Here is a 56,280-nt window from a genome sequence, read left to right as displayed (position 1 = left end):
CCCGCATGGGTGGCGGTGGTGTGTGCGTTGACCATGGCCGGCGGTACGGCAGGTGGCGGCTGGCGCATCATCAAGACGCTGGGCCACAAGATGGTGAAGCTGCATCCCATCAATGGTTTTGCCGCGGAAGGCAGCTCGGCGGCGGTGATTCTCACCGCGTCGGCGTTCGGCATTCCCGTGTCGACAACGCACAACGTGTCGGCATCGATCATGGGCGTGGGCGCGGCCAAGCGCTGGAACGCCATTCGCTGGTCGGTGGTGGAGCGCATGGTGTGGGCGTGGATTCTCACGCTGCCGATCACCGCGTTGCTTGCCTACGGCTTCGTGCGTCTCACCGCGCTTTTCTGATCGAACGTGCAGGAGCGCCGTTCGCGCGCTCCCGCCCACTCAGAGATCGTCGCCCCCGGCGGCGACGATCCGTTCGAGCTGATCGCCCAGCTCGCCTAATTCCTCGATCAGCCGTTTCAGCTCGACCGCATCGAGCAACTCATAGGGGCGGTTTTCGCACAGGTGCAGATACGGCGACCCGTCCAGGTCGGCCACGGCCAGGAAACCCTTGCGCTGCTCCCAGTTGAAACGCAGGCAGCGACGCGGGTCGGCGCCGGCCAGCGGTCCCACGGGTGTCGAGATGCGCAGGTACCGGCGGCCGGATTCGTCCTCCAGCTCGGCCAGATAAATGCCCTGGTGCCGCTCCTGCGGCAAGGTGAGATCGAAACTGATCAGATACGGATCGTTGTGGCGCAGCTCGTGCAAGCTGCCGACGTGGGAACGCACGGCTTCAAAATGTCGCATGGTGCGATCTCCTTGGCAGGCAATCCCGGCCTCGCTACTGTGCCACGACCCGGTGTAAAGAGCCTGTTGAAGATCATGGACAAGCCCAAATCCGAAGCCCACGCGCGCATCTTCGCTGCCATCGCAGCTATCCCGCACGGCCGCGTCGCCAGCTACGGCGCCATCGCCGCCCGTGCCGGCCTGCCCGGCCGGGCACGGCTGGTGGGCAGGGCGCTGGGGGAAGTTCCGGATGGCATGGAGTTGCCGTGGTTCCGGGTGCTGCGGTCCAGCGGGCAAATTGCGTTTCCACCCGGGAGCAGGGGGTTCAAGGAGCAAAGCAAGCGTCTCAAGGCCGAGGGCGTCGAGGTCAAGAACGGTCGCGTGCCGCTGGCGACGTTTGGGCTGGATGCGGATTTGGATCGGGCGTTGTGGGGTATGCCCGGTTAGGCGGCCGCGGGTTGGCGAACATCCTTGCTTTAGCCTTGACCAACCTTTTGACGAAAAACAATGGGAGCTCTCGGCTCCCATTGTTTTTCCTTGCGATCAGAATTTCTGCGTGTATTGCAGATAGAAATAACGATCCAGGTCCAGTGATGGATTCAAATATGCCGTACTGGAGTTGTCCACCGAGTAAGTAATGGTGGGCTCCTTGGCGAATAGGTTCTTTACGCCGACCGATAGCACGCCCTTCCAGGGGAAGGAGTAACGCGCCTGGACATCGTGATAGGTGCTGGCACCCTTGCGATTTGCTCCAATTCCTCCCGTCCAGCTCGGACTTTGGTAATTGGGTTGATTGCATTCATTCTCGTCGAAGCAGAAATCTCGGAAAGCTCCGTAATATCGCATGGACCAAGTTGCGCCCCAATTTCCATTGGCCCAATCAACACCGAACGTAGCCTTGTTGCGCGGATACCAATAAGTGCCTACGTAGCCTGCAATATCGGATTGACTCGTGGAGCGCTGATCATAGGATGTGAGGTAAGTGCCGTTGAGGCTTGCGGTCAATTGTCCCCAACTGAGTTTCGGCAAGCGATAGCTAACACCGTAATCGTAGCCGGACGTCCGCAGCATGCCCATATTCAGATTGCCGCGATTGAGGCCGACGACCTGGTGTGTATTGGGATCTCGGGAGAAGTCGTTGCAGAACTTCTGCACTGCTTGGACGTAGCACTGGTCAAGCACGTAACTTGCACTTACCGCAGTAATATCGTTGACGACACGGATGTCGTACCAATCCAGCGAGATATCAAGGCCGCCGGGAACCCACGCGGGACTGTAAACAAAGCCGGCGGTACGGCTAATGCTGGTTTCGGGTTGCAGGTTGGCGTTGCCGACGCCCGCGTTGTATGGAGTCGTGCTCTGTACATTGCGTGCGCTGACATTGCGCCCATTGACATCGGTCTGATGGAAGTTGGCCGGCACGCCAGCAGCTTTACAGTTACTCGCGATGGCTGGGCTGGTCGCTGCCGCTCCGACCGTTGTATCGCATGTATCGGTGTAGTAGTCGAAGGTCTGCGTGCCGCCGCCAAACGTGTCGCCTAACGTGGGTGCGCGGAAGCCCTGCGCGTAAGTGGCACGCACCAGCAAGTCACTGACCGGTCGCCAAGTGAGGCTGTATTTGTTCTTCACTGTGCTGCCGAAAATGCTGTAGTCGGAGTAGCGGCTCGCTACGTCGGCAGAAAGCTCCTGGGCACCAGGAAGATCCTTGAGAATGGGAACCAAGAATTCCAGGTAGAACGAATCGATGTTGTACTTGGCGTTGGTGCCTGGTCCGGCGAGGTTGGTCGAATAGCCTGCGCTGGACAATGCGTCGGGATGGTCATACCCCGAAATTGCCTGATGCTCGTAACCGGCGGCCATCGAGAGCTCGCCGGCCGGCAAATTAAACACGCCGCCCGTGATATTGGCAGTGTATTCCTTGCTTAGACTCTGTATGACCTGAGTGCCTCGAGTCATGACGTAATCGATCATGGCAGGCGTAGAAGCGGTGGGGCCGCCAAGAACGTTGAATGGTACGCACTGAGTCGTTGCAAGCGGTGCCGCCGGGGTTCCGCATTGAACCACGCCGTTGCTATTGAGGAATGATGGGCCCAGCGCCTTTTTCAGGTTGATCAGGTTGAGATTGCCCGTTGTGGTGATGTCCACGTCGGACTTGTTGTAGTTGATTCCAGCGTCCCAGTTCCAGTGGTGCGAACCGAGTTCAAAGCCGCCCTCGAAGTCCGCGTCCCAGTGATAGGTCTTGGTATTGTTGAAGGTTCCACGTGGCTGTTCGATCGTGCGGCGATAAAAGTACAGATCTTGGCCAGGCATGGGGTTGTAGTAGCTCTGGCCGCTGATGTAGACCGGATAAGTCGGCTGGCTGCGGCTATTGAGTGGATAGCCGGCGATCTGACGGTCGTTTTCGCGTTCCGAATAGGACGCCGTCGATTTGAAGGTCACGTAGTCGTTGATCTGGTGACTTACCGAGGTAAAGATCGACTTCAACTCGTTGCTCGGTGACCAATTCATCTGGTCGATGGAGTTGTAATAGTCGTTGGGATAATCGAGGGTTGTTCGATAGCTATTGATGTTGCGAGGGTTTGCGCCAACACCGTCACCATCGAATCCGCCAGTATGGTCCAGGCGATAGGTTTGACCTGTACCTCCGCCTGTCTTTGGGTTAACGGTCTGGAAGCGGCCCCAGACACCCGTGCCGCTCAGGCCGTCCAAAGAATGGTTGGGGCCGTAGGTGTAGCGGGTGATCTCGCGATCTTTGGACCAGATCGCATCTTCTTTGGTATAGCTGGCATTGAACATCACCGAAGTCTTTTCGGTCTTGCTGCCAACAGTGAAAGAGTAAGCCTGCTGAGTGCCATCCCCGTGGTCGTTCTCGCCGATATAGCCACTGGCTTCGGCACCCTGGTAGTGATCCTTCAGAATGATATTGACGACTCCGGCGATGGCATCGGAGCCGTATACGGCCGAGGCGCCGTCCTTGAGAATCTCGATTCGCTCGACCAATGCAGACGGAATGGTCGACATGTCGGTATAGCCATTGATGCTAGTCGCCCAGCGCTTGCCATTCACCAGCACAAGGACCCGGTTCTCGCCAAGGTTGCGCATGTTGATGTATTGACCGCCTTGCTCCGCATTCGATGTGAGTACGGATGCCTTGCTGAAGCTGGGGCTGCCAGCAACGGTCAGGCTTTGCAGGATGTCTCCGATATTGACCAGTCCGGTCTTCTGGATGTCTTCGTGCGTCATGGTAAAGACGGGTTGCGCGGTTTCGACGTCCACGCTGCGAATGCGCGAGCCCGTTACGGTGACGGTTTCCAGGCTTTTGGCTGACCCCTGGTCGGCTTTAGGAGCTGAATCCTGTGCGAAGGCTGAGCCGGTCGCCGCAAGTGCGCCGGTCGCCAGCGTCAGATGGATAGCCAGCGCTAGCGCGCGTTGGTTGAACGATTTCATGATTGTCCCCGTTGTCGTTGTCATCGAATACCTCGGGCTCCCGCGCCCTGACTGATCTCCCGCGTGTGCAGGCTTGGGCCCGACACACTCCAGTCGTGAGGTCTTTCGATAATGTTTTCTTTACTTCGGGGCGCCCATCCTTCCGAAAGCTATTTCTTTGTGGGGTAATTCCCAGCAAGTGAGTGGGCGGGCGGGTTGTGGCCTGTCCGCCGAAGTTGACTTTACGGGCTGGCTCTGGACCAGCAGCGCGTATCGGACATTTGCTAGCATTTCCCGATGCCCCCCTCGCCCCTCGACATTCTTCAAAGCGTTTTCGGCTACACCCAGTTCCGCGGTCCGCAGCAGGCGATCGTCGATCAGTTGATCGAAGGTGGCGATGCGCTGGTGCTGATGCCTACCGGTGGCGGCAAGTCGCTTTGCTATCAGATTCCTGCCTTGGTGAGGCAGGGCACGGGTATCGTGGTGTCGCCGCTGATCGCGTTGATGCAGGATCAGGTCGATGCGCTGCGCGAAGCCGGTGTTTCAGCGGCCTATCTCAATTCCAGCCTAAGGGCGGAAGATCAGCGCGAGGTGGAGCGCCGTCTGCTTGCCGGCGAGCTGAACCTGCTTTACGTCGCGCCGGAACGGTTGTTGACCTCGCGTTTTCTCGGTTTGCTCGAGAGCACCGAGGTGGCGTTGTTCGCCATCGACGAAGCGCATTGCGTATCGCAATGGGGGCACGATTTCCGTCCTGAGTATCGCGAGCTGGCGGTGTTGCATCAGCGCTTTCCGCAGATTCCGCGGATCGCGCTCACCGCCACGGCCGATCAACGCACACGCGACGAGATCGTCGAGCGGTTGGCGTTGCAGGATGCGCGCCAGTTCGTGTCGAGCTTTGACCGGCCGAACATCCGCTATCAGGTCGGTCTTCGCCACAACGCGCGACGGCAGTTGATGGAGTTCCTGGAGCGGCATCGCGGCGAGACGGGCATCGTTTATGCGCTCAGCCGGCGGAAGGTGGATGAAACGGCGACGTGGCTGATGGAAGCGGGTATCGAGGCGTTGCCTTATCACGCGGGATTGGACGCCGCCACGCGCAACGCGAACCAGCGGCGTTTCCTGCGCGAAGACGGCGTGGTGATGGTGGCCACGGTGGCGTTTGGCATGGGCATCGACAAACCCGACGTGCGCTTCGTGGCGCATCTGGATCTGCCGCGTAGCATGGAAGGTTATTACCAGGAGACCGGGCGCGCGGGTCGCGACGGCCTGCCTTCCGATGCGTGGATGATTTACGGCCTGTCGGACGTGGTGACGATGAGCCAGATGATTGCGCAGTCCGAATCGGCGGATGAGCGCAAGCGGGTGGAACGCCAGAAACTGGAAGCGCAACTGGCGTACGCGGAAACCACGCAGTGCCGTCGCGAGCTGTTGCTGGCCGCGTTCGGCGAATCGTTCCATGGGCCGTGCGGCCACTGCGACAACTGCATCGAGCCGCCGAAGACGTGGGATGCCACGGTGCCGGCGCAGAAGGCGCTTTCGGCGGTGTATCGCAGCGGCCAGCGCTTCGGCTCGGGCCATGTCATCAGCATCCTGCGCGGTGAGGACAGCACGCGCATGAGCGACCTGGGACACGATCGTCTTTCCACCTTCGGCATCGGCGCCGACATGGATGAAAAGCAATGGCGTTCGGTGTTTCGCCAGTTGCTCGCGATGGGCTTGCTGGAGGCCGATGCGGAAGGTTTTGGCACGCTGCGCCTGAGCAAGGCCAGTCGCGAGGTGCTGGTGGGCAATCGTCCGGTGCGATTGCGCGAGGACGCCACGCCGGCACGCGCCACGCGCAAGCGTCGTCGCGATAGCCAGTTGGTGACTGGCGGCAGCCTCGGCGTGGAGGCTTACGAGCAGCCGCTGTGGGACGAGCTGCGCAAGTTGCGAACGCAGCTGGCGAAGCAGCATGGGGTGCCGCCCTATGTGATTTTCCACGATGCGACGCTGCTGGCGATGTTGCGTGCGTTGCCTTCGAACGAGGCCGAGCTGTCGTCGATCAGTGGGGTGGGTGAGGCGAAGCTCAAGCGCTATGGGCGGGATTTTTTGGCGGTGATTAACGCTAGCGAGTAGGCAATACTTTCGCGAGCACCCGCCCCGCACCACCGTAAAGGTGGCAATGTCCCGGCCTTCTGCCCAAAGGGGACAAGGAGAAGTGCAGGGGCCTTAGCCAGCCAGGCGCCAGCGCGTGCCTTCGCTCGATACGCGCGAGTGCGCCAGGGCGAGTTCGGGGATGTAGCGCCACTCGGACAGTTCGCCGGGCAGCCGCGCCTGCGGGCAGACCATGCGGGTGTTGATGAGGGCGGCTTCGGCGGTTTCGTGGCGGCCGATCTCGCAGTCTTCGCACAGCACGCGCCATTGGCGGCCGTGGCGGACGATGCGGAAAAGGCCGGTTTTCGAGGGGTGGACGTATTGCGCCAGCATGGTATTCAACTTTTTTTGTGTGGCCGATGGTGCGCAGCTTGCCGTCGATGCATGACCTTCGTGTGATTCCTGTCTGGCTCGACGGTGACTGCCATGTTGCCGTTGTGTTTTGCCGTCATCTGAATCAGCTTCGCGTGAAAATCCTGTTCCCGCGGGTTGGTACGGTTAAAGAAAAAGGCCCGCATTGCTGCGGGCCTCTTCATGTATCGCGTGGGAACGGCGCTTATTTGCGCTGTGCCGCCGTGGCGTCGCGAGCCGCGCGGAATTCCGAATCCTTGCTCCAGTTGGGCCAGGTGTCGGAGTTGGCGAGGTCGCTGCCGAGCTTGTAGAGGACCTGCAGATCGCGGGCCATGCCCGTGAACGGCCAATTCGCCTGCCACTCGTCGGACGGCTGGTGGTAGTGCTTGGCCACGTACTCGTCCTCGGCCGCCTTGCCGGCGGCGAGGCCGCCGTCCACCCAGTCGTTGCCCGAGCCGAACGACACGGCCGGCACGCCGCGCTTGGCGAAGGAGAAGTGATCGGAGCGGAAGAAGTGGCCGGCCTCGGGCTTCGGATCCGCCGAGTACACCAGGTTCCACTGCTTGGCGGTGGTGGTCAGCTCATCGAGCAGGTCGAGCTTGGCGCTGCCGGAGATGGTGAAGTTGCGCGACGGGCCGTGCGGATCGAGCGCATCCATGTTGATGTCGGCCACGGTGGTGGCCAGCGGGTAGAGCGGCTTGGAGGCGTAGTACTCCGAACCCAGCAGGCCCTTTTCTTCGGCGGTGACGTTGAGGAACACCACCGAACGTTCCGGCTTGGGCTGGCTGGCGAAGGCGCGTGCCAGTTCGATCAGCGCCGCCGTGCCGGTGGCGTTGTCCACCGCGCCGTTGTAGATCTTGTCGCCCTTGGCGTCGGGCGCGCCCACGCCCAGGTGGTCCCAGTGCGCGCTGTAGATCACCGTCTCGTTCGGGCGCTTGCTGCCCTCGACGCGGCCCACGATGTTGTGGGAGGTGATCACCTTGGAGTTGATCTTGTAGTTGGCCGAGAAGGTCTCGCCCTTCAGCACCACCGGCTTGAAGTCGCGGGTCTGCGCCTGCTTCTTCAGCGCTTCGAAGTCGAGGCCGGCGGACTTGAACAGGTCGACGGCCACATCGCGCTGAATCCACGCTTCCACCGGCGTATGCGCGCTGGCGGGATGGTCGCGCACCACGTCGAACTGGGTGTTGGTATTGGAGTTGGCCACGGTCGCCCAGCCGTAGGAGGCCGGTGCGGTCTCGTGCACGATCAGCATGCCGGCCGCGCCCTGGCGAGCGGCCTCTTCGTACTTGTAGGTCCAGCGGCCGTAGTAGGTCATCGCCTTGCCGCCGAAGTCGCCCACGCCGGTTTCGAAGTCCGGGTCGTTGATCAGCACGACGGCGATCTTGCCCTTGAGGTCCACGCCCTTGAAATCGTCCCAGTTGCGCTCCGGCGCCTTGACGCCGTAGCCCACGAACACCAGCGGGGCATCCTTGATCGACACGGCCTTGGAGCCATCGAGCGCGGAACGCACGGCGATCTGCTGGCCCTGGGTCAGTGCCTCGGTCTTGCCGTTGACGGTGAACGACAGCGACGGCGTACCGGCGATATCGGACTGCAGCAGCGGCACCGCCTGCGTCCATTCGCGCTTGCCGTTCTTCAGGTCGCCACCGGGCTGCACGCCGGCCGCCTTGAACTGGGCAACGACGTAGTCGATGGTCTTGGTCTCGGCCGCCGTAGCCGGGCCGCGGCCTTCGAAGGCGTCGGACGAAAGCGTTTTGACGTCGTCCGACAAACGATGCGGATCGAAAGTCGGGGTGGTCGGTGCATCGGCGGCAAACAGCGCCGACGTCACGGACAGGGCGAGCAGGGATAAGGCCAATCGCTTCATGGGCAGCACCTAGCGTGGAGACGAAGCTCGATAGTAGAGACGGCTGGCGCCGCCGGTCCATAGCCGCCGAACGGGACGCCGCAGGCAGGCGGCTTGGGTCAGCCCCGAAAAGGCCTGAAAAATAGGCTTGCGCAGGGCCCGATCGTGACTTTCTTCACCCCTATCGGGCCAATATCGAAAAAAAACCGCCTTTTTTCCGTCCTGCAGCTTGGCGTGATGGGCTGGCATGCCATACATTCCGCATGCCGAGAGGCATTTACACACCACCTCTATCGATGACCACGGGGAAATATATGGCGAAGGCGCAAAAAGCAGCAGCAAAGAAGAAGGCCGCTCCGAAGGCAGCTCCGAAGGCCGCCAAGGCAGTTGTTCACAAGCCGATCAAGGACGCACTGGGCAAGTCGGGCCTCGTGGCTCACATCGTTGAAGCCAGCGGCGTGGCCGCGAAGGACGTGCGCGCTGTGTTGGCCTCTCTCGAAGGCGCAGTGACGGGCTCGGTGCACAAGAAGGGTGCCGGTCACTTCACCATGCCGGGCCTGCTGAAGATCACGGCCGTCAACGTTCCGGCCAAGCCGAAGCGCAAGGGCATCAACCCGTTCACCAAGGAAGAGCAGTGGTTCGCTGCCAAGCCCGCCACGGTGAAGCTGAAGATCCGCGCGCTGAAGAAGCTCAAGGACGCCGCTCTCTGAGCGTAGTGCTCCACTAGAGCATGCTCGCCAGGTGCGGCGCTTGCCGCCGCACCTGACGTCTTCGGAAGTGATGCATCGCCCGCGTCTTGAGGGCGCCACTTCCCACCGGCCGCATCCATGCCTGTCGGTACCGGTTTCCCGATCCGTCTACGGATCCCGCGGCAAGTCGACGTTCTGGCCGACCGCTTGTTCGCCCATCCATACCTCGTCCCTGAATCCGCGCGCATGTCGTCGACGCTGCGTGCGTTGCCTGTTGCGCACGGCCTTGCAGAATCGACACGCAGGTCCGATTCATACATTTCGTTGAGGTGGCGAGGTTCATGCTGCCGTCTTGCGCCTGGTCCATAGTGGGCGCGGGTGTCGTCGTGGCACCTGGGCCAAGCCGCCGCCGGGAAGCGCGACGGCGCGACCAGCAAGATCATCCACCGAGGGCATGACATGGCGACACCGAGCGATCTCCCGATGAGCCTCTACAAAGCCAACACCGAGCTGCAGCTGCGCGTGAACAAGCTGGTGATGGAAAACTGGAAGAAATGGCTTGAGCTCTCCACCCGTGCGATGGACGACGGCATCGCGGAGCAGCAGGCGCGCGTCGAGCAACTGATCAAGGCGCAGGACTGGGCCGCACTGGCCTCGATGCCTGCCGACACGTTCTGGCGCCAGCTGCAGCAGCGCATGGGCGACGCCAGCGTCAGCAACCAGATCGCCGCCAATGTACAGGCCCATTTCGCGCAAGGCCTGCAGGATGCGGTGCAGACCTGGCAGAAGGACACCGCCCGTGCGCTCGGCAGCGTGGGCGACATGAGCATGTCCGATCCGTGGAAAGACATCATGTCGCCATGGGGCAAGTTCCATCCCACGACCTGACGCCGGTTGCGGCGACATCCGGTGAACTGGCCCCGGGTGTCCGTACCGACGGCGCCCGATCGACATCGGCGCCATCCATCCCGTTGAGCAGGCGGCCTCGTTCTGCCGACTCCATCGCGTTACCGCGGCAGCACTCATGCTCAACTTCGCCGCTGCCGGCGATGCCTGAGCTGTGGTGCAGGGGGATGCGCCGCGCCCGAACCGCGTGCCGGCCTTGGGGAACGCAGGGCGCGTGGCGGGATAGACCGCCCAGCTTCCCCGTCTTGTCACATAGGTTTAGTTAGCTAGAGAGCGCAGCGTCGTCGGCGTCGCCCGATGGCGGCGGCAGGTTCAACGTAGGGGGACGGGTGGAGCGAGGACTGGGCATGGCTCCTCGGGGCCGGGTTGGCAGCGTGCTGGTGAACGGGGCAGGCGATGTGTCCTGCAAGCGCGATGCAGATCGCGCGTTGCACTGTGCGCTGTTCGTGGCGTACCCGCTGCCCGCGCCATCGATGGCTTGCCGCTGATGCGTTACGCGGTCTACTTCTGTCCCGCACCGGCGAGTGCGTTGGCCGCCCTGGGACGCGACTGGCTGAGCACCGAGTTGGCGGCTCATGGCATTCCGGGCATCGGGCTCACCCGTTGGAATGCGTTGCTGGCGGATGTCCGGCGTTACGGCTGGCACGCCACGCTGCGGTCGCCGTTCACGCTGTCGCCGGATGTCGACCTGGCGGATCTGCGCCAGGCCCTGGCTGTCGTCGCCAGGTCACATGGCCCGATCAATCTCACGCTGCGCTGTGCACGCCTTGCGGGTTTTCCCGCCTTGCGCCCACTGGGCGACTGCAAGGCGGTGAATGCCCTCGCGGCAGCGTGCGTCGAGGCGATCGAACCGTTGCGCCTGCCATTGGCGGAACACGACTTCCAGCGGCGCGCCTCCGGACTCGACGCCATCGAAACCCATTATCTCGGACGTTACGGATACCCCTACGTGTTTGAACGCTACCGTTTTCACATGACCCTGTCGGCACCGGCTTCCGTCGAGGAAGAGCGGGCGCTGCAACGCTGGCTGTCGCTGCGCGCGTCGATGCTTCCCGCGGCGCGCATCGACGCGCTGGCCTTGTGCGTCGAGCCGTCGCCCGGCGCCGCCTTCGAACCGCTCGAACGGATCGCGCTGCAGAAGGCATCGGCCGCTTGATGGCCATCGGCCCGCTGATCCGCGTCGCGCACGGCTTCTTCGCAGGGCTCACGTTGGATTGACGGCTACGAGGGGATTCTCCCTTCACTGCGTCGGTGCCGACTGCGCTCGATACCCCGACAAGGGCTCGGCTTCGGCCGCCCGGCATTCCTGGTGAAACCTCCTGGGAGCGCGTCATGAACAAGACGGTGTGGATCGTGGTCGCCAATCGCGGCGTCGCCCGGCTGTTCCAGGCCCGGCAACCCACCGGCCCCCTGCAGGAACTGGAGGCTTTCATCCACCCGGAGGCGCGGCTGCGCGAGCAGGACCTCGTATCCGATCGCCCGGGGCGGGGCGCTGAACGGTTTGGCCCCGGCGGCCACGCGGAAGATCCCGACACCACCCTGGTCGAGCAGGAAACCAGCAACTTCGCCTTGGAGCTGTCCCGCTTCCTGCTGAAAGGCCGCACGGACGGCCGCTTCGACGGACTGATGCTGATTGCCGCCCCGGCATTCCTGGGTTCCCTGCGGGATCGGCTGGACGGACCCACCCGGGGCAGGATCATGCTCGAAGTCGCCAAAAACCTCGTGCACCTAGACGCCGCCGCCGTGCGCAACTATCTGCCCGATCGACTGTATTCGGCGGTCGGGGCCTGACCTTCCCCGGTGGACCAAGGCGGCAATAACGTGCGTCGGCGGCGAAATATTTCGCGGCCGGGACGCGCGCGACTTTCACGAGTCGATGCCGAAATGTTTGACGCAGTGCACATTTGCAACAACTGGGTGCGCTACGATAGGCGGAGTAAAACGCTGGGGCGTTTCACAGTGCTTTCACGCCTCAACCGATGGTATCGGCCGCTTGCGCAGAAGCCCGGCGCTTGCGAGGGAAACACTGACAGGGGGATGCAATGCTGGACGCTCCGTGGGCCAATCCGTGGTTCCGCCGCATCGGTATTGCCGTCTCGTATGGGCTGCTGATCGTTCTTGCCCATCAGATCACCATCTCGCATTTCGTGCTCGTGGCCGGTATTCACCTGGCCGTGCTGCTGCTCGTGCGGTACCGCGACTGGCCGGCCCTGATCGTCGGCGAAACCTTTGCCTTGCTCCCCACCAGCATCGAGTGCGTCGACCAATTTGGCATGGCCTGGGCAGTGACCTACGCCATCCCCGGCCTGGTCGTCATGGCACCGGTGGTCTACCTGATGCGGGAGCGCTGGCCGGTCCTCACCTCGAAGAGTTCCCTCAACATGGGCGCGCTGCTGGGTGGTGCGCTGGTTCTTTCCGTCGTGATGACCCTGTGCAACCTGGGCACCATGCTGCTGTCCACCTTGCCGCCGGACTATCACTTTCAGGCGGACAAGCTGATCACCAAGTGGGTGCTCGGCAACTACCTCGGCATCCTCGCGGTGACGCCGACCACGCTGTTCGCCTATCAGCTGATGAGCGGCGCACGGTGGCGCGAACTGGGCACGCGCCTGCTCGACAACCGCGCGGTGCTGGATAGCATTTTCCTGGTGGTGCCGGCGATCCTGCTGCTGGTGTGGATCGGCCTGGAATCGGCCGGGGTCCGCCAGATTGCGCAGGTCGCCATGTTCCTTCCGATCGTCTGGCTGGCCATGCGTCATGGCTGGCAGGGTGCGGCCATTGGCGGAACCGCGGCGAGCCTGGCCGTGATGGCCTTGATGCCGGCCACCAATGACCAGCAGACCATGCAGGCGGAGGCCATCGTTGCCTTCGCCATTTCCTCGATGTTGCTGCTCGGCGCACGAATCGGCGCACTGAACCATCACGCCGAGCAGGAGCGCATGGACGTCCGCACGGCGTTGGCACTCGCGCAGCGCAACGTGCATATCGGCGAGATGCAGCTGCGCACGACTTCGCTTGCGCTTGAGCAGATCCGCGAAACGGTCCAGGCCAGTTTCTCGATGATGATGGGTCGCCTGCGTCATCTGCAGCCCACCATCGAGGATCGCAGCTATCACCGCCAGGCGTTGGTGGCGCAGGACCAGTTGTTCCGCCTGGCCGACAGTCTTTACCCGGTCTCGTGGCGCGAACGCGGCTTGCCCGCTGCGTTGCGAGAGGGCGCCATCCCGCGTGCGCTCGATGAAACCGGCGTCGGCTATTGGTGCGATCTGCGCGGGCCGCTGAGCCGGCTTTCGCAGACTTTGCATCTGGCCATCTATCGACTGGTCGTCGAGGTGGTGGCGGACGCCTGCGCCAAGCGCAATCTGAGTGAGGTCGTGGTGCGTGTGCGCTGCGGCGAAAAGGATGGGCGCCGCTGGGCATTGGTCAGCATCATCTTCCGCGACAAGGCCGAGACCTCGTCGAATGTGCGCTGGGATGAGCTGTTGCCGCGTGTGATGCGCTCAGCCAGTGGCATGGGCTGGTCAGGCATTCGCGATCGTGCGATGACGTTCGAGGGCGATGCCCGCGAACATCCGATCGACCATGGGCGTCGGGTGAGCCTCCTGCTGCTCGATCCCATCACGATCAGCGGCATTTGAAACGCCGCTGATCGCCTTGTGCCTCGTGTCTTATTGGGCGTGCGTATTGCACGTCTCGGGGTTGCATGCAGCCTTCAGCATCATGGTGCCATCGCTGAGCGGCGTAGCCGTGACCGTGGTGGCCGGATCCTGATACACCGTGGTCGGCGTCGTGGTCGGCGTCGCGGTGGTCGGTACGGCCGGGCCCTGCTGCGGCGTGGTCACCAACTGCGAGAAGCGGCCTACCGGCAGCGTGATGAACTGGCCGCCCGAGGTGCCGACGGCACCGAGCACATTGCCGTTCGCATCGTTGATCTGCACGAACTGGATGCCGCCAAGCGTGAACACATAGGCGTGGAAGTTGGGATTGCGGCTTACGTCAGATGCATTCGGCCAGGACTGGCCAAGACCCGAGGCGGGCGGCTGGTCGGCGAAGGCGGCTCCGGACAAAGCAAGAGCCAGCACGCCAAAGAGGCATGCGCGACGCGAGAGGGCTTTCAACATAACGGACCCCTTTGTTGGTGGTGTGCTCAGACATTGAGCATCGTGGCGAATGTATCACCAACTTTGTCGCATCCCCTGTGACCAATGGCCAGTGGGCAGCAACATTTGCCGGAAACGCGCACACAGAACCGCCCAGTTATGCCAGCCGCCAGCTATGACAGAAGCTGTTCGCGCCAATAGTGTTCCGCCAAGAAATTTCCAGACAGCCCGCCGAACTACGGGTCACTGTGCCGTCAGCGAACAGATGGCCCGATAAAATGTGATGCGCGTCACGTTTTATGGTGGTCATGCGCAGCGGGTCTGGAAGACGGCCTGCGCGACGAACTCGACTCCAGGAGCGATGGATGGCGCCTTCGGGCCAGCGCTGTAAATCGATAGGCCGTCGAAAGCGATGCCAGTGCGGCGGCAAGAGAAAATCGCGATCCCGCTAAAGACCCTTTGATTTTTCATAGCCTCGGGCAACTGCTCAGCCATATTCCCTGCGCGAAAGTGCCGGCGATTTTTTCCGGGTTTAGTCGGAGGCGATGGGGATATCGAAAGATAATCGAAGCGTGCGCGTGACCAGGCCGGCTTTCGTTCCCGGTTTTCGATTTTGTCTGCGGGCGCATCGCACTCGCAATCTGGTGAAGACCGGTCGCCGCGCACGCGTACGAAGTCGCGCGCTCGTGCTTCGTGCGTCTTCTGCTCGCAGGTGACGATGTGCGGCGAGGGCAGGGCGCCTCTTCGCGGGCAAAAAGAAAGCCCGCTTCTTGCGAAGCGAGCTTTCGAAAACATGGTGGCCGGGGACGGAATCGAACCGCCGACACGGGGATTTTCAATCCCCTGCTCTACCAACTGAGCTACCCGGCCAGAATGTCCTGCGAACGCCGAAGACGTCGCGTGGAGCCGTGCATTAAATCCGAAGCGGGGCGGCTCGTCAAGACTCCGGAGCGGGGGCAACGTAGCCCTCGGGCTGCTTCACGTCGCCGCCGAAGAGGAATTTTTCCATTTCGGCGCTGAGGAACTGGCGCGACTTGGGGTCCAGCGGATTGAGGCGATATTCGTTGAGCAGCATGGTCTGGTGGGCCATCCATTGCTGCCAGGCCTCTTTCGAAATCTCGGCGTAGATGCGCTGTCCCAGCGGTCCGGGCCAGGGAGCGAAATCCAGGCCTTCGGCATCGTGGCCGAGCTTGGCGCAGTGAACGATACGACTCATGCGATGTGACTCACCGGTAGTGATTCAGAGTTGCTGCAACAGGGTGCGGACGGGGGCGGGCAGGCCGAGGGCGGCCCGCTCGTCGGGGTTGCACCAGCGCAGGGTGGGATTATCGGCGATGCGCTGCTGCGCTGTCGCCCCGTCGAACAATAGCGGTTCGACCTTCAGGCGATAGTGGCTGAATACGTGCACGAACGATGGCAGTGCCTGCGCGTCGTCGATGCTCGCGAACGACTGCGCCGCACGCCACGCGTGATCCTGGTCGCGCGCTTCCGGAAGACTCCACAGTCCTGACCACACGCCTTGCTCGCCACGACGCTCGAGCAGCACGCGTCCCTTGGCGTCGCGCAGGATCAGCATCACGGTGTCGCGCGTGGGCACCGCCTTGGTGGGCTTGGCGCTCGGCAGTTGCGCCGTGAGGCCGTCGCGTCTGGCCACGCAGCCGGCGCTCAATGGACAGTTCTCGCACAGTGGTTTGGAGCGCACGCAGAGGGTGGCGCCCAGATCCATGATGGCTTGCGTGTAATCGGCCGTGCGTTGCGCGGGCGTCAATGCATCGGCGTGCTGCCATAGCACTTTTTCCACCGCGCTCTGGCCCGGGTGTCCATGGATGCCCAGGTATCGCGTGAGCACGCGTTTGACGTTGCCATCGAGGATCGGAAAACGCAGCCCGTAAGCCTGCGCCAGGATCGCGCCTGCGGTGGAACGCCCGATGCCGGGAAGGTCGGCCAGTGCATCGAAATCGCGCGGCAATTCGCCGTGGTGTTTTTCCATGCAGATCTGCGCGGCACGCTGCAGGAAACGTGCGCGGCGGTAGTAGCCGAGGCCCGACCACAGCGCGAGCACGGTGTCTTCGTCCGCTACGGCCAGATCGCGCAAGCCCGGCAAGGCCGCAACGAAGCGCTGGAAGTACGGAATCACCGTGACCACCTGCGTCTGCTGCAGCATCACCTCGGACAACCACACGCGATAGGCATCGCGGGGGTGTTGCCAGGGCAGGTCCTTGCGGCCGTGTTCGTCGAACCAGGCCAGTAGTGCGGCGGCGAAAGGATTCATGGCGTTCGGTGTGCGGGCTTGGCCGGCGTCGCTTTCGCTGCCGCGGGTTTCGGCGGCGGCGCTGCGCTGGCCGCGGGGGCAGGGACGTCGGCGCCGGCCTGGATGCTGAGGCCTTCGATACTGATGTCGCCGGTCTCGATGCTGGCGATTTCCGCGTGGCCGTTGCCGGGTGGCACGGTGAGGCGCGGGCCGTCGTCGTGATCGAGTTGCGTCCACCAATTGGCCAGCGCCAACGGAGGAAGGTGGAGGTCGGCGTGATTGTCCGGTCCGTCCAATTTGAGCGCGAGCATCAGCGGGTCGCTCTGGTCGGCCGGTGTCAGTTCGATCACGGCGTCGTATTGGCCGGCATTGGCGTGGTCCAGCTTGCCCGACAGATGCGCGGATGCATCGGCGGCGCCGCGCCAGCGCGCATTTCCCGCCAGATGCAGGGTGAGCGTGGTGCTGTGCGCGAGATACAGGCTGATGTTGTCCAGCACCAGCGAGTTGCCCTTGATGCTCGGTGTCACCGACAGGCGCATTTGCGTGGGAATGCCCTCGGCGTCCTTGGCGGTGATGGTGAGCGGGAACGCGTGGTCGGCGGCAAGCCGGCCCGCATCCAGCTCGACATCACCCAGCAGCATCTGGTTGCCGCGCACCAGGCTGCCGCGCGTGATGTGCACGCCGGCATCGATGCTGGGTATGGCCGTCGGCACCGCGGCGGGGCCGGAAGGCAGGTCGCCAAGCCACGACTGCAAGGCATCGAGGTCGACGCGCGGCGAATCGATCTGCATCTGCGAGATCACCGTTTCGCCGCGCACCAGCGTCCGCCATGGCAGTGCCAGCGTGCCGCGCGCGGCGAGCAGGATCGGCATGTTCGCGTTCTGCGCGCTGAGCGTGATGCCTTCGAGTTCGAGCGCGGGACGTGGAAACAACGCCGGCGTGGCCGGGCTGGCGAGGCTCAGCTCAAGGCCGGCGTCGTGCGCCTGCTGTTGCAGCATCGCGGTAATGCGTTCGGGTTGCAGCAGCAGATGCACCGCGATCAGCGCAACCGCCACCAGCAACAGCGTGGCGCTGCTGAGGAGGATGAGCGTGAGGCGGACCCAGCGCGGCATCCGTCGGCACCCCTCAGCCTTGGCTCAGGCTGGCGGGAAGCAGGCCGTCGACATACGCCTCGGCGTCGAATACACGCAGGTCGGTGGCGGTTTCACCCAGGCCCACGTAGCGAATCGGCAGGCCGAATTCGCGCGCCAGCGCAAACACCACGCCGCCCTTGGCGGTGCCGTCGAGCTTGGTCACGACCAGGCCGCTGACGCCCACGATCTGGCGGAACTGGCGCACCTGGCTCACCGCGTTCTGGCCGGTGGTGCCGTCGATCACCATCAACACTTCGTGCGGTGCGTCGGTGTCGATCTTCTTGAGCACGCGGGCGATCTTGCCCAGCTCGTCCATCAATCCGCCTTGCGTGTGCAGGCGGCCGGCGGTGTCGGCAATCAGCACGTCGACGTTGCGCGAGCGCGCGGCCTGCAATGCATCGAAGATCACGCTGGCCGCATCGGCGTCCTGGCCTTGCGAGATCACCGGCACGTTGTTGCGCGCGCCCCAGGTCTTGAGCTGCTCCACGGCGGCGGCGCGGAAGGTGTCGCCGGCCGCCAGCATCACCTGGCGGCCTTCGTCGCGGTAGCGCCGGGCGAGTTTGCCGATGGTGGTGGTCTTGCCTACGCCGTTGATGCCCACGGTGAGGATCACGTGCGGCTTGAGGCCGCCGACGTCGAGCGGTTTCTCGACCGGACGCAACATGGCGATCAGCGACTGGCGCAGCGCCGCCAGCAGGGCGCCGGCATCGGCGAACTCGCGCTTGTGCATGCGCTTGCGCAGGTCTTCGACCAGCGCCGTGCTCGCCTCGACGCCCACGTCGCCGGTGATGAGCGTGGTCTCCAACTCGTCCAGCAGATCGTCGTCGAGCTTCGGGTGACGGACGAACAGCGAGGTCAGGCCGCGTGCGAACGAGCTTCCGGAAAGTCGCTCGCGCCAGCTGCGCTTGGCCGGAACGGCGGCTTCGACCACCGCAGCCAGCTCGGTGGCTTCGTCTTCCACCGGAGCGTCGGGTGCAGGCGGGCTCTCGGCCAGGGCCTCGTCGAGGGCGGTGCTGGCGTGATCGAGCGAAGCGGCATCCGTGTCGTGCGTGAAACCGGTCGACGGGGCGCTCTCCGGCGCAGGCGCGGTCGGCTGGCTCGGTTCGGCGTCGGCGGGTTTCTTCTTCCAGAACTTGAGCATTGCGGCAGCGATTCAAAGACAATGGCGGGCATGCTACCACCCCGTTCCAAACTCACCGCTGAGCCGTGCCGCCGATGAAGGGCGCTTCCGGGCACATTCGCATCATCGGCGGACAGCTGCGCAATTCACGTCTCGATGTGCCCGATCTGCCGGGTTTGCGGCCCACCGCCGAGCGCGTCCGCGAGACGCTGTTCAACTGGCTGGCGCCGGTGATTTCCGGCGCGCGTTGCCTGGATCTGTGCGCGGGCACCGGCGCGCTGGGCATCGAGGCGCTCTCGCGCGGCGCGTCCAGCGTGCAGTTCGTCGAGCGGGATGCGAGGGCTGCCCAGGCCTTGCGCGACAACCTGGCGCGCCTCAAGGCGCAGGGCGGGCAGGTGGCTGCCGTCGATGCGCAGCTGTACCTGCAGGGCGCCGCCCAGCCGTTCGGGCTGGTGTTCCTCGATCCCCCGTTTGCGCTCGATCTGTGGACGCCGCTGGTCCGGCGCCTGGAGGAGGGTGGCTGGTTGGCGCCCTCGGCATGGATCTACGTGGAATCGCCCCGGCAAACGCTGCCAACGGTGCCGGCGAACTGGGCCCTGCACCGTGAAGGCACCGCGGGCGACGTGCGTTATGCCTTGTATCGGCGCGTCACTTGACCCTCGCGTATGGCATTCCCCTTAAGAAACGGGCTAGGCGACCGCTTCGAACGGGCCTAAGCTAGCCGCCCCTCCGCTGACAGTGACTCGTCACGTGAACAAGCCGCCGGTCAACCAGCGTCTCGCCGTTTATCCGGGTACGTTCGACCCGATCACCAATGGCCATGCCGACCTGGTGGCGCGCGCCGCGCCGCTGTTCGAGCGGATCATCGTGGCCGTGGCCGATAGTCCCAACAAGGGCAGGGGCCCGGGTTTCAGCCTCAACGAGCGCATCGCGCTGGCGCGCCTGGCGCTGGCCGACCTGAGGAACGTGGAAGTGCGCGGCTTCGATGGCCTGCTGGCCCATTTCGTGGAGGAAGTGGGGGCGGGCGTGATCATTCGCGGCCTGCGCGCCGTGTCCGACTTCGAATACGAGTTCCAGCTGGCCAGCATGAATCGCCACCTGATTCCGCAGGCGGAGACGCTGTTCCTCACGCCGGCCGAGCAGTACAGCTTCATTTCGTCCACGCTGGTGCGCGAGATTGGACGTCTGGGCGGCGATATCTCCGGCTTCGTGCATCCGGCCGTGCAGCAGGCCATGCGCCAGCGCTGGCACCGGGACCGCGCCAACACGGCCGATTGAGCCCGCACTGCAACAGCTGTGACGGTGTCAGGCCGGGCCGCCGTCGTGTATCCTCGCCCGCATCCTGCGGACAGGACAGTCGCTCGCCGCGGGCCGGGGCTAGGCAAGGTTTTTGTGGCGAAGGCCGCCATGGAACCGGTGCATTCCCTCGGTCCAACAAGGCATCTGTCGCGTGACGGCCGAAAGTCGGTCATCCAACGGATCCCATGACCAGCTTCCACCATTCCAGGGTGACCACCATGTACAAGTACGCTCTCCTCGCCGCCATCGCGATCACCGGCCTCGCCGCCTGCAGCCAGCAGGACGAGTCCGCCCAGCAGCCGACCGAACAGGTCGCCGCCGTTACCAAGCCGAGCGATCCGAACGATTCGAAGGCGTGGAATGCCTACCTCGGCCAGATCGTCCAGAAGAACATGCAGGGCATGACGGCCGAGCGCCCGTACCCGTACCTGGTGCCGGCCGGCGACAGCGACGACGCCAACGCGCTGCGCCAGCGCCAGCTTGAGCAGGTGCAGGACACCGTCGCCCGCGGCGTGCTGCCGGGCAACATGCTGGTGTTCGCCGGCCCGGATTCGGCCAAGACCTCGCAGTTCGTGGCCGATGCCTTCAAGGACGCCAAGGCCGGTGCGTTCAAGGACGTGATCGTGCTGGTGATCGGCGATGCCGGCGACAAGGACAAGGTGACCGCAACGCTGCAGCCGACCGGCGCCACCATCCGTTACGTGAACATGTAAGTTCCGGTTTCCGGAGCGGTTTTTCAGCCCGCGGCGCGAAAGTGCCGCGGGCTTTTGTTTTTGCGGCGCGCATCCATCTTTGATGGTTCAACACTTCGGATCTTGCGGCGCACCATCGTGCCCAACGTGTAAACTCAACGAATGTCCCTGAAAATCCTCGATACCTGCGTCAACTGCGACGTCTGTGAACCGGCCTGTCCGAACAAGGCGATCTCGCTGGGCGAGGAGTACTACGTGATCGACCCGTCGCTGTGCACCGAGTGCATCGGTCACTACGACGAACCGCAATGCGTGGAGGTGTGCCCGGTCGAATGCATCATCGTCGACCCCGAGCACACCGAAACCCACGACCAACTCGACCTCAAATACCGACACCTGATGGGGCTGGGCGATGACGCCGCGGCAACGTCGGGCCATGGTTCCACAAAGGACGACGCATGAAGCACCCGTTGAACTGGCGCGTGACGCTGCTGGCCCTGCTTGTTTCCTCCAGCGTTGCGTACGCCGACAGCCGCCCCGCCGCGACTCCCGCCACCACTGCTCCCTCGCACGTCATCACCCAGCGTCCCGGTCATGCCGGTATCGCCAGTGCGAATTTCCACGCCACCGATGCCGGCCTCGAAGTGCTGGCCAAGGGCGGCAATGCGTTCGACGCGGCGATCGCGGTGGCTTCCACGCTCTCCATCGTGGAACCGGAAAGTTCGGGCATCGGCGGCGGTTTCATGGCGGTGCTGCATCGCGCTTCCGACGGCAAGGACATCTTCATCGACGCCCGCGAAACCTCGCCGGCGGCGGTGAACACCAAGGACTATCTCAACAAGGACGGTTCGCCCAATCGCGACACCGCCTTGAACGGGCCGCTCTCCGCCGGCATTCCCGGCGAACCCGCCGGCCTTGCGTGGCTGGCCAAGCACTACGGCAAGTTGCCGCTGAAAGACTCGCTGACGCCGGCCATCCGCCTGGCGCGCGACGGCTTCCAGCCCGATGCCCGCCTGATCAATGCGATCAGCGAGCGCCAGCAGGACATCCAGCGCTGGCCGGCTTCCGTGGCCAAGTACTTGCCCAACGGCAAGCCGCCGGTGGCCGGTCAGGTGTGGCGCGATCCGGATCAGGCGCGCACGCTGGAAGTGCTGGGCGAGCAGGGCGCGGATGGATTCTATCGCGGCGAGATCGGCAAGAAGCTGGTGGATGCCGTGCGCGCCGCGGGCGGCAACTGGAGCGCGAAAGACCTGGAGAGTTACCAGGTGAAGGAACGCACGCCGATCACGGTGGACTATCGCGGCTATCGCGTAGTCACCGCGCCGCCGGCGTCGTCGGGCGGCGTGGCGGTGGCGGAGATCCTCAACATCCTTTCCGGCTACGACCTCAGCAAACTCGATGAAGCGCATCGCACGCATCTGGTGATCGAAGCGATGCGTCGCGCGTTCCGCGATCACAACGACTACCTCGGCGATCCGGACTTCGTGAAGATGCCGCTGGACATGCTGCTGTCGCCTTACTACGCGGCCGGCCTGCGCATGACCATCCTGCCCGACAAGGCGACGCCGTCGTCGATGCTGCCGGTCAGCACGGGCGTCGATCCGGGCATGCACACCACGCATTTCTCGGTGATCGACAAGGACGGCAACATTGCCTCCATCACGCTCACCGTGAACTACACCATGGGCTCCACTTTCGTGGCCGCCGGCACCGGCGTGCTGCTCAACGACGAGATGGACGACTTCGCGCTGGTGCCGAACAAGCCCAACGTCTATGGCCTGCTGGGCAGTGCCGCGAACGCGCCGGCGCCGGGCAAGCGCATGCTGTCGTCGATGACGCCGAGCATTGTGTTCGGTCCCGATCGCGTCGGCGTGATCGGTTCGCCGGGCGGTTCCACCATCATCACCCAGGTGCTGGAAGGCATCATGGCCTTCATGGACGGCAAGAACGCCGAAGGCATCGCCGCGCAGAAGCGCTACCACCACCAGTACATGCCCGATCGCGTGGACGTGGAGCCGGGCACCTTCGATGCGGCCACCAGCGATGCGCTCAAGCAGATGGGTCATGAGCTGAAGGAACGCAGCCCGTGGGGCTACATGAACGTGGTGACCTGGGACCTGAAGACCAACAAGCTCGATGCCGCCAGCGATCCGCGCCGCGAGTCGGGCCTGGGCAAGGTGCAGTAACCATGGAACTGTGGTCGCTCACCGGCAACTCGCAGCGGCTCGACGGTGGCGCGATGTTCGGTAATGCGCCGAAGGCTTTGTGGTCCCGCTGGATCAAGCCGGATGCGGAAAACCGCATCCCGCTCGCCTGCCGTTGCCTGCTGGTGAAGGACCTCGACGGCAAGAACGTGCTGTTCGAAACCGGCATCGGTGCGTTCTTCGAGCCGGCGCTGCGCGAGCGCTACGGCGTGGTGGAAGAACGTCACGTGCTGCTCGATTCGTTGGCCGAGGCGGGACTCACCCACGAAGACATCGATGCGGTGGTGCTGTCGCATCTGCACTTCGATCACGCGGGCGGCTTGCTTGCAGCGTGGGAAGAAGTGCAGGCGCCGCGCCTGTTGTTTCCGAACGCCACCTATATCGTCGGTGCCCATCACTGGCATCGTGCGCTGAAGCCGCATCCGCGCGATCGCGCGTCGTTCGTGCCGGAACTTCAGCCGCTGCTGGAGGCGAGTGGGCGGCTGGAGTTGGTCGAAGGCGAACATGCCCAAGCACTGGGCGAAGCGGTGCGCTTCAGTTACTCGGACGGGCATACGCCCGGATTAATGCTGGCGGAAGTGGCTGGCGTAGTATTTTGCGCCGACCTCATCCCGGGACGCTTCTGGGTGCACCTGCCCATTACCATGGGTTACGACCGCTATCCTGAAAAGCTGATCGAAGAAAAGCAGGCCTTCCTGGACGACAAGCTGGCGCGCGGCGTGCGGTTGTTCTTCACGCATGATCACGATTGCGCCGTGGCGCAGGTGGTGCGCGACGAGCGGGGGCGTTACGGTACCACCCAGGAACAACCAGAGATGCGGGGACAGGTGGCCTGACTGGCCGCCCACAGGGGAGAGGGATGGATATGCAGCCTTGGTTGCGACGGGTGTTGGGCGTGCTGTTGTTGTTGGCTGGCGCAGGGCTGGTCGCGATGACCGAGCAGGGGTTGCTCGACAACCGCCATGCCTCCGACCGCCACGGCGGTCCGATCCTCGATATCGGCGATGGTGCCGCGCCGAACGGCCATCACGGCAATCTGGTGCGCGTCACCGGTCCCGTGCGCGTGATCGAGGAACCGTTCGATCCCGAGTTCGGCCAGCGGGCCCATGCGCCCGTGTTGATTCGTCACGTCGAGATGTTCCAGTGGCGGGAAATCCGTCTGGGTGGCGATGTGCACTACGAGCAGGATTGGGTCGATCGCCCGGTCGACTCGCGGCGTTTCGCGCAGAGCAGGGGGCACGCGAATCCCGAGCGCTTTCCGCTGGAAGGCAAGCAGTTCGATTCCGGGCAGGCCCGCGTGGGCAACTACGTGCTGTCCGCGCCGTTGCTGCATGCGCTGCTGGGCGGCGAGCTGATTGAGCCCAACATCAAGAGCTTGCCTTCGAATCTGGCGGCGAGCTTCGCCCCGAACGGCAACTACTTCACCACCAGCGAGCATCCCGATCATCCGCAGCTCGGCGATTTGCGCGTGAGTTGGGAGGCGGTTCCGGCGCAGGTGGTCACGGTGTTTGCCCAGGTCAGTGGCGATCAGCTGGTGCCGTCTGCCAATGCTGCCGATGGCAAGGGATTCGACGTGCAGATCGGCGAGCGTTCGCTGGTCGACGTGGTGCCCGATGTGCCTGCGCCGCCTTCGTTTGTGTGGGCGCGCCGTATCGGGGCGTTGTTGCTGGCGATGCTTGGTGCGTTGCTGTTGCTTCCCGAGCGCCCTCGTACGCATCACGATGCGTTGCTTGCCGTTGGCAGCGGAGCGCTGCTGATTTCCGCCGTGGCGTGTGTGATGTGGCTGGGGACGGATATGGCGGTGGGTGGTGCGTGGTTTGGGATGGCGCTGCTGGGGATGGGGTTGGCGGTGTGGAGGTTGCGGGCGACCGCTGCCTGATTTTCTCCCTCTCGCCTCCTGGGAGAGGGTTGGGGTGAGGGGCCAACCTTGCCTTGTTGTGTGGAATCGCCTCTGTCTTCTTTAGCTCGTCATCCCGCGGAGGCGCTTCTCAACAGCCGAACGGCTGGTCATCCAGAGCCTCGGTGTTTAGTTGTCACGTGATCGCGACCTGGCTCGCCTGCCGCGGGCTTCCGTCCTCCTGCCGGAGGCCGGGTTACTTTCTCTTGCTTGCCCAAGAGAAAGTAACCAAAGAGAAGGGCCCCCCGGATGACGCGCCTTCCGGGCTTCGCCCTCCAGGTGCGCGGGCGGGTTACGGGGTTTTTCGACAGGACATCCCTGTCCTGTCGAAAAACTGGCCGCATCCATGCGGCCACCCTTCGGGCTTTCCTCCACCCGCCCGCCGCGTCATACGGGGACCCCAAGAGCCAAGAGCCAAGAGCCAAGAGCCAAGAGCTAAGAGCCAAGAGCCAAGAGCCAAGAGCTAAGAGCCAAGAGCCAAGAGCCAAGAGCTAAGAGCCAAGAGCTAAGAGCTAAGAGCTAAGAGCTAAGAGCTGGAGCTAAGAGCTGGAGCCAGGAGCTGCGGAGCTACTGTGGGAGCGCACCCTGTGCGCGACAAACCTACGGAGCGTTACATTCCTGCGTGGCTGTCGCGCACAGGGTGCGCTCCCACAGGAAACACTTATGGTCCCGCGAGCACCCAAGGCAGTAATGCCCTGGTCTCTCCGCGCAGGAGAGAGCGACGGTTCGGTGTCTGGATTTCGGTCCGTGCCGGGATGACGAGCAGGAACGTACTACGGTTGTTCGGCGGACTTAGGGAACGACAACCAAAACCTGCGGCATCAATTCGGCCGCTGGTCCGCAAACGCATAGACGTGGTCCGCCCACTGCGTTGCCTCAAGGTAAATCGCCGCCATGCGCCGGATCAGTTGCGGCTGCACTTCGCCGCCACGCAGGTTGCCTGCTTCCCATGCGCGGATCTGCTCCAGCAGGATGGCGAACGGTCCCTTGTTCTCCAGCAGCGCGGTGCTGATCTCGCGAGCCAGCGGCAGATGCCACAGCACGAAATCCATCGGTGCTTCCATCATCGCGTCGAGCAATGAGAAGAGGCCGGCGGTGAAGGCCATTTCGCGTTGTTCGGCCGGCATGTGCTGGGCGAGTTTCTCGCACATGTGTGCGCGGATCAGCGCGGCGCGCAGCAGTTCCGGCGGACGGTCGCCGGTGCCGCTGAGGGCCATGGTGTAGATCCAGTTACGCAGGCGCGCGGCACCGAAGAAGATGGCGGCCTGCTGCACCGATTTGAGCTGGCGCGGCAAGGCGAAATAGGCGGAGTTCACGCAGCCCAGCAATTTGTAGCTGAGGATGGCGTCGTCGCGCACGATCTGGCCCAGTTCCACCGGACCCGGGTTGCCTTCCTGCAGAGCCTTCATCAGTCGCAGCAGGCTCAGGCGGCTGGCGGCGAGCACCGGTACGGCGACCGGTTCGGGCTTGAGCAGGAACTGGCCCTGGATCGCCTGCAGCGGCAGCGATTCGCAACGGTGATAGGTGTCGTGATCGTCCACGTGGCCGGCGACCACATGGGTGCCGCGTGCATGCAGGTATTCGCTGCGCGAGCGCAGCGTGGCCGGATCGAGCTTGCTGGCATCCAGGCGCACGAACTGCACGATCTTCAGCAGCGGTTCGACGGCCGGATTGAATTCGAGGGTGGTGTCGCCGGCATCGAGCATCAGCGGACAACCGCGCTGCGCCATGCGCGCCAGGCGTTCGACCAGTGCTGCGTCGGCAGCGGCTTCCGGGCGCAGCAGCACGCCGAAGCGTGGCTGGTGCTGCAGCACATCGGTCTCTTCCATCAGCAGTTCGTGGCTGAGCCGGAGGAAGGTGCGGTTGCCGCGCACCAGGCGGGCGAGTGCGCCGTCGGTGATGGTGGCGAGGGCGCGACGCATCAGCGTGGCTTCGTCTTCCGCATCGTCCTGGAACACGATCTCGTACGCGAACAATTCGCGCTTGCTGTCCAGCATGGGCAGACGGATGACCGGCAGCGCCTGTTCGTTGGCGGCGACGGAGGCGTCTTGGGCGGAGGGGATGGCCGCAGCTTCGCTCATGATCGGTCGATGTGGTGACGATGGTGGAGAGGAGCGGCGATTGCCGCCTGCAAACAAGCACACGTGTGGGCGAGCAACACGTGCGTCATAACGGCTCAGGCCTCGGCCAACGTTTGCGAGCGCAGGCTCGTGCGCAGATCACCCGCGCGGCCGTACACGCTCGCCTCTGTTTCATTGCCGGTCAACACGGCCAATGCCTTGCGCACCTGCTGCAGGCGGATACCGACGAGGTAGCCGTTGCGCTGGTTGAGCTGCTGGCAGGCGCGCAGCGACTGCAGGATCTCTTGCCACTTCGGTGCCAGCACGCGGCTGGCTTCGGCGGCGTTCTGGCTGAGCTGCACGCGCTCGCTGTCGAGCTGTTCCAGCCGCAGCATCAGTTCGTGCTTGCTGGCGCCGGCCCGGTTGAGCGTGTCGACGTCCGCCGTTTCCAGGGCGGTGCGCTCGGTGGTGAGCGCGTCCATCAATTGACCCACTGCCAGCCGCATCTCGTCGACCGCCGCCGTGAGCGCATGGTCCAGTTCGGCTTGCAGTGACGGGCTCATGACTTGCCGTTGAGCTGGTTTTCGAGGGACATCATGCGATCGGCAATCTTGCCGGCGTCGACCTTGTAGGTGCCGTTCGCCAACTGCTGGCGGATCTGCTCGACTTTCTTCGTGTCCATGGTGGCTCCGCTGTGCGTGCGGGCTGCTTCCTGCAGGGCGCGCGCGGAGTCGGTGATCTGCACGCGGTCGGTACTACCCGTGCTGCTGCCGACGGCGTCGCTGGACGTCGTGCTGGAGGTGCCCTGCGTTGAGCCGCTGCCCTGGCCCGTGGCGGGCTGGGGAAGTTTGGGCAAGCCGTTGTTGGAGATCGTGGTATTCATGGGTCCGTTCTCGTGGATTTCTGGCCCTGTTGCTTACAGGATCGGCCGGGGGGCCGCAAACTTTAGTGCTCAGGCGACAGGTTCATGGAAGCGCAAGAACTTCCCCTGGAGCCATCACCATGGCGTCGATCACCTTGCCGGAGCTGCCGTTGCGCACCTTCAGGCGCGAACCGCTGTCTCCGCCACCCAGCGCGACGCCGCTGGCGCGTACTTCGATACCGTTCAAGCGGGACACCAGTTGGACCTGGTCGCCCGCCTTCACCGCGCTGCGCCCGCCCAGGGCGGCCGGCGTGACCACCGAGCCGGCACCCAGCGCGCGCGACAGGGTACGCCCTTCCAGGTCGGCCATGTCGCTGACGTAGCCGTAGCCCAGGCGCGTGATGTCGCGCTCCTCGCTGTGCACGTCGTCGGCGCGCACGCCGTCGCCGCGCTGCAACGGGTGCACCAGCACGAGCACCTGGCGGAACACCTGCAGCTGTACCGGCACGTGCAGGCTCCAGCCGTCCGCACCGGGGCAACGCACCACCACATTCATGCGCGGCATCAGCCGGGCGCCCGCCTGCAGCCCGGCGCTGAGCGCGGCGGGGCAGGGCGTGAGTTGCAGCGAACGTGTATCCAGTTCCGCCGCCTGCGCGACCACGCGGCTGCCGGACGTTTCGTACTGGCCGCGCAGCCACTGCTCGGCCGCGGCACGCGCCGCCTGTGACGGCTCCGCGGCATGGGCGGGCAGCACGAGGGCGGTGAGTAGCAGGACGGCCAGGCGTCGCGTCATAGATCGGCCAGCAGCAAATTCAATTGGGACAGCAGGGTCTCGCGCTCGCCTTCCACCTGTTGCATCAGCTGGCTGGCCTGGTCGAGCTGGCCGTCGCACAGCAGCGTGGCGAAGGTGCTGCCTTGCTCGCGCATGCGTGCACCGGCGGCGGAGAGTGCGCCGGCGGCGGCGCTGTCGTGGCGGCCGGCGGTCAGGCGGGTCAGCGTGCGGCTGAGTGCCTGGGTGTCGAACCAGCGGCGATCCAGCGCGGCCGGTTCCTGCAACGCGAGTTCCATCGCCTGGCGCAGGCCTTGGGCGGCTTCGCGCACGGTCAGGCTGAGGCTGGCCGGATCTTCGCCGCTTTCGGTTTCCAGCCAGTCCAGTGCGAGGCGATGGCCGAGCAATGCGCCGCGGCTCAGCGCTTCGGACTGGCGGGTGGCCTCGGCCGAGCGGCGATGCCACGCCCCAAGCGCGGCCTGGGCTGCCACGGCTCGCGCGTGTTGGGCATCCTGGTTCTTGTGCATGCTGCCGATGCGCTCGCCGATCTGGCGCAAGGCTTCGCTGCTGTCATGCAGGGAGGTTTCGGTCTGAGTGAGGCCACCCTGCGCGCGGTCAAGGCGCTGCAGGCCTTGTTGCACGTCGCCATCGAGCTGCTTGGAGAAGTCGCCGATGGAAACGGTGACGCCCTCGATCTCGTTGGTGGCCAGGCTGGTCTTCTCGGCCAGCTGCTTCACCTCGTCGGCCACCACGGCAAAGCCACGGCCGGCTTCGCCTGCACGGGCGGCTTCGATGGCGGCATTGAGCGCCACCAGGTTGGTCTGGTGGGCGATCTCCTGCACCACGCTGGTGAGCTTGCGGATCTGTGCCACCTGTTCGGCCAGCTTGCTCTGGTTGCGGTTCATCGCCGAGAGCGCCGTGCGCAGCAGGCGCAGCTGGCCATCGAGCTCGCTCACGCTGCGTTCGCCGGTTTCGCCGGTCTTGCGCGCGTAGTCCAGGCCGGTGGCGACCTGCTGCAGCGATGTCGAGATTCCGGCACTGCCATCCGTCAAACGACCGACGTCATCGCGGCTCTCCTGCGCCGACTGGTGCATCGAGGCCTGTTCGCGGGCCAGTTGCTGCGCGGCGCCCAGCACCAGGCCCAATTGCTCCATGGTCTGCATGGCCACGGCCACCGGCGGCTTGGCGGTGAAAACGGCTGCCAGCAGCGGTGCCAGCGCCTGTGCTGCACGCGGATGCCGGGCCGACCACTGCGCGACCTGCGCGCGGTCACCCGCCGCGGCAGCACAGGCAAGTTCGGCGAGATGCTGGCTCCAGATCAGACTCATGGGTGGATCTTTCCTTCCTATAAGGGTCGCTTCCGGCATCGGCGGCGAACGTCGGAACTTGAGAAGCAAGCGACGTGCCATGGCCCTGGTCCCGCTCAAGCCGATGCGCTGGCGGCCGATACGCGGGAGAGAAAAGCGGCCGTGCCGCGACGAGGAAGACGCATGAGTGCGTGGATGGACAAGGTGGAACAGCAAACCCGGCTGGCGGGCCACAACCGGGTGGCCATGCTGTTGTTCCGCATGGGCGACGAGCAGCTGTTCGGCATCAACGTATTCAAGGTGCGCGAAGTGATGCGTCGCCCGCCGATGGAGCGCATGCCCGACGCGCATCCGCTGGTGGCGGGCAGCTGCGATTACCGTGGCACCACCATTCCGGTGATCGACCTGGCGGTGGCACTGGGCTATCCATCGCTGCGCGACGTGGCTTCGGCGCACCTGATGGTCACCGAGTTCAATCGCAGCGTGCAGGGCTTCCTGGTGGCCGAGCCGCAGCGGCTGGTTCATTGCGAAGGCGAATCGCTGGCCGCTCCCTCTGCCGCGCTGGGCTTCGGCAGCCGCGTGAACGCGGTGACGCGCGTGGACGGTGCGCTGGTGGCGGTGGTCGATGTGGAGCACGTGCTGGCTACGCTCAACACGACCACGGCGGAGTTGTCCGCGCCCATGCAGCGCATCGCCCGCGTGCACGACCTGCAGCCCCGTCGCGTGATGGTGGTGGACGATTCGCTGGTCGCCCGCAATCAGTTGGTGAATCTGTTCCGCCAGATGGATGTGGAATGCGTGATCGCCCAGGACGGACGGGAGGCGCTGGAGCGCCTGGAGGCTTTGGCCGATGCGCCGGGCGAGGAAAGCGTGACGCTGGTGGTGTCGGATATCGAGATGCCGCGCATGGACGGCTACGCGTTGACCCGTGCGATTCGCGAGACGGCGTCGCTGCGGTCGTTGAAGGTGGTTTTGCATAGTTCGATCAGCGGCATCTTCAATGAGGCGATGGTGCGCGAGGTGAATGCGGATCGCTTCGTGGCGAAGTTTCAGCCGGATCTGTTGGCGCAGACGGTGTTGGAGTTGATGCCGGAGAGGTTTGAGGAGTTTTGAGGCTTTGATGGTGCGCCGCTCTTGCTCTCTCTCCCCGCCGGGGAGAGGGTTGGGGTGAGGGGCGGGTGCTCGCGGGAGCGTTCCCTAGCTCGTCATCCCGGCGCAGGCCGGGATCCAGAGCCCCGGTACTTGGTTGTCGCTTTGCCGCGACCTGGCTCGCCTGCCGCGGGCTTCCGTGCCGCTGCCGCGGCCCGGGTCACTTTCTCTTGCTTGCCCAAGAGAAAGTAACCAAAGAGAAGGGCCCCCCGGATGACGCGCCTTCCGGGCTGCGCCCTCCAGGTGCGCGGGTGGGCTCCGGGGTTTTTCGACAGGGCATCCTGCCCTGGCGAAAAACTGGCCCGCATCCATGCGGGCCACCCTGCGGGCTGATCCTCCACCCACCCGCCGCGTCATACGGGGACCCCTGAGAGCCAAGAGCCGGAGCTAAGAGCGAGAGCTGCAGGGCTACTGTGGGAGCGCACTTGTGCGCGACAAGCCGACGGAGCGGTACATCCCAGCGTGGCTGTCGCGCACAAGCGCGCTCCCACAGAAAGCACACAGGTTCCCGCGAGCACCCGCCCCTCACTCCGGCCCTCTCCCCGGCGGGGCGAGGGAGAAGTGGGGTGTATCGCGAAGACAAGCCAAGGGCGATGCGAAGCGGGCCTCCGCTTTAAGTCCTCAGCGAGTCGGGCGCGTTGCGCAGCGCTTGGAAGTACCCCTGGGGTAGCCTCCCATGGAGATCCGGCGGGACGCGCCTCGAGCGTTCGCGCTTGGATTCAACACGATGCTGCCAGCTTTAAAGGCCATTTCTTTGGGTTACTTTTCTTTTGGGCCAGCAAAGAAAAGTGACTCGAGCGGCGGCAGCCGATCGAAACGCCCGCTGCGTAAGCGGCCCGGTCGCGGGAACGATGCAACCAAGCGATATGGAAATCCCAGCCCGCGTCGGTAACCCGCTGCCACCTGCGTCGAAATTCCGACGGCCCTCCGAAAATCCACGCCGGACGCAAGTCGCCAGGACGCGCAAAGCCAACAGCCACGCGCCCTCCGAGCCATCAGCTGAACCATGGCACGCAAATTGCTCAAACCCACCCGCGGCCTCCGCCGCAGGAGTGAGCGATGAGTTCGATCAACGACAACCTGTTCGGTTTGCACACGCAGGCGCTTGATACCTGGCAGCGCCGCAGCGAAGTGTTGGCGAGCAATCTGGCGAATGCGGATACCCCGGGTTATCTCGCGCGCGATGTCGATTTCAAGAAGGCGCTGGCCAGTGCCAACGGCAACACGCTGGCAATGACGATCACGCAGCCGGGTCAGATCGATCCGCAGGCCAAGGCCGCGCAGCAGCTGGCGTATCGCGTGCCGACGCAGCCGTCGATGGATGGCAATACGGTGGATACGCAGGTGGAGCAGGCGAATTTCGCCGCCAACGGCGTGCACTACCAGGCCAGCCTCTCCTTTATCACCGCGCAGATCCACATGCTGCGCACGGCCATCACCGGAGGTCAGAGCTGATGTCCATGTTCAAGATTTTCGATGTCTCCGGTTCGGGCATGGCGGCGCAGTCGCTGCGGCTCAACACGGTGGCGTCCAACCTCGCCAACGCCGACAGCGTGTCGAGCACGCCGGAAGGTGCGTATCGCGCGAAGGAGCCGTTGTTCTCCGCGGTGCAGCGCGCGATGGGTGGCGCGAAGAGTGCCGATGCCGACAGCGCGGTGGGCGTGCAGGTGAAGGGCGTGACCGAAAGCGAAGCCGACGTGCAGGCACGTTACGAGCCGGGCAATCCGATGGCGGACGACACCGGCTATGTCTACGGCAGCAACGTCAATCCGATCGATGAGCTGGTGAACATGATCACGGCGTCGCGTTCGTACCAGAACAACGTCGAGGCGATGAACACCACCAAGCAGCTGATGCTCAAGACACTCGACCTCGGCAAGTAAGTCCTAAGGAAATCCCATGTCCACGGTTCCCAGCACGACCAACAACACCGGTACTAGCAGCACGCCGAACGTCAATTCGGCGTTGTCGAGCACGATGACGCAGGCCGATTTCCTCAAGCTGATGACGGCCCAGCTGCAGGCGCAGGATCCCACCAACCCGGTCGACAACTCGCAGTTCGTTTCGCAGATGGCGCAGTTCAGCCAGCTCTCGGCAACGCAGCAGCTCGATACCGACCTGCAGTCGATGAGCAGCAATGTGACCTCGAACATGCAGACCTCGCAGGTTCTCAGCTCGGCGAACCTGGTCAATCGCCAGGTGTTGGTGCCCGGCAGCTCCGCGAGTTACGACGGCAGCGACGCGGTCAAGGGCGCGGTCAATGTGACGGCTGCCTCCAGCGTGACCGTGCAGGTGCTCGACAGCAGCGGCAACGTCATCCGCAGTCTTCCGCTGGGCTCGCAGAACGCGGGCCTGGCGCAATTCAGCTGGGACGGCAAGGACGACAACGGCAACGCCGTTGCGGCAGGCACGTACACGGTCAAGGCGGCCGCAGGCAGTGCTTCGCTCGACACCTACCTGCAGGGCACGGTGACGGGCGTGGGCTTCGGCGGCAGCTCGGTGGGCACGTACCTGCAGGTATCGGGCGTGGGCGGCGTGCCGCTCAGCCAGGTGGCACAGATTCTCTGACGCCCTAGGCGTCTTCTCATCACGAGGAACCGAACATGGCACTCAACACGGCGCTCAGCGGCATCAACGCTGCCCAGTCCGATCTCAACGTCATCGCCAACAACATCGCCAACGCCAACACCACCGGCTTCAAGGGTTCGCGTGCGGAGTTCGCGGACATCTTCGCGGTGACCGGTCTCAATCTCAATGCCACCGCGGTGGGTAGCGGCGTCACCCTGCAGGAGGTGGCCCAGCAGTTCAACCAGGGCGACCTGCAGACCACCGGCAACAGCCTGGACCTGGCCATCAACGGCAACGGCTTCTTCGCGGTGAACAACGGCAGCGGCGTGCAGTACACCCGCGCCGGCGACTTCGAGAAGAATTCCAACGGCTTCATCACCTCGCCGGACGGTTCGCGCCTGCAGATCTATCCGCCCAACGGCAACGGCGGCTTCGACATGAGCACGCTGACCGACTTCAGCTGGCAGACCGCGCAGAGCAGCGCCACGGCCACTTCGTCGATCACCTTGTCGTCGAACCTGCCGGCCAGCGCCACCGTGCCGGCCAACGCGTTCAGCACCACCGATTCGACCAGCTACAACAACGCCGCACCGGTCACCGTGTACGACTCCCAGGGCGGTTCGCACCAGGCCACGATCTACTACGTGAAGACCGGCACCAATACCTGGAATGCCAACCTCTACGTGGACGGCCAGAGCGCCGGCACGCAGCCGATGACGTTCGACAGCACCGGCAAGCTGACCACGCCCACCAGCGGCACGCTGCCGTTCAACGCGGTCAATCTCGGCAATGGCTCCTCGCCGCTGACACTGTCGCTCAACGTGACCAATATCACCCAGTTCGGCACGGACTATTCGGCCGCTCCGATCATCCAGAACGGCTTCGAAGCGGGCACCTTGTCGGGTATCGACATCGACGAAAAGGGCGTGATCACCGCGACCTATTCGAACAACCAGAGCACGCAGATCGGCCAGGTGGCGATCGCCAACTTCGCCAACGTGCAGGGCCTGCGCCAGCTCGGCAACACCACCTGGGTGGCGAGCACCGATTCCGGCCCGGCCACGATGGGTACGGCAAGCTCGGGCGAGTTCGGCACCATCGAGTCCGGCCAGCTGGAAAGCTCCAACACGGCCGACACGACGGCGCAGCTGGTGGACATGATCCAGGCGCAGCGCAATTACCAGGCGAATGCGCAGGTGTTGTCGACCGACAACACGCTGGCGTCGTCGTTGTTCAACGCCGTGTCGCGTTAATAGAACGCCATGGACCGTTCCGTCTACGTAGCGATGACCGGGGCGACGCAGATCATGCGCGCCCAGGATGCGGTGAGCCACAATCTGGCCAACGCATCCACGGTCGGCTTCAAGAGCCAGCTTTCCGCGTTCCAGAGCGTGCCGGTGCTCGGCGACGGCACGCCGGCGCGCATCAACGCGGTGGCGCATGGCATCGGCCAGAGCAGCGCGCAGGGCTCGCCGGTGAATACCGGGCGTTCGCTGGATATCTCGGTGCGCGGTGCCGGCTTCATCGCCGTGCAGGCGCCGGACGGTTCGGAAGGCTATACGCGAGCCGGCGATCTGCAGCTCACCGCCGATGGTGGGCTGACCGACTCGCGCGGCAATCCGGTGCTGGGCAGTTCCGGGCCCATCTCCATTCCACCGGCCACGGACATCAGCGTGGGTTCCGACGGCACCATTTCCACGGTGCCGCAGGGACAGGGACCGAACTCGGTGTCGCAGATCGACCGGATCAAGCTGGTCAATCCCGATGTGGCGCAGATGACCCAGGGCGGCGACGGCCTGATGCACATGAGCGACGGCAGCACCGCCGGCGCCGACGAGAACGTGACCATCGCTTCAGGCGAGCTCGAAGGCAGCAACGTCAATCCGTCGGCGGAGCTGGTGAAGATGATCGCGCTTTCGCGCCAGTACGACATGCAGGTGAAGTCCATCAAGACCTCCGAGGACAACGCCGATTCCAGCATCAAGCTGCTGCAGTCCAACTAAGCACGCCGACATACACGGAGTAACCGATGTTTTCTTCCCTGTGGATTGCCAAGACCGGCCTGGACGCGCAGCAGACGCGCATGGACGTGATCTCCAACAACCTGGCCAACGCCAACACCACCGCGTTCAAGAGTTCGCGTGCGGCGTTCCAGGACCTGATGTACCAGAACAAGGGCCAGCCCGGTTCGCAGACCACCGAGCAGACGCTCAATCCGTCGGGCCTGATGCTCGGTACCGGCGTGAAAGTGGTGGGCAACGAGAAGCTGTTCACCGAAGGCAACCTGACCCAGACCGGCGGCTCGATGGATGTGGCCATCCAGGGGCGCGGCTTCCTGCAGGTGAGCATGCCCGACGGCACCGTGGCGTATACGCGCGACGGTTCGCTGCATACCGATCCCAACGGTCAGTTGGTGACGGCGGACGGCTATCCGCTGGAGCCGGCCATCACCGTGCCGCCGGGTTGGCAGAACATCACCATCGGTTCGGATGGCACCGTGTCCGCCACCACCACTTCGTCCGCCGCGCCGCAGACGCTGGGCACGCTGCAGCTGGCCGACTTCATCAACCCCGCCGGCCTGCAGCCGCAGGGCCAGAACCTCTATGTGGAAACCGCCTCCAGCGGCGCGCCGCAGACGGGACAGCCCGCGCTCAACGGCATGGGTTCGCTGCTGCAGGGTTCGCTGGAATCGTCCAACGTCAACGTGGTGGCCGAGATGGTCAACATGATCGAAACGCAGCGCACCTACGAAATGAATTCCAAGGCGATCAGCAGCACCGACCAGATGCTGCAAGACCTGACCGACAAGATGTGAGAACTGCCATGTCGTGCTTCCGTTCCCTTCCTCGAATTGGCGTTGCGCTGGTCTTGGCCGCGCTGGCGGGCTGCGTCATGCCGCAGTCGCGCGACGACCACCAGTGGGCGGCCACCATGCCGGCCGAGCAAGTGGCGCCGCCGCCGACCGACGGTTCGATCTACCACGCCGAGCAGGGCATGGAGTTGTTCAACGATGCGCGTGCGCATCGCGTGGGCGACATCCTCACCATCTCGCTGGTGGAAAGCACGCAGGCCTCGAAGAAGGCCAGCACCAGCACCAGCAAGAAGGACACCACCAATATCGCTGCGCCGAGCATTCTCGGCCACACGCTGAAAGTGGCCGGCCAGACCGCCGACACCACGCTCAGCGGCGACCGCGCGTTCGACGGCAGCGGCGACAGCAGCCAGAGCAACCAGCTTTCCGGCTCGATCACGGTGACCGTGGCGCAGCGCCTGTCCAACGGCAACCTGCTGGTGCGCGGCGAGAAGATGGTCACCATCAACCAGGGCCAGGAGCGCATCCGCATTGCCGGCATCGTGCGCCCGCAGGACATCCTGCAGGACAACAGCGTGCCGTCGACGCGCGTGGCCGACGCGCAGATCGGCTACACCGGCAAGGGCGCGTTGGCCGATGCGAATACGCAGGGCTGGCTGTCGCGCTTCTTCAGTTCCAAGTGGATGCCGTTCTGATGAACATCCGTCTCCCGTCGCGCGCAAAGCTCATCCGTCTTCGCGAACGCGTGCTGTCCGCGCTCAGTTCCGCGGCCATCGTGGTGTGCGCGGTCTTCTCGGTGAACCCGCCGCTGCACGCGGACAAGATCCGCGATCTCGTCCAGGTGGGCGGTGTCCGCAGCAACCAGTTGATCGGTTACGGCCTGGTCGTCGGCCTCGATGGCAGCGGCGACCAGACCACGCAGGCGCCGTTCACCACGCAAAGCCTGGAAAACATGCTGGTGCAGTTCGGCATCACGGTGCCGGCCAACGTGCGCCCGCAGTTGAAGAACGCCGCGGCCGTGACGGTGACGGCGCAATTGCCGCCGTTCGCCAAGCCGGGCCAGGTGATCGACATCACGGTGGCTTCGATCGGCAACGCCAAGAGCATCCGCGGCGGCGAACTGTTGATGACGCCGTTGCGCGGCGCGGATGGCAACGTCTATGCGATGGCGCAGGGCAGTGTGGTGGTCGGCGGCATCAGTGCGCAGGGCAAGAGCGGTTCCAGCGTGCAGGTGAATATCTCGGCGAGCGGTCGCGTTCCCAATGGCGCCACGGTCGAGCGCGCGGTGGCGTCGACGTTCTCCAACGGCGGCGACCTGATGTTGAATCTCAATACGGCCGACTTCATCACCGCCACGCGCATTGCCGAAGCGGTGAACCGTACCTACGGCGTGGGCACGGCGAGCGCCGTCGATGGCGGTTCGGTCAGCGTGCGCGGACCGGTCGATGCGTCGCAGCGCGTGGCATGGCTGGGAGCGATCCAGGCCATCGACGTCACGCCGGGCGATGCGCCCGCGCGCGTGGTGGTCAATTCGCGTACCGGCACGGTGGTGATCGGATCGGATGTGCGCGTGACGCCCGCGGCGGTGGCGCACGGCTCGATCCAGGTGACCATCTCCGAGAATCCGCAGGTATCGCAACCGGCGCCCTTCAGCAAGGGTGGGCAGACGGTGGTGGTACCGCAAAGCGACGTGCAGGTCAGCGAAGACGGTGGCCACATGTTCAAGTTCGGTCCGGGCACCAACCTCGACACCATCGTGCGTGCGGTGAACCAGGTGGGCGCCTCGCCCAGCGATCTGATTTCCATCCTGCAGGCGCTCAAGCAGGCCGGCGCGCTGCATGCGGAGCTGGTGGTGATCTGATGGCGATCTCGGGAGATGCCGCCAGCAGTCTCAATACCTGGACCGATCTGTCCGGGTTCGCCGCGCTGCGCCAGAGCGCGCAGAGCGACGCCAAGGCGGCGCTGCCGGCGGTGGCCAAGCAGTTCGAGTCGATCTTCACCCAGATGATGTTGAAGTCGATGCGCGACGCGAGCAGCGGCGATGGCTTGTTCGACAGCGATGCCGGCAACCAGTGGCGCGACATGTTCGACCAGCAGCTGTCGGTGCAGCTGTCGCAAGGTGGCAACGGCATCGGCATCGCGCAGATGCTGGTGCGCCAGCTGGGCGGCAAGTCGGATGGCACGACCGGCGACGCCAACGGCAGCAAGACAGCCGGTGCGGCGGGTCTGGACGACAGCTGGCAGAAGCGCCTCAGCGACATCGCGGGCTCGGCGCGGCAGGTGGGCGAGAAAGTGCTCAAGCTGATGCCGGCCGATGCGGAAGATTTCGTGCGCCAGCTGGCGCCGTATGCGCAAAAAGCTGCCGAGAAGCTTGGCGTGTCGGTCCGTGCCGTGCTGGCGCAGGCCGCGCTGGAAACCCAGTGGGGCCAGCACATGCCGGCGCATTCAAACGGCAATACCAGCAACAACCTGTTCGGCATGAAGGCCGGCCAGAGCTGGGGCGGCGAAAAGGTCAGCGTGCCCACGCTGGAATTCGAAGGTGGCGTGGCGGTACATCGCCGCGCGCAGTTCCGTTCCTACGACAACCCCGGCCAGTCGTTCGACGACTACGCCCAGCTGATTGCCGAGAACCCGCGTTACGCCAGGGCGCTCAACCATGGCGAAGACGTGGTGGGTTTCGCGCGCGGACTGGTCAACGGCGGTTACGCGACCGATCCGTCGTATGCGCAAAAAATCGTGGCGATTGCCAACAGCCCCCAGATGCGTGACGCACTCGACGCCATCGGGCAAGGCGCCCTCAAGAAAGTCGGCGTCGCGCCGAACCCCTCCCAGTGATTGCCCCGGAATGACACATGTCTAACCTCCTCAGCATTGGTACCTCAGGGCTGAACGCCGCACAGGTGGCGTTGACCACCGTGGGCAACAACATCAGCAACGTCAACACGACGGGCTACAGCCGTCAGACGGTGCTGCAGACCGAGGCCATTTCGCAGGCCGGGGGCAACTACACCATCGGCAGCGGCGTGAATGTGCAGGCGGTGCAACGCGCCTATAGCGACTTCCTCACCTCGGCGCTGTGGTCGTCCAACTCGAACCTGCAACGCGCCACCACGTACAACAGCCTGGCCACGACGCTCAACAGCTCGCTCTCGGCCAGCGGCAACCTGCAGAGTGCGCTGGACGATTTCTATGGCGCCTTCAGCACGGTGGCCAATACGCCGGGCGTGGCATCGAGCCGGCAGTCGCTGCTGGGCAGCGCGAGCCAGGCGGTCACGGTGTTCAATACGTTGGGCCAGCAGCTCGCGGCGCAGCAGACCCAGGTGAATTCGCAGATTTCCACCACGGTCGACAGCATCAACAACGTGTCGGCCAATCTCGCCAGTGTGAATGCGCAGATTCATGCGGCAGGCAACAATGTTCCCAACGATCTGCTCGACCAGCGCGACAACCTGGTGCAGACGCTGTCGGGCTATCTGGGCGTGTCCGCCTATACGCAGAGCGACGGCACGGTCAGCGTGTACACCTCGAGCGGCGCGGCGCTGGTCAGCGGCGACAAGTCGTTTGCGCTCAAGACCGGCAACAACCAGTACGACGCCTCGCGCACCGAAGTGCTCGACAGCACCGGCACGGTGGTCAGCAGCAAGTTGAGCGGCGGCTCGCTGGGCGCGCTGCTCGATTACCGCGGCAATGTGCTCGACACCGTGCAGAACCAACTGGGCGAGGCGGCCGTGGCCTTGTCCACCAGCGTGAACACGCAGCAGTCCAAGGGTCTGGATCAATACGGCAAGCTGGGCGGGCCGATGTTCAGCGTGCCGTCGCCGACCGTGCTGCCGAGCAACCTCAACAAGGGCACGGCCAGCGTCTCGGCGAGCATCAGCGACGTGTCGCAGCTCACCGGTTCGGACTATGTGCTCAGCTACGACGGCAGCAACTGGAGCATGGCGACCACGTCCGGCCAGAACGTGCCGATGACCGCGAATCCGGACGGCACGTATTCCGCCGATGGCATGACGCTGACGCTGTCCGGCACGGCGCAGGCGGGCGATACCTTCCAGTTGCGGCCGACGCGCGATGCATCCACCGGCCTCGCGGTCACCATGACCGATCCCAACGGCATTGCCGCTGCAGCGGCGTTGAACGCGACGGCGGCCAAGGCCAATACGGGCGATGGCGCCATCGGTTCGGTGACGGTGACCGATCCCACCAATGCCGCCTTGTTGAGCGGTGCCACCGTCAGTTTTCCGACGGCCGGCAGCTACCAGGTGACCGACGGCTCGGGCAACGTGCTCGCCAGCGGCAGCTATGCGCCGGGGCAGACCATCAGCGCCAATGGCTGGAGCGTGACGCCGTCGGGTACGCCGAAGGCCAGCGACAGCTTCAGCATCGGCGCGAACACCAATGGCCTCAACGACACCAGCAACGCGTTGGCGCTGGCTGGCCTGGCGGACAAGGGCGTACTGGCCGGCGGCACGCAGTCGGTGATCGATGCGTACGGCACGCTCACGACCAGCATCGGTACGGTGGGCAGCCAGGCAGCGAGCAACTTCACCACGCAGACCAGCCTTTACAACCAGGCCATGTCCGCGCAGCAAAGCGTGTCGGGCGTGAACCTCGATGAAGAGGCCGCCAACATGGTCAAGTACCAGCAGGCCTACCAGGCCTCCGCGCAGGTGATTTCCACCGCGCAAACCATCTTCAGCAGCTTGCTCACCGCGATCCAGGGATAACCGTCCATGCGCCTTTCAACGAGCTGGATGTATCAGCAATCGCTCAGCACCATGCTCAGCCAGCAGAGCGCGCTGTCGGCGACCCAGAACCAGGTCGATACCGGCAATCGCATCAACGTGGCGTCCGACGACCCGGCCGGCGCCGGCCAGGTGGTCAGCCTCAACCACGTGATCGCCGCGAATACGCAGTATTCGAGCACCATCGATACGGCGAACACGCGACTGAACACGGAAGCGAGCACGCTCGGCTCGGTCAACAGCGTGCTCGACAATGCACGCACGCTGGCCTTGCAGGCGGTCAACGGCACCTTGTCGGCGAGCGATCGCAACAGCATCGCCAGCCAGCTTAGCCAGATGCGCGACCAGCTCCTGCAACTGGCCAATACCACCGACAGCAACGGCAACGCGTTGTTCGCAGGCACCAGCACCACCAAGACGCCGTTCCAGATGGACGCCAATGGCGTGGTGAGTTACGGCGGCAACGACGAGCAGCAGCGCTCGGCGGTGGGTGCGGGTCTGCAGGTGGCCAGCAGCGATCCGGGCTCGGGCCTGTTCATGAGCATTCCAATGGGCAATGGCACGTTCGAGGCCAGTGCAGGCAGCGCCAACACCGGTACGCTGGTGGTGGGCAGCAACAGTGTCACCGATCTCAATGCGTGGAATAGCGCCGCGAGCGGCAGCGGCGGTGGCTACACGATTACCTTTGGTGCCGGCGGCAGCTGGTCGGCAACCGATGCCAACGGCAACGCCGTGCTCGACAGCAGCGGCAATCCCGTTACCGGCACCTATACCGATGGCGGTTCGATCAGCTTCAACGGCATGACCATGGCGATGAGCGGCACGCCTGCGGCCGGCGACACGGTGTCGGTGACGTCGGGCGGCCAACAGGACATCTTCAGCACGCTCACCAACATGATCAACGCGCTGCAGAGCGGCAGCACCACCGATACGCAGCTCACCAACGTGATGAGCCGCCAGATCGAATCGATCGACCAGACGCAGTCGGCGATCAGCTCGGTGCAGGTTTCCATCGGTGGACGCCTGGACACGCTGCAACAGCAGCAGGGCGCCTATCAGGATCTCAACGTCACCTACCAGACCGCACTGTCGGATGTGCAGGGCGCGGATGCCTATACCGCGATCAGCAATCTGTCGCTGCAGCAGACCGCGCTGCAGGCATCGCAGCAGATGTTTGCGCAGGTGAAGTCGATGAGCCTGTTCAACTATCTGAAGTAATCGCAGCAAGCTGCGCGCAAGACATGCATCGCAAGAACGAGAGGAGGGCTACGCAGCGTTGAGTGGTTGATGGGACAGCAGGAGGGCAAAAAAGGCCCGATCCAGTGCGCTCCATCACGAATTGGCATCGAACACGGCTCAAGTAATCGCAGGACGGGCCGAAAAGTTCACTGAGGCGGATGGCATCCCATGCGGAACCTGATCGCCGGCACGCATACAGCCAATTCAACCGGTCACCGGTTACGTAGGAGAAATCCATGTCTCTCGTTATCAATACCAACATCTCGTCGCTGAACGCGCAGAACAACCTGACCAAGTCGCAGAGCGCGCTGTCCACCGCCACGCAGCGTCTGTCCTCGGGTCTGAAGATCAACAGCGCCGCCGACAACGCCGCCGGCTTCGCCATCTCGCAGCGCTACACCACGCAGATCGGCGGCCTCGGCCAGGCCAGCGCCAACGCGTCGGACGCCATCAACCTGGCGCAGACCGCCGGTTCGGCCCTGGACCAGGTCACCGCCAACCTGCAGGCGATCCGCGACCTCGCGGTGCAGTCGGCCAACGGTACCTACACCGATGGTGACCGCGCCTCGATCGACCAGGAAGTGCAGCAGCGCCTGGCTGAAATCACCCGTATCGCCAACCAGACCACGTTCAACGGTTCGAACGTGCTGGACGGCTCGATGAAGACGAAGAGCTTCCAGATCGGTGCCGACGTCGGCCAGACCATCTCGGTGAGCCTGGGCACCAGCGTGAAGTCGAGCGCCATGGGCCAGGTGGCCGAAGTGGCCTCGGGCGACATCAGCAATGCGTTCAAGGGTTTCACGCTCGCCGCCGGCGCGCTGAACGTCTCCACCGACGGTGGCACCACCAACGTGGCCGTTGCTGCTGGCACCTACCACAGCGCCGGTGACCTGGCTGCCGCCATCAACACGGCTGCAGGCAGCACGGTGGCCTCGGTCGACAGCACCACGGGCGAACTGAAGATCAACAACGGTGGCACCGCCGCCCTGAACTTCAGCGGCGCAGCTGCCACCACGCTCGGCCTGCCGGCTACGACCGCCGCTGCCGGCACCGGTGCCTCCACGGGCGTCGTGGCCGCCACGGGCGATCTGTCGAAGGAAGGCCTGACCATCAATGGCACGGCCATCGACCTGAGCAGCGCCAAGAGCCTGCAGGACGTGTCCGACGCCATCAATGCCGCCGGTATCACCGGCGTCAGCGCGGCAGTGAACGGTGCCGGCAACGGCATCAACTTCTACTCCGCCGGTGCGCTGACGGTTGGCGACACCAAGGGTCAGATCGTCGGCGCGTCCGCTACGGACGTGAACGCCGGTGCGACCTACACCCAGGGCACCTCGGCCGCGACCGGTGGCTCGCTCGCCACGGGTAGCGTGGGTACGGTGGATTCGGCCAACGACCTGATCTCCCGCGTCGACGTCGCCCTGAAGACGGTCAGCGATTTCGCTGCCCAGCTGGGTGCGGTGCAGAACCGCTTCCAGTCGACCATCTCCACGGTGGCCGCTCAGACCACCAACCTGCAGGCTTCGCAGTCGACCATCCAGGACGCGGATTTCGCGGCCGAGACGGCCAACCTCAGCAAGGCGCAGGTGCTTCAGCAGGCGGGTATCTCGGTGCTGGCCCAGGCCAACTCCAACCCGCAGCAGGTTCTCAAGCTGTTGCAGTAACGGACGCAGGCCCGGATGCGACTCCTCCCGAGTCGCATCCACCGCGGCCGGATCTACCACCAGGCGGGTTGCCCCTCGCAGCCCGCCCGGTGTTTCGGGAGCTTCCGGCAAAGCCTTCATGCGTGAAGGTTTTGCCGGGGGCTCGAACATTTCCGCTACGGCGGAACCACGTCGAGAAACGGACAAGGTAGTGCGATGACCACGACCAGCAGCACCGGCGGTAACAGCCTCAGTTCACTGCTCAATTCACTTACGGCGGCCACCACCGGCTCCGGTGGCTCGACCCCGTCGAGCGGTTCATCCGGCGGCAGCGGCACGCTGAGCGCCGCAGGCATCGGTTCGGGCTTGGACGTCAATTCGATCGTCACGGCACTGGTGAACGATCGCAAGGCGGCATCGCAGCAGCAGATCACCACGCGCACCAATCAGACCAACAGCCTGCTCAACGGCCTGACGTCGTTGAATTCTGCGCTGGGCGGCATCCAGACCGCGCTGGCGACGCTCAGCGCGGCCAGCACGTTCAGCAGCTACAACGCGACGCTGACCGCGCAGGGCAGCAGTAGCAGCATCGGCACCGCGACGACGATGTCGAGTGCCCATCCCGGTACCTACACCATCGCCGTGAGCCAGCTGGCGACGGCGCAGAAGCGTGCCAGCAGCCCGGTGACGTCGGGCACGCCCGTGGGCGCCGGCACGTTGAACATCACGGTGGGTTCGACCACCATGAACCTGGCCGTGTCGGCCACCGATACGCTGTCGAGCATCGCCACGGCGATCAACAATTCCTCGACCAATCCGGGTGTGACGGCCACCATCGTCAACGGCACGAACGGCCAGCAGCTGATGCTGAGCTCGAGCAAGACGGGCGTGGCCAACGCTTTCACCGTCAGCGCGAACGCCACCAGCAGCAGCGGACTCACCAGTCTCGCCAATACGCTCAACACGCCGGGCAGCACCGAGGCGCAGGACGCCAAGCTCACCCTGGACGGCATCGCGGTCACCAGTCCCACCAACTCCGTCAGCGGCATGATGGACGGTGTGACGCTCAACCTCACCGGCACCGGCACCAACACGCTGACCGTGGCGCAGGACAACACCGCCGCCACCAATGCGATCCAGGGATTGGTCGACGCGTACACCAGCTACGCGAAAACCGTGGCGTCGCTGTCGAGCTTCGATACCACCGGCGCCAACCCGCCCGGCGTGCTGCTGGGCGACAACACGCTCACCTCGGTGCAGAGCCAGATCGCCTCCGTATTGAGCAATTCGGTCAAGGGCAACAGCATCGGTACGCTGGCCAATGTCGGCATCACGCGCAATGCCGACGGCACCATGAGCCTGGACACCGACAAGCTGGCGGCGGCCTTCCAGAGCAATCCGTCGGCGGTGAAGGACCTGTTCACCGGACCCAACGGGTACGGCACGACGCTCAACAACACGATCAATACGTATACGCAGAGCGGCGGGATCATCAGCTCGCGCATCGGCAGCCTCAACGATACGTTGACCCAGCTGGGCACGCAGCAGACCGCGCTGGACAACCGCATGGCGACCTACCAGACGCAGTTGCAGCAGCAGTACACCGCGCTCGATACGCTGATGTCCTCGCTCAACAACACCAGCACCTATCTGACCACGGCGCTTGCGCAGCTGAACGATTCCGGCTCCAAGAACTGAACCCGGGGAAGCGACCATGACCTACGGCTATATGCGCAACGCCAGCGCGCTCTACCAGGAAACCAGCGCGCGCGGCAGTGTGGAAGGCGCCGACCGTCATCAACTGACCACCATGCTGTTCGACGGCGTGATCGATCGCATCAACCAGGCACGCGGCGCGATCCGTCGCGGCGATGTGCCGGCCAAGGGCACGCACTTCAGCCGTGCGCACGCCATCATCAGCGAACTGCGCGGCAGCCTGGATCACGCGCAAGGTGGACCGTTGGCCGGCCGTCTCGATGCGCTTTACGACTACGTGAGCCGCCGGCTGCTGCACGCGCAGCTGAACAACGACGAGCGCGCCATCGATGAAATCGTGGACCTGCTCACGCCGGTGCGCGACGCCTGGCGCCAGATCCGCACCCAGTTCCTGGCGACGCAGGGCAATGCGGCCAGCCATCAACCGAACGCGGCGGCATGAACATGGCCGGCACCCCTCACAACGAATTGCTGGAATTGAGCGAGCGCATGCTGGCGGCCGCCCGCAGCGGCGACTGGGATGCCGTGGCATCGCTGGAAACCGAGCGCAGCCAGCAACTGTCCTCACTGTCGGTAACCGAGCAAGCAGCACTGCCCGTGCTCCAGTCGCTGCTGGCGCATACCGAAGAAGTGCGCGCACTGGCCGGCCAGCAGCGCGACCGCCTGGGCGAGGACCTGGGCCTGCACAAGCACCGGCATCGCGCACTCAGCGCCTATCTTCACGCCGGCTTCGACTGATCCCGCTGCCGCCAGGCCGCGAGCGCGCATAATCCCGCACGGCCATGACGGGTGTGGCCCCGAGCAACGAGGGAATCATGCAAGACGCTTCCTGGCAGGACTTCTCCGAGCGAGTCACCTACGACGACGGCCTTCACGCCAGTTGCGTCGCCTTGCCCGATGGCTTGGGCGAACTGCAGCGCGCCGCCATGCGCGATCGCAATCTCAGCGTGCTTGGCACGCTGGCCGTATTCAACGAACGGCGCAGTGAGGCGGCGGACGAGGAAAGCCCGCTCGGCCAGGACATGCAGCGCCTGGACAGCAAGCTCAACGTGCTGATGGCCATGCTGGACCAGTTGCTCCAGCGCGATACCCAGCTTCCGCCGCGCGTGCATGTCAGCTTCAACGCGCTCGGTGCGTTATTGCCGGTGTCGTTGTGGCCGGTGGGGCAGGAGCATGCGTTGCTGCGACTGCATTTCGACGGATGCCTGGCACTGCCGCTGGAACTCACGGCTCATCGCATGGAAGAGCGTGACACAGATCACGTTTTTGTTTCGTTCGAAATTGCGGACGAGGCGACATGTGACGCGATTGAGCGACTCGTGTTCCGCCATCATCGACGTAAAGTGGCAGAGCGCCGTTCGACCCCCTCGTAGCGCGCGGACTGGGGTCACAGACCTTATGTGATCGATATCACGTTACGGAAACCCGGCACGAAAGTTCTTTGACGCACATCTCGAAAGGGTGTCGTACAGGGTCACCTTCCCGAGCATTTCGTCTCGGGATTTTTTTTGAGCGATTTCAGCGATCTGTGGCGTATCGCTGCCGGCCATATTGGCAACGTTTACATGAGGTGACGCTCGCAGGCAGGCGTGCGCGCCAGCGTCGTGTCAGAAAATCGTGTTTGGCTGGCCTTCTTCTTGCTCATTCACCTCCGTGGACGGCGACGGATTGACGTCACGCGAGCAGGTGCAATCCAGGGGGTCACCAATGAAGCAGCACGCACGAGAACATCACATGGGCAAGTTCGACGTACTGGTGATCGAATCCGATCACCGCAGGGCGGAGTCGGTCGTTTCGGCGCTGGAGTTTCTGGGCTATCGCCCGCAGCGCGGCGAAGAGTGTGAAATCGTGGAAGAGGCGACGCATGCATGGCGCGCCGTCTATGTGGGTCATGTGTGGGATGAAGCCGAAGCCGAGCGCCAGTTCGCGCAGCTGGGCACGGCCTCCAACCAGGCGATGGTGCTGATGGCCGCCGATTCGCAATGGCTTCCGCGCCTGGGCAACGACAGCGCCGCTGCCACCAGCCGCATCGGCATCATCGAATTTCCGCTGCGCTACGATCAATTGTCCGAGACGCTGCGCGGACCGCAGGCGCAAGCCCAGGCGCAGCGCCGCCCGGAGCTGAAGCTGGTGGGCAGTTCAGGCCCGATGGGTCGCGTGAACGCCCTGGTTCGCCAGGTAGCGCCGTTCGATTCCAGCGTGCTCGTGCTCGGTGAGTCGGGTACCGGCAAGGAAATGGTTGCGCGCAGCATCCACGACTGCTCTTCGCGTCGCGACAAGCCGTTCGTGGCCATCAACTGCGGCGCCATTCCGGCCGAGTTGCTGGAAAGCGAACTGTTCGGTCATGAGAAGGGCGCGTTCACCGGCGCCATCAGCACCCGCAAGGGCCGCTTCGAACTGGCCGAGGGCGGCACGCTGTTCCTCGACGAAATCGGCGACATGAGCCTGCCGATGCAGGTGAAGCTGTTGCGCGTGCTGCAGGAGCGCGTGTTCGAGCGCGTCGGCAGCAATCGCACGCAGCGCTGCGATGTGCGCATCATCGCCGCCACGCACCGCAACCTCGAAGCGGCCATCGCCGATGGCCAGTTCCGTGAAGACCTCTATTACCGCCTCAGCGTGTTCCCGCTGGAGATGCCGGCGCTGCGCGAGCACCTGGACGATCTGCCGGAGCTGGTGGCCGAGTTCAACCAGCGCCTGTCGCGTCGCGGCCTGGGCGGCGTGCGCTTCAGCGCCGGTGCCATGCATGCGCTGCACAACTATGCGTGGCCGGGCAACGTGCGTGAGCTCTACAACCTGGTCGAGCGTCTTTCGATTCTCTATCCGCACAGCGAAGTGCGCGTGAGCGACCTGCCGGAGAAATACCGCGGCCAGCAGATCGTGGAAGAAGTGCGTGGCGCGGCGCTGCTGTCGCTGATGACCGGTCATTCCACCGTGTTGTCCGAGCCGATGGCGATGGTCGCGGCCGACTCGCTGGTGATGCTGCCCGAAGGCGGTCTGGACCTGAAGGATCACCTGGCCGACATCGAAGTGGGTCTGATCCGTCAAGCGCTTGACGTCACCGGCGGCGTGGTCGCCCACGCGGCGAAGCTGCTGCGCATGCAGCGCACGACGCTGGTGGAGAAGCTGCGCAAGTACGGGCTGCACCCCAGTCTGCAGGCCTAAGTGCAGGACCGAGTTGAGAGAAGTGAGCAGCGAGCGTGCAGCGAAATATCGCTGCCAACGCTCACTTCTCACCTCTCTTCACTCGTCTCTTCACGCATGGCACAGGTTGTGCAGTAACACCTTCGATAACTCTTTACGCGTTGGAATTCCGTCATGAGTCAGATCGACGTCAACAACCTGCTGTCGCAGATGCGCCAGCTCTCTCTTCAGACCAAGCCGGCGGAGCAGTCGTTCACGGCGGCGGCGCCGGGGCAGACGGATTTCTCCAGCCTGCTCAAGCAGTCGATTTCGTCAGTGGCCGATGCGCAGATGGATGCGGGCAACCAGGCGGCGAGCTTCGAGCGAGGCGACGAGGGCGCCGATCTCGGCCGCACCATGGTGGCCATCAACAAGGCCGACCTGTCGTTGAACACGTTGACCCAGGTGCGCAACAAGCTGGTCGATGCGTACAACAACATCATGAACATGCCGGTCTGACCGGTTCTTTGAAAAAGAAGAGCAGCCTTCATGGCCGATAACGCCCTCGCGACCACCGACGAAAGACCCGGTTCTCGCCTGGATCTCAAGCAGCTCGCGCGCACGCCGGCAACACGCCAGTTGTTGTTGCTGGTGGGCGTCGCCGCGGCCGTAGCCCTGGGCGTTGCCGTGGTGCTGTGGTCGCGCGGCCCCAATTACGGCCTGCTTTATGCGGGCCTCGAGCAGAAGGATGCCGCTGCCGTCACGCAGGCGCTGCAGGCCTCCAATACGCCGTATACGCTGGGTGCCGATGGCAATTCCATCATGGTGCCGGCTTCCGACCTGGCGGCGATCCGACTCAAGCTGGCCGCGCAGGGCCTGCCGCAGGGCAGCGCGGCCACCAGCGCGGCGCCCGCCGCCGATTCGCCGTTCGGCATGAGCGATCTGGCCGAGCGCACGCGCTACCAGCAGATGCTGGAAACCGATCTGGGCAGCACCATTGCCGGCTTGCAATCGGTGCGGGCCGCGCGCGTGCATCTGGCGTTGCCCAAGCCGTCGGCGTTCATTCGCGACAACAAGGAAGCGAGCGCCTCGGTGCTCGTCACGCTGTATCCGGGCCGCCAGCTCGATGCCAGCCAGGTGGCAGCCATCGTGCACTTGGTGGCTTCGAGCGTGCCCAGTCTCGATCCCAAGCAGGTATCGGTGGTGGATCAGGCAGGACAACTGCTCACCACCACCGACGCGGGCAGTGCCAGCGCCATCGGCGATACGCGCCTGCGTCTGGCCACGCGCATCGAGAACACCTATGCGCAGCGCATCGAGGAACTGCTGACGCCGCTGGTCGGCCCCGGCAAGGTACGCGCGCAGGTCTACGCGGATCTGGATTTCAGCGAGACCGAGAAAGCCACCGAGACGTTCGATCATGAACATCCCGCGTTGCGCAGCGAACAGACCAACAGCGAACAGCACACCGGCGAAGCGAACGATGCATCGATCCCGGGCGCACTGAGCAACCAGCCGCCGAACACCGTGGCGCAGCCTACGGCAGCCAAGCCGGCGGCCAAGGGTGCAGGCAAGACAGCAGCGACGGCGCAGAGCAGCGGTCCGAGCGAGAACACCAGCAGCGCCACGCGCAACTACGAACTGGATCGCACCATCAGTCACGTCAGCGATCCGGCCGGGCGGCTTGCGCGTCTCACCGTGGCGGTGGTGGTCGACAACAAGAGCGTGACCGGCGACAAGGGCGGCACCAAGAGCGTGCCGTTCACGCCGCAGGAACTGGAACACCTCACCACGCTGGCACGCAATGCGGTGGGTTACAACGAAGCGCGCGGCGACAGCGTCAGCGTGATCAATCAACCGTTCCACCAGGACCCGGGAACCGACGTGGCCGCTCCGGCACAACCGTTCTGGGAGCGTCCGGGCATGCTCGACCTGATCAAGCAGGCGGCGGGCATCCTGGTGGCGTTGCTGGTGGCGTTCGGGCTGCTGCGTCCGCTGTTGCGCGGTTTGTCGCGCGGACCGTCGCCCAGCCGCGAACTTGCGTTGGCCGATACGCCGGCCTTGAGCGCGCCAACACTCTCGGTGCGCATCGATGACAAGGAAGACGACGACGTGCTCAAGCTCGGCGTGCCGCCGCAGTTGGCGTACGAGCAGCGCATCGGCATCGCCCGCCGCATGGTGGGCGAGAACCCCAAGCAGGTGGCGCAAGTGGTGAAGAGTTGGGTGGGCGAAGATGGCGCCTGATCGCAGCTTCGCAACGAACTCTTCCTCGCTACGCCGGCGTCGCACGTGCATGCTGGCCACCCGGCGCCATCGCGCGCTGTCACGCGCGGCACAACCGACCACGATCAGCGGGCGGATCGAATCATGAAGGCAGAAACTCCCATCGGCGGCGCGCAGCGCGCGGCCATCCTGTTGCTCACGCTGGGCGAGCAGGACGCCGCCGAAGTGCTCAAGCACCTTAGCGCGCGTGACGTGCAGGCCGTCGGCTCGGCCATGGCCGGCCTCACCAACGTCACCCGCGAACAAGTGGAAATGGTGCTCGCTCGCCTCAACGAGGATATGGGGCGCCACACCTCGCTGGGCGTGGGCACCGAGGAATACATCCGCAAGATCCTGGTCAACGCGCTGGGCGAGAACAAGGCAGGCGGCCTGATCGACCGCATCCTGCTCGGCCGCAGCAGCAAGGGCCTGGAATCGCTGAAGTGGATGGAGAGCCGCGCCATCGCCGAGATGATCGGGCAGGAACATCCGCAGATCATCGCGCTGGTGCTGGCCCACCTCGAACCCGACCAGGCGGCCGAAGTGATCGGCTATCTGCCGCCGCGCGTGCGCAGCGACGCGGTGATGCGCATTGCCACGCTCGACGGCGTGCAGCCGCACGCCTTGAACGAGCTGGACGAAATCATGGAGCGCCAGTTCTCCGGCGGCAACACCAAGAAGCTCAAGTCCGCCAGCGTGGGCGGCCTCAAGGCGGCGGCCAACATCCTCAACGCGATGGAAACCACGCGCGAGAACGAGCTGATGGCGGCCATCCGCACCCACGACTCGGGCTTGAGCGGCCGCATCGAAGAACTGATGTTCGTGTTCGAAGACCTCGGCGACCTGGACGACCGCAGCATGCAGACGTTGCTGCGCGAAGTGCCGACAGCCCGCCTGGTCACCGCGCTGAAGGGCGCCGAACCGGGCGTGCGCGAGAAGATCTTCGCCAACATGTCCAAGCGTGCCGCCGACATGTTGCGCGACGACCTGGAAGTATCGGGTCCCGTTCGCCTCAGCGAAGTCGATTCGGCACAGAAAGAAGTGCTCGGCATCGCGCGCAAGCTGGCCGACTCCGGTGCCATCAATCTCTCCGGCACGGGTGACGAGCTGGTCGCATGAGCGCCGTGATGACCCGAGACAAGCTGCTGCCTTTCGAACGCTGGCTACCGCCCGAAGTGGGCGATCCGGTGGCAGCCGAACCAACGCCCGAGCCGGTGTTGCAGCCGACGCTGCGCGATCTCGAGGACATCGAACAACAGGCGCGCGAAGAAGGCTATGCAGCTGGCCATGCCCAGGGCATGGCCGAAGCGCGCGAAGTGCTGCAGGAACGCATGCAACGGCTGGACGCCTTGCTCGACTCTGCCGCGCGCCCGTTGCGCAGCATGGACGAACTGGTGGAGCTGGAACTGACCCGCCTCGCCATGACGGTGGCGCGCCAGGTGCTGGCGCATGAGCTGCGCACCGCGCCCGACCTGGTGGTGGACGCCGTGCGCCAGGCGGCGCTGGCGCTGCCTTCGGCGAGCGGCAACCTGCGCGTGCGCCTGCACCCGGACGACCTCGCGTTGCTGCGTTCGCTGGAGATGGCGGAATCGCACTGGCAGTTGCTGCCCGACAACAGTCTCCAGCGCGGCGACTGCCTGCTGGAAAGCGAACGCTCGCGGCTCGATGCCCGTGTCGAAACACGGCTCGCCGCGGTGGTGGATGCCGTGCTCGGCGCCGAAGCCGAGGGGATGGATGAAGCCGCCGACGAGGTGCGTGGATGAACGCGCCGACGAGCCTGTCGCGTGCCGCCCTGTGGCAGGAGCGCCTGGCCCGTCGTCGTCAGCGCGCCCTTGGCGCGCGCACGCTCACCGTCGAAGGCCGCCTGCGCCGTGTGGTCGGCCTCACCCTGGAAGCGGAAGGTTGCGAGGCACCGCTGGGTGCGCGTTGCCTGGTCACCACGGCCGATGGCAGCGAACTGGATACCGAAGTGGTCGGCTTCGCCGACGAGCGGCTGTTGTTGATGCCGGTCGCCGAAATGCACGGCGTGCTGCCGAACGCGCGGGTGCGTCCGTGCGCACACACCAGCGGCTTGCCGGTGGGCATGGCCTTGCTGGGTCGCGTAGTCGGTGCCGATGGCGTGCCGCTCGACGGCCTCGGTCCGCTGGACGCGGACGAGCACGCGCTGCTCAAGAACGAACCGATCAACCCGATGGCGCGCAAGCCCATCGACACGCCACTGGACACCGGCGTTCGCGCGATCAATTCGCTGCTCACCGTGGGACGCGGCCAGCGCCTGGGCCTGTTCGCCGGCTCGGGTGTCGGCAAGTCGACCCTGCTCGGCATGATGACGCGCTACACCGACGCCGACGTGGTGGTGGTGGGCCTGATCGGCGAGCGCGGCCGCGAAGTGAAGGAATTCGTGGAACACACGCTGGGTCCGGAAGGTCGCGCCCGCGCCGTGATCGTCGCGGCGCCCGCCGATGCGCCGCCGCTGAAGCGCCTGCGCGGCGCGCAGTACGCCACCGCGATCGCCGAATGGTTCCGCGATCGCGGCCAGCGCGTGCTGTTGCTGATGGATTCGATCACCCGCTACGCCCAGGCGCAGCGCGAGATCGCACTGGCCATCGGCGAACCGCCGGCCACCAAGGGTTATCCGCCGTCGGTGTTCGCCATGCTGCCCGCCCTGGTGGAACGCGCCGGCAACGATGCCGAAGGGCGCGGTTCCATCACCGCGTTCTATACCGTGCTGACCGAGGGCGACGACTATCGCCACGATCCCATCGCCGATGCGTCGCGCGCCATTCTGGACGGCCATATCGTGCTGTCGCGCGACCTGGCCGAGGCCGGTCATTATCCGGCCATCGATATCGAGGCATCGATCAGCCGCGTGATGCCGGCCGTGGTCAAGCGCGAACACCTGCGTTCCGCCCAGCGTTTTCGCCAGGTGTATTCGGCCTATCGCCAGCAGCGCGACCTGATTGCCGTGGGCGCCTACCAGAAGGGCTCCGATCCGCAGGTGGATCACGCCATCGCCATGTGGCCGAAGCTGCGCGACTTCCTGCAGCAGGAAGTGGATGCACCGACCACGCTCGACGACGCCATCAGCGGGCTTGAAACGCTCACTGCCGGAGGTACGCCGTGACGTCTCGCGCAAACCGACTGCAACCCGCCGCCGATCTGGCGCATGACCGCCAGGAAGCGGCCATGCAACGACTGGCCGAGCAGCAGCAGAAGCTGGCCAAGGCCGAACAACAGCTGGAAGAACTGCAGAAATACCGCGCGGAATATGCCGAGGCGGCGGGTGGCGTGAGCGTGAGTGCCTTGCTCAACCGTCGCCAGTTCGTCGAACGCATCGACCAGGTCATTGCGCAACAGATCCATGAAGTGGCGCGCCAGCGCCGTCTGCTCGACGGCGTGCGCAACCTGTGGCGCGAAGCGCATGCCCGCGAACAGGCGCTGGGCAGCGTGATCGACCGCTACCGCGAGCAGGAACGCAAGAGCGAGGACCGTCGCGAACAAGCCGAAGTCGACGAGCGCATGCAGTACCGCCGTCCGGCCAAGGGCTTCTCGTGATCGCACCCATGAACGCATGCCAGGAGATCAACCCATGACGCCGTCCATTGCCCCCGTGGCGAACCTGGCGCCGCCGACGAACGCGCCCGCCAACGACGCGACGAATGCGTCGTCGAACGATCCCAACAACACGTTCAGCAAGCCGTTGCAGCAGGCCCACCAGCAATTGGCGCAGCAGACGGAACCGTCCCGGCCGACGCACGGCAGGCACGCGGCATCGAAGTCCGCGCCTTCCGGCCAGCCGGCCGCGAAGGATGCAAAGGATCAGAAGGACGACGACAAGTCGGCCTCCGCCACTCCCGACGCCACGGCGGCCATGCTCGCCCTGCTGGGCCAGAGCGTGCCGGCTTCCGCAGCTGCCAGCGCGGTACCTGCGGCTGCCGATGGCGACGATGCCGCCGACGCCGTCACGGCTGCCAGCACGGCGGGCGTGACCTCGGCCAACTTTGCTTTGCTTGGCGCCGCGCAGGCTGCCGGCCAGGCGAAGCCGGATGGCGCAGGCGATTTCAGCAAGGCCATGGACGGCGTCAAGGACAAGAGCCTTTCCATGTTGGGAATGGGTTCCGATGACGGCGACGATGCGGTCGACACCTCGCCTGACGACACCGCGCAAGCCGTGAAGGGCGATGCCTTCGCCAGCGCCTTGCAGGCGTTGACGACGCCGCCGAACCAGGGCGATCACAGCGATTCGCTCGAGGCGCTGAAGAATCTCACGGCCCAGGCGATGTCGCCGCAACCGCAGCAGTCTTCCACTGTCGCCGCGACACCCGCGCCGCATGCGCTGACCATGCAGTCCAGCGTGGGCTCGCCCTCGTTTGGGCAGGAGCTGAGCCAGCAGGTGACGTGGCTTGGTGGCCAGGACGTGAAGGAGGCACGCATCCGTTTGCATCCGGAAGATCTCGGTGAACTCGACGTCAAGGTGAGCGTGAAGCAGGACCATGTGGACGTCGCCTTCATTGCCCAGCATCCGCAGGCGGTGCACGCGGTGCAGCAGACCCTGAGCCAGCTCGACTCGATGCTGGCGCATCACGGTTTGTCGCTGGGGCAGGCGCATGTGGGGCAGGGGAATACGGGGAAGGGTTCGGGGCAGCCGGCTTCGTCGGGTGGTTCGTCGGCGGGTGGATTGGCTGAAGGTGTCGGTGAGTTGGTTTCTATCGCGGCGCCGGTGGTGAAGGCGGTGGGTTTGGTGGATATGTTCGCCTAGCCTTTTCTCCCTCTCCCCTGCGGGGAGAGGGTTGGGGTGAGGGGTCAACCTTGCCTTGCCGTGTGCAATCGCCTCTGTCTTCTTTAGCTCGTCATCCCGGCGTACGCCGGGATCCAGAGCCTCGGTACTTGGCTGTCGCGATACAGCGATCTGGCTCGCCTGCCGCGGGCTTCCGTGCCGCTGCCGCGGCCCGGGTTACTTTCTCTTGCTTGCCCAAGAGAAAGTAACGGCGGTCTCTAATATCAAGTGCAACGCCCTTTGGGAGGTGATGCATGGGTCAGCACTACAACCATCTAAGCGCCGAAGAGCGAGGCGCGATCATGGTGGGCAAGGCACGCGGGGACAGCGCCCGGCAGCTGGCGATGCTGCTGGGCCGGTCGCCCAGTACGATCTCACGGGAGCTGGCGCGTAACGGGCACCGCGAGCCGTCAGGCAGCCCTCGTCTGGGGCG

The 56,280-nt window shown here is 64.6% G+C and carries 55 protein-coding genes and 1 tRNA gene (1 of these 56 only partly in view); 41 read left to right on the top strand and 15 right to left on the bottom strand.

What is annotated here, in order from left to right; genetic code table 11:
• Positions 1-348: the 3' end of an inorganic phosphate transporter gene (locus tag ISP20_RS14995; RefSeq protein WP_204636926.1), read on the top strand. 774 nt of this gene lie to the left of the window's left edge; only the last 348 of its 1,122 coding nucleotides appear in the window; its start codon lies beyond the left edge, outside the window; it ends in the stop codon at positions 346-348.
• 39 nt (positions 349-387) lie between these two features.
• On the opposite strand, the gene ISP20_RS14990 is transcribed toward ISP20_RS14995, so the two are convergent.
• Entirely contained in the window at positions 388-792 is a 405-nt protein-coding gene (locus ISP20_RS14990; RefSeq protein WP_204636925.1) for a hypothetical protein, read from the bottom strand.
• 75 nt (positions 793-867) lie between these two features.
• Here ISP20_RS14990 and ISP20_RS14985 point away from each other — a divergent pair, with 75 nt between their 5' ends.
• On the top strand, positions 868-1,218 hold the full coding sequence (locus ISP20_RS14985) for an MGMT family protein (protein WP_204636924.1): 351 nt from the start codon (positions 868-870) through the stop codon (positions 1,216-1,218).
• A gap of 96 nt (positions 1,219-1,314) precedes the next feature.
• On the opposite strand, the gene ISP20_RS14980 is transcribed toward ISP20_RS14985, so the two are convergent.
• Positions 1,315-4,218, bottom strand: coding sequence for a TonB-dependent receptor plug domain-containing protein (locus ISP20_RS14980; RefSeq protein ID WP_204636923.1), 2,904 nt, complete (start codon positions 4,216-4,218; stop codon positions 1,315-1,317).
• Between the two features lie 276 nt (positions 4,219-4,494).
• On the opposite strand from ISP20_RS14980, the gene recQ reads away from it, so the two are divergent.
• The gene (gene recQ, locus ISP20_RS14975; protein ID WP_204636922.1) at positions 4,495-6,312 is read left to right on the top strand and encodes a DNA helicase RecQ; all 1,818 of its coding nucleotides are present in this window, start codon (positions 4,495-4,497) and stop codon (positions 6,310-6,312) included.
• Between the two features lie 93 nt (positions 6,313-6,405).
• Here recQ and ISP20_RS14970 read toward each other — a convergent pair whose 3' ends face one another.
• Entirely contained in the window at positions 6,406-6,663 is a 258-nt protein-coding gene (locus ISP20_RS14970) for a hypothetical protein (protein ID WP_204636921.1), read from the bottom strand.
• A gap of 223 nt (positions 6,664-6,886) precedes the next feature.
• Entirely contained in the window at positions 6,887-8,548 is a 1,662-nt protein-coding gene (locus ISP20_RS14965) for a M28 family metallopeptidase (RefSeq protein WP_204636920.1), read from the bottom strand.
• A 293-nt stretch (positions 8,549-8,841) separates the two neighbouring features.
• On the opposite strand from ISP20_RS14965, the gene ISP20_RS14960 reads away from it, so the two are divergent.
• From ISP20_RS14960 to ISP20_RS14940, 5 genes are all read left to right on the top strand, one after another.
• Positions 8,842-9,237 (top strand): HU family DNA-binding protein, encoded by a 396-nt coding sequence (locus ISP20_RS14960; RefSeq protein ID WP_046973133.1) that lies wholly within the window; start codon positions 8,842-8,844, stop codon positions 9,235-9,237.
• Positions 9,238-9,699: 462 nt separating this feature from the next.
• Complete coding sequence (locus tag ISP20_RS14955) at positions 9,700-10,104, top strand: phasin family protein (RefSeq protein ID WP_239535936.1); 405 nt, start codon at positions 9,700-9,702, stop codon at positions 10,102-10,104.
• Between the two features lie 505 nt (positions 10,105-10,609).
• Complete coding sequence (locus ISP20_RS14950) at positions 10,610-11,278, top strand: DUF1045 domain-containing protein (RefSeq protein ID WP_204636918.1); 669 nt, start codon at positions 10,610-10,612, stop codon at positions 11,276-11,278.
• 176 nt (positions 11,279-11,454) lie between these two features.
• The gene (locus ISP20_RS14945; protein WP_204636917.1) at positions 11,455-11,913 is read left to right on the top strand and encodes a host attachment protein; all 459 of its coding nucleotides are present in this window, start codon (positions 11,455-11,457) and stop codon (positions 11,911-11,913) included.
• 251 nt (positions 11,914-12,164) lie between these two features.
• Positions 12,165-13,760 carry an MASE1 domain-containing protein gene (locus tag ISP20_RS14940; RefSeq protein ID WP_204636916.1) on the top strand — a complete coding sequence of 532 codons (1,596 nt, stop codon included), beginning with the start codon at positions 12,165-12,167 and terminating at the stop codon, positions 13,758-13,760.
• Between the two features lie 30 nt (positions 13,761-13,790).
• On the opposite strand, the gene ISP20_RS14935 is transcribed toward ISP20_RS14940, so the two are convergent.
• The 6 genes from ISP20_RS14935 to ftsY all read right to left on the bottom strand — a co-directional run bounded on the left by ISP20_RS14935 (position 13,791) and on the right by ftsY (position 18,747).
• Entirely contained in the window at positions 13,791-14,243 is a 453-nt protein-coding gene (locus ISP20_RS14935; protein ID WP_239535934.1) for a hypothetical protein, read from the bottom strand.
• A 773-nt stretch (positions 14,244-15,016) separates the two neighbouring features.
• Positions 15,017-15,092: transfer RNA gene (locus ISP20_RS14930), tRNA-Phe, on the bottom strand.
• 67 nt (positions 15,093-15,159) lie between these two features.
• Positions 15,160-15,438 (bottom strand): oxidative damage protection protein, encoded by a 279-nt coding sequence (locus tag ISP20_RS14925; protein WP_204636915.1) that lies wholly within the window; start codon positions 15,436-15,438, stop codon positions 15,160-15,162.
• Positions 15,439-15,462: 24 nt separating this feature from the next.
• The gene (gene mutY / locus ISP20_RS14920; protein WP_204636914.1) at positions 15,463-16,494 is read right to left on the bottom strand and encodes an A/G-specific adenine glycosylase; all 1,032 of its coding nucleotides are present in this window, start codon (positions 16,492-16,494) and stop codon (positions 15,463-15,465) included.
• Positions 16,491-17,585 carry an AsmA family protein gene (locus tag ISP20_RS14915; protein WP_204636913.1) on the bottom strand — a complete coding sequence of 365 codons (1,095 nt, stop codon included), beginning with the start codon at positions 17,583-17,585 and terminating at the stop codon, positions 16,491-16,493. Before ISP20_RS14915 ends, mutY begins: the two co-directional genes overlap by 4 nt.
• Before the next feature lie 13 nt (positions 17,586-17,598).
• Positions 17,599-18,747 (bottom strand): signal recognition particle-docking protein FtsY, encoded by a 1,149-nt coding sequence (ftsY, locus tag ISP20_RS14910; protein WP_204636912.1) that lies wholly within the window; start codon positions 18,745-18,747, stop codon positions 17,599-17,601.
• 74 nt (positions 18,748-18,821) lie between these two features.
• Between ftsY and rsmD the strand changes: the two genes are divergently transcribed.
• From rsmD to ISP20_RS14875, 7 genes are all read left to right on the top strand, one after another.
• A complete protein-coding gene (gene rsmD / locus ISP20_RS14905; protein WP_204636911.1) occupies positions 18,822-19,382 on the top strand; it encodes a 16S rRNA (guanine(966)-N(2))-methyltransferase RsmD in 561 nt (186 codons plus the stop codon).
• Between the two features lie 94 nt (positions 19,383-19,476).
• Positions 19,477-20,004: a pantetheine-phosphate adenylyltransferase gene (gene coaD, locus ISP20_RS14900; protein ID WP_204636910.1), complete on the top strand. Its 528-nt coding sequence runs from the start codon at positions 19,477-19,479 to the stop codon at positions 20,002-20,004.
• Positions 20,005-20,210: 206 nt separating this feature from the next.
• Positions 20,211-20,738: a hypothetical protein gene (locus ISP20_RS14895; RefSeq protein WP_425490835.1), complete on the top strand. Its 528-nt coding sequence runs from the start codon at positions 20,211-20,213 to the stop codon at positions 20,736-20,738.
• A 141-nt stretch (positions 20,739-20,879) separates the two neighbouring features.
• Entirely contained in the window at positions 20,880-21,179 is a 300-nt protein-coding gene (locus ISP20_RS14890) for a YfhL family 4Fe-4S dicluster ferredoxin (protein WP_204636909.1), read from the top strand.
• Complete coding sequence (gene ggt, locus ISP20_RS14885) at positions 21,176-22,903, top strand: gamma-glutamyltransferase (protein WP_204636908.1); 1,728 nt, start codon at positions 21,176-21,178, stop codon at positions 22,901-22,903. The genes ISP20_RS14890 and ggt overlap by 4 nt, the downstream gene beginning before the upstream one ends.
• A gap of 2 nt (positions 22,904-22,905) precedes the next feature.
• Positions 22,906-23,757: an MBL fold metallo-hydrolase gene (locus ISP20_RS14880; protein ID WP_204636907.1), complete on the top strand. Its 852-nt coding sequence runs from the start codon at positions 22,906-22,908 to the stop codon at positions 23,755-23,757.
• A 23-nt stretch (positions 23,758-23,780) separates the two neighbouring features.
• Positions 23,781-24,800: a TMEM43 family protein gene (locus ISP20_RS14875; RefSeq protein WP_338031015.1), complete on the top strand. Its 1,020-nt coding sequence runs from the start codon at positions 23,781-23,783 to the stop codon at positions 24,798-24,800.
• 839 nt (positions 24,801-25,639) lie between these two features.
• On the opposite strand, the gene ISP20_RS14870 is transcribed toward ISP20_RS14875, so the two are convergent.
• From ISP20_RS14870 to ISP20_RS14850, 5 genes are all read right to left on the bottom strand, one after another.
• Positions 25,640-26,899: an EAL and HDOD domain-containing protein gene (locus ISP20_RS14870; protein WP_204636906.1), complete on the bottom strand. Its 1,260-nt coding sequence runs from the start codon at positions 26,897-26,899 to the stop codon at positions 25,640-25,642.
• 95 nt (positions 26,900-26,994) lie between these two features.
• Positions 26,995-27,441 carry a flagella synthesis protein FlgN gene (locus ISP20_RS14865; RefSeq protein ID WP_204636905.1) on the bottom strand — a complete coding sequence of 149 codons (447 nt, stop codon included), beginning with the start codon at positions 27,439-27,441 and terminating at the stop codon, positions 26,995-26,997.
• A complete protein-coding gene (gene flgM / locus ISP20_RS14860) occupies positions 27,438-27,761 on the bottom strand; it encodes a flagellar biosynthesis anti-sigma factor FlgM (RefSeq protein WP_204636904.1) in 324 nt (107 codons plus the stop codon). The genes ISP20_RS14865 and flgM overlap by 4 nt, the downstream gene beginning before the upstream one ends.
• An 82-nt stretch (positions 27,762-27,843) precedes the next feature.
• A complete protein-coding gene (gene flgA / locus ISP20_RS14855) occupies positions 27,844-28,533 on the bottom strand; it encodes a flagellar basal body P-ring formation chaperone FlgA (RefSeq protein WP_204636903.1) in 690 nt (229 codons plus the stop codon).
• Positions 28,530-29,837, bottom strand: coding sequence for a methyl-accepting chemotaxis protein (locus ISP20_RS14850; RefSeq protein WP_204636902.1), 1,308 nt, complete (start codon positions 29,835-29,837; stop codon positions 28,530-28,532). The genes flgA and ISP20_RS14850 overlap by 4 nt, the downstream gene beginning before the upstream one ends.
• Before the next feature lie 162 nt (positions 29,838-29,999).
• On the opposite strand from ISP20_RS14850, the gene ISP20_RS14845 reads away from it, so the two are divergent.
• The 26 genes from ISP20_RS14845 to ISP20_RS14720 all read left to right on the top strand — a co-directional run.
• Complete coding sequence (locus ISP20_RS14845) at positions 30,000-30,929, top strand: chemotaxis protein (protein WP_204636901.1); 930 nt, start codon at positions 30,000-30,002, stop codon at positions 30,927-30,929.
• A gap of 1,095 nt (positions 30,930-32,024) precedes the next feature.
• Positions 32,025-32,420 carry a flagellar basal body rod protein FlgB gene (gene flgB / locus ISP20_RS14840; protein ID WP_204636900.1) on the top strand — a complete coding sequence of 132 codons (396 nt, stop codon included), beginning with the start codon at positions 32,025-32,027 and terminating at the stop codon, positions 32,418-32,420.
• Positions 32,420-32,848 (top strand): flagellar basal body rod protein FlgC, encoded by a 429-nt coding sequence (gene flgC, locus ISP20_RS14835; protein ID WP_204636899.1) that lies wholly within the window; start codon positions 32,420-32,422, stop codon positions 32,846-32,848. Before flgB ends, flgC begins: the two co-directional genes overlap by 1 nt.
• 16 nt (positions 32,849-32,864) lie before the next feature.
• Positions 32,865-33,533 (top strand): flagellar hook assembly protein FlgD, encoded by a 669-nt coding sequence (locus ISP20_RS14830; protein WP_204636898.1) that lies wholly within the window; start codon positions 32,865-32,867, stop codon positions 33,531-33,533.
• 35 nt (positions 33,534-33,568) lie between these two features.
• A complete protein-coding gene (gene flgE / locus ISP20_RS14825; protein ID WP_204636897.1) occupies positions 33,569-34,786 on the top strand; it encodes a flagellar hook protein FlgE in 1,218 nt (405 codons plus the stop codon).
• A gap of 9 nt (positions 34,787-34,795) precedes the next feature.
• Positions 34,796-35,536 (top strand): flagellar basal-body rod protein FlgF, encoded by a 741-nt coding sequence (flgF, locus tag ISP20_RS14820; protein WP_204636896.1) that lies wholly within the window; start codon positions 34,796-34,798, stop codon positions 35,534-35,536.
• Between the two features lie 26 nt (positions 35,537-35,562).
• On the top strand, positions 35,563-36,348 hold the full coding sequence (gene flgG, locus ISP20_RS14815) for a flagellar basal-body rod protein FlgG (RefSeq protein ID WP_204636895.1): 786 nt from the start codon (positions 35,563-35,565) through the stop codon (positions 36,346-36,348).
• An 8-nt stretch (positions 36,349-36,356) separates the two neighbouring features.
• Positions 36,357-37,040 carry a flagellar basal body L-ring protein FlgH gene (gene flgH, locus ISP20_RS14810; protein ID WP_204636894.1) on the top strand — a complete coding sequence of 228 codons (684 nt, stop codon included), beginning with the start codon at positions 36,357-36,359 and terminating at the stop codon, positions 37,038-37,040.
• The gene (locus tag ISP20_RS14805; protein ID WP_239535932.1) at positions 37,040-38,206 is read left to right on the top strand and encodes a flagellar basal body P-ring protein FlgI; all 1,167 of its coding nucleotides are present in this window, start codon (positions 37,040-37,042) and stop codon (positions 38,204-38,206) included. The genes flgH and ISP20_RS14805 overlap by 1 nt, the downstream gene beginning before the upstream one ends.
• Positions 38,206-39,180, top strand: coding sequence for a flagellar assembly peptidoglycan hydrolase FlgJ (gene flgJ, locus ISP20_RS14800; RefSeq protein ID WP_204636893.1), 975 nt, complete (start codon positions 38,206-38,208; stop codon positions 39,178-39,180). The genes ISP20_RS14805 and flgJ overlap by 1 nt, the downstream gene beginning before the upstream one ends.
• Before the next feature lie 17 nt (positions 39,181-39,197).
• The gene (flgK, locus tag ISP20_RS14795; RefSeq protein WP_204636892.1) at positions 39,198-41,072 is read left to right on the top strand and encodes a flagellar hook-associated protein FlgK; all 1,875 of its coding nucleotides are present in this window, start codon (positions 39,198-39,200) and stop codon (positions 41,070-41,072) included.
• Positions 41,073-41,078: 6 nt separating this feature from the next.
• Positions 41,079-42,308, top strand: coding sequence for a flagellar hook-associated protein FlgL (gene flgL, locus ISP20_RS14790; protein WP_204636891.1), 1,230 nt, complete (start codon positions 41,079-41,081; stop codon positions 42,306-42,308).
• A 257-nt stretch (positions 42,309-42,565) separates the two neighbouring features.
• Positions 42,566-43,993, top strand: coding sequence for a flagellin N-terminal helical domain-containing protein (locus tag ISP20_RS21745; RefSeq protein ID WP_204636890.1), 1,428 nt, complete (start codon positions 42,566-42,568; stop codon positions 43,991-43,993).
• Positions 43,994-44,188: 195 nt separating this feature from the next.
• Positions 44,189-45,670: a flagellar filament capping protein FliD gene (gene fliD / locus ISP20_RS14780; protein WP_204636889.1), complete on the top strand. Its 1,482-nt coding sequence runs from the start codon at positions 44,189-44,191 to the stop codon at positions 45,668-45,670.
• Positions 45,671-45,686: 16 nt separating this feature from the next.
• A complete protein-coding gene (gene fliS, locus ISP20_RS14775) occupies positions 45,687-46,130 on the top strand; it encodes a flagellar export chaperone FliS (protein ID WP_204636888.1) in 444 nt (147 codons plus the stop codon).
• A gap of 2 nt (positions 46,131-46,132) precedes the next feature.
• Positions 46,133-46,426: a flagellar protein FliT gene (locus ISP20_RS14770; RefSeq protein ID WP_204636887.1), complete on the top strand. Its 294-nt coding sequence runs from the start codon at positions 46,133-46,135 to the stop codon at positions 46,424-46,426.
• 77 nt (positions 46,427-46,503) lie between these two features.
• Entirely contained in the window at positions 46,504-47,061 is a 558-nt protein-coding gene (locus ISP20_RS14765) for a PilZ domain-containing protein (RefSeq protein WP_204636886.1), read from the top strand.
• A 361-nt stretch (positions 47,062-47,422) separates the two neighbouring features.
• The gene (locus ISP20_RS14760) at positions 47,423-48,850 is read left to right on the top strand and encodes a sigma-54 dependent transcriptional regulator (protein ID WP_204636885.1); all 1,428 of its coding nucleotides are present in this window, start codon (positions 47,423-47,425) and stop codon (positions 48,848-48,850) included.
• A gap of 153 nt (positions 48,851-49,003) precedes the next feature.
• Positions 49,004-49,327 carry a flagellar hook-basal body complex protein FliE gene (gene fliE, locus ISP20_RS14755; RefSeq protein ID WP_204636884.1) on the top strand — a complete coding sequence of 108 codons (324 nt, stop codon included), beginning with the start codon at positions 49,004-49,006 and terminating at the stop codon, positions 49,325-49,327.
• A 30-nt stretch (positions 49,328-49,357) separates the two neighbouring features.
• Positions 49,358-51,052 (top strand): flagellar basal-body MS-ring/collar protein FliF, encoded by a 1,695-nt coding sequence (gene fliF / locus ISP20_RS14750; protein ID WP_204636883.1) that lies wholly within the window; start codon positions 49,358-49,360, stop codon positions 51,050-51,052.
• A gap of 141 nt (positions 51,053-51,193) precedes the next feature.
• Positions 51,194-52,189, top strand: a complete 996-nt coding sequence (fliG, locus tag ISP20_RS14745; RefSeq protein WP_204637356.1) for a flagellar motor switch protein FliG — start codon at positions 51,194-51,196, stop codon at positions 52,187-52,189.
• Positions 52,190-52,197: 8 nt separating this feature from the next.
• Positions 52,198-52,833: a flagellar assembly protein FliH gene (locus ISP20_RS14740; protein WP_239535928.1), complete on the top strand. Its 636-nt coding sequence runs from the start codon at positions 52,198-52,200 to the stop codon at positions 52,831-52,833.
• Entirely contained in the window at positions 52,830-54,194 is a 1,365-nt protein-coding gene (gene fliI, locus ISP20_RS14735; RefSeq protein WP_204636881.1) for a flagellar protein export ATPase FliI, read from the top strand. Before ISP20_RS14740 ends, fliI begins: the two co-directional genes overlap by 4 nt.
• Positions 54,191-54,625, top strand: a complete 435-nt coding sequence (fliJ, locus tag ISP20_RS14730) for a flagellar export protein FliJ (RefSeq protein WP_204636880.1) — start codon at positions 54,191-54,193, stop codon at positions 54,623-54,625. The genes fliI and fliJ overlap by 4 nt, the downstream gene beginning before the upstream one ends.
• A gap of 34 nt (positions 54,626-54,659) precedes the next feature.
• Entirely contained in the window at positions 54,660-55,829 is a 1,170-nt protein-coding gene (locus ISP20_RS14725) for a flagellar hook-length control protein FliK (protein WP_204636879.1), read from the top strand.
• Positions 55,830-56,101: 272 nt separating this feature from the next.
• Positions 56,102-56,280, top strand: a 179-nt coding sequence (locus ISP20_RS14720; RefSeq protein ID WP_204637355.1) for a helix-turn-helix domain-containing protein, incomplete at its 3' end; no start/stop codon positions are given.

It is taken from the genome of Dyella kyungheensis (assembly GCF_016905005.1).
In the GTDB taxonomy this organism is placed as follows: Bacteria; Pseudomonadota; Gammaproteobacteria; order Xanthomonadales; family Rhodanobacteraceae; genus Dyella; species Dyella kyungheensis.
This window is presented reverse-complemented; position numbering and strand designations above follow the sequence as displayed.

Excerpts from the sequence above, each read along its gene's own strand:
- ISP20_RS14990 (WP_204636925.1), bottom strand. The coding sequence starts at position 792 with ATGCGACATTTTGAAGCCGTGCGTTCCCACGTCGGCAGCTTGCACGAG.
- ISP20_RS14985 (WP_204636924.1), top strand. The coding sequence starts at position 868 with ATGGACAAGCCCAAATCCGAAGCCCACGCGCGCATCTTCGCTGCCATC.
- ISP20_RS14980 (WP_204636923.1), bottom strand. The coding sequence starts at position 4,218 with ATGAAATCGTTCAACCAACGCGCGCTAGCGCTGGCTATCCATCTGACG.
- recQ (WP_204636922.1), top strand. The coding sequence starts at position 4,495 with ATGCCCCCCTCGCCCCTCGACATTCTTCAAAGCGTTTTCGGCTACACC.
- ISP20_RS14970 (WP_204636921.1), bottom strand. The coding sequence starts at position 6,663 with ATGCTGGCGCAATACGTCCACCCCTCGAAAACCGGCCTTTTCCGCATC.
- ISP20_RS14965 (WP_204636920.1), bottom strand. The coding sequence starts at position 8,548 with ATGAAGCGATTGGCCTTATCCCTGCTCGCCCTGTCCGTGACGTCGGCG.
- ISP20_RS14960 (WP_046973133.1), top strand. The coding sequence starts at position 8,842 with ATGGCGAAGGCGCAAAAAGCAGCAGCAAAGAAGAAGGCCGCTCCGAAG.
- ISP20_RS14955 (WP_239535936.1), top strand. The coding sequence starts at position 9,700 with ATGAGCCTCTACAAAGCCAACACCGAGCTGCAGCTGCGCGTGAACAAG.
- ISP20_RS14950 (WP_204636918.1), top strand. The coding sequence starts at position 10,610 with ATGCGTTACGCGGTCTACTTCTGTCCCGCACCGGCGAGTGCGTTGGCC.
- ISP20_RS14945 (WP_204636917.1), top strand. The coding sequence starts at position 11,455 with ATGAACAAGACGGTGTGGATCGTGGTCGCCAATCGCGGCGTCGCCCGG.
- ISP20_RS14940 (WP_204636916.1), top strand. The coding sequence starts at position 12,165 with ATGCTGGACGCTCCGTGGGCCAATCCGTGGTTCCGCCGCATCGGTATT.
- ISP20_RS14935 (WP_239535934.1), bottom strand. The coding sequence starts at position 14,243 with ATGTTGAAAGCCCTCTCGCGTCGCGCATGCCTCTTTGGCGTGCTGGCT.
- ISP20_RS14925 (WP_204636915.1), bottom strand. The coding sequence starts at position 15,438 with ATGAGTCGTATCGTTCACTGCGCCAAGCTCGGCCACGATGCCGAAGGC.
- mutY (WP_204636914.1), bottom strand. The coding sequence starts at position 16,494 with ATGAATCCTTTCGCCGCCGCACTACTGGCCTGGTTCGACGAACACGGC.
- ISP20_RS14915 (WP_204636913.1), bottom strand. The coding sequence starts at position 17,585 with ATGCCGCGCTGGGTCCGCCTCACGCTCATCCTCCTCAGCAGCGCCACG.
- ftsY (WP_204636912.1), bottom strand. The coding sequence starts at position 18,747 with ATGCTCAAGTTCTGGAAGAAGAAACCCGCCGACGCCGAACCGAGCCAG.
- rsmD (WP_204636911.1), top strand. The coding sequence starts at position 18,822 with ATGAAGGGCGCTTCCGGGCACATTCGCATCATCGGCGGACAGCTGCGC.
- ISP20_RS14895 (WP_425490835.1), top strand. The coding sequence starts at position 20,211 with ATGACCAGCTTCCACCATTCCAGGGTGACCACCATGTACAAGTACGCT.
- ISP20_RS14890 (WP_204636909.1), top strand. The coding sequence starts at position 20,880 with ATGTCCCTGAAAATCCTCGATACCTGCGTCAACTGCGACGTCTGTGAA.
- ggt (WP_204636908.1), top strand. The coding sequence starts at position 21,176 with ATGAAGCACCCGTTGAACTGGCGCGTGACGCTGCTGGCCCTGCTTGTT.
- ISP20_RS14880 (WP_204636907.1), top strand. The coding sequence starts at position 22,906 with ATGGAACTGTGGTCGCTCACCGGCAACTCGCAGCGGCTCGACGGTGGC.
- ISP20_RS14875 (WP_338031015.1), top strand. The coding sequence starts at position 23,781 with ATGGATATGCAGCCTTGGTTGCGACGGGTGTTGGGCGTGCTGTTGTTG.
- ISP20_RS14870 (WP_204636906.1), bottom strand. The coding sequence starts at position 26,899 with ATGAGCGAAGCTGCGGCCATCCCCTCCGCCCAAGACGCCTCCGTCGCC.
- ISP20_RS14865 (WP_204636905.1), bottom strand. The coding sequence starts at position 27,441 with ATGAGCCCGTCACTGCAAGCCGAACTGGACCATGCGCTCACGGCGGCG.
- flgM (WP_204636904.1), bottom strand. The coding sequence starts at position 27,761 with ATGAATACCACGATCTCCAACAACGGCTTGCCCAAACTTCCCCAGCCC.
- flgA (WP_204636903.1), bottom strand. The coding sequence starts at position 28,533 with ATGACGCGACGCCTGGCCGTCCTGCTACTCACCGCCCTCGTGCTGCCC.
- ISP20_RS14850 (WP_204636902.1), bottom strand. The coding sequence starts at position 29,837 with ATGAGTCTGATCTGGAGCCAGCATCTCGCCGAACTTGCCTGTGCTGCC.
- ISP20_RS14845 (WP_204636901.1), top strand. The coding sequence starts at position 30,000 with ATGAGTGCGTGGATGGACAAGGTGGAACAGCAAACCCGGCTGGCGGGC.
- flgB (WP_204636900.1), top strand. The coding sequence starts at position 32,025 with ATGAGTTCGATCAACGACAACCTGTTCGGTTTGCACACGCAGGCGCTT.
- flgC (WP_204636899.1), top strand. The coding sequence starts at position 32,420 with ATGTCCATGTTCAAGATTTTCGATGTCTCCGGTTCGGGCATGGCGGCG.
- ISP20_RS14830 (WP_204636898.1), top strand. The coding sequence starts at position 32,865 with ATGTCCACGGTTCCCAGCACGACCAACAACACCGGTACTAGCAGCACG.
- flgE (WP_204636897.1), top strand. The coding sequence starts at position 33,569 with ATGGCACTCAACACGGCGCTCAGCGGCATCAACGCTGCCCAGTCCGAT.
- flgF (WP_204636896.1), top strand. The coding sequence starts at position 34,796 with ATGGACCGTTCCGTCTACGTAGCGATGACCGGGGCGACGCAGATCATG.
- flgG (WP_204636895.1), top strand. The coding sequence starts at position 35,563 with ATGTTTTCTTCCCTGTGGATTGCCAAGACCGGCCTGGACGCGCAGCAG.
- flgH (WP_204636894.1), top strand. The coding sequence starts at position 36,357 with ATGTCGTGCTTCCGTTCCCTTCCTCGAATTGGCGTTGCGCTGGTCTTG.
- ISP20_RS14805 (WP_239535932.1), top strand. The coding sequence starts at position 37,040 with ATGAACATCCGTCTCCCGTCGCGCGCAAAGCTCATCCGTCTTCGCGAA.
- flgJ (WP_204636893.1), top strand. The coding sequence starts at position 38,206 with ATGGCGATCTCGGGAGATGCCGCCAGCAGTCTCAATACCTGGACCGAT.
- flgK (WP_204636892.1), top strand. The coding sequence starts at position 39,198 with ATGTCTAACCTCCTCAGCATTGGTACCTCAGGGCTGAACGCCGCACAG.
- flgL (WP_204636891.1), top strand. The coding sequence starts at position 41,079 with ATGCGCCTTTCAACGAGCTGGATGTATCAGCAATCGCTCAGCACCATG.
- ISP20_RS21745 (WP_204636890.1), top strand. The coding sequence starts at position 42,566 with ATGTCTCTCGTTATCAATACCAACATCTCGTCGCTGAACGCGCAGAAC.
- fliD (WP_204636889.1), top strand. The coding sequence starts at position 44,189 with ATGACCACGACCAGCAGCACCGGCGGTAACAGCCTCAGTTCACTGCTC.
- fliS (WP_204636888.1), top strand. The coding sequence starts at position 45,687 with ATGACCTACGGCTATATGCGCAACGCCAGCGCGCTCTACCAGGAAACC.
- ISP20_RS14770 (WP_204636887.1), top strand. The coding sequence starts at position 46,133 with ATGGCCGGCACCCCTCACAACGAATTGCTGGAATTGAGCGAGCGCATG.
- ISP20_RS14765 (WP_204636886.1), top strand. The coding sequence starts at position 46,504 with ATGCAAGACGCTTCCTGGCAGGACTTCTCCGAGCGAGTCACCTACGAC.
- ISP20_RS14760 (WP_204636885.1), top strand. The coding sequence starts at position 47,423 with ATGGGCAAGTTCGACGTACTGGTGATCGAATCCGATCACCGCAGGGCG.
- fliE (WP_204636884.1), top strand. The coding sequence starts at position 49,004 with ATGAGTCAGATCGACGTCAACAACCTGCTGTCGCAGATGCGCCAGCTC.
- fliF (WP_204636883.1), top strand. The coding sequence starts at position 49,358 with ATGGCCGATAACGCCCTCGCGACCACCGACGAAAGACCCGGTTCTCGC.
- ISP20_RS14740 (WP_239535928.1), top strand. The coding sequence starts at position 52,198 with ATGACCCGAGACAAGCTGCTGCCTTTCGAACGCTGGCTACCGCCCGAA.
- fliI (WP_204636881.1), top strand. The coding sequence starts at position 52,830 with ATGAACGCGCCGACGAGCCTGTCGCGTGCCGCCCTGTGGCAGGAGCGC.
- ISP20_RS14725 (WP_204636879.1), top strand. The coding sequence starts at position 54,660 with ATGACGCCGTCCATTGCCCCCGTGGCGAACCTGGCGCCGCCGACGAAC.